We start from the raw sequence: 44575 nt of genomic DNA on the forward strand, positions 1-44575 counted from the left end.
TGCTTTTACTTTATCTTCCTGCCTACAGCCCCGAGCTGAATCTGATTGAAATCATCTGGAAACAAGCCAAATATCACTGGCGACGTTTTATCACCCGGACTCAGGATACAATGGAGGATGAGCTAAATACTTTATTGGACGGTTATGGTGATCAATTTGCAATTAATTTTTCTTGAGCACTTAGTTACATAATATTATCCCCGTCGCGAGTATTTGATAATTAATGATATTAAAAAAATAGAATTAAGTTCCCCAAAATGATCTATTGTTTTTAAATTTTATTCAGATATAAAAATATATTTCATTTTTTCTGTGCATTTAGTTTTTTAATCCTTGTTAAGCAAAATTATTTTTATAATATTTAAGAAATAAATGATTAAACAAATGATAAGTGTCATTGTTCAAATAATGATATAGGTATTATTTGTTATTATTCATTATTCTTCTTTATGTCAATGCTCAGTTCTAGCGTTATCCTATTTCCTCAGGAATCGAAAGGAGCTGGGAAAGGCATGCTGAAAAATATTAGACAAATGTGTCTGATTGCATAATCAGGAACTAACTTGGTTAGTATTAAAGATTAAAGTTCGTTATAGATGGTAAAAGAGAATTAGAACCTAAATACAGAATTATTCAAAAATCCATACATTTTTACGAGATGTACCTATAATTATTTAGGAGGATAAATTGAGAAATATATCTGTTAGTACAAACGGTTCCATCATCGAAGATTCAATAATGTTCGGCCAGTCTGGGTGGCCAGAATATGAACCTAATATGATGTCTAATAGTCATCTGATTTCATCAGATTTACGAAGAATATTACTTGATAAGTGTTCTGTTTCTAATACATTGCCACCTGAACAGTGGTGGAAAGAGAAGCGAAAGAAAAACTATCCTTTGCACGTTCTAGTTCGGGATTATCTCAATCACCCAGTCATTCAGTTTAATTCCCGAACCATTTTTTCATCCTGCTTAGAAACGTTAGAGAAGATCAAATCTAGTATAAATGAGAACAGAGAAATAGATATTCTTCTTCCTGTTTTCTGTGTTATTAGTAATTGGCAAAAAAGACATGATATTACCTCTTTGACTATGGCAGAAGAGGTGTCTTTGCTACATCTTGCGAAAGTTTCAACCTATCTTGAGGAAAATACAGGGGTCAGAATACGTTTCAAAATCCTTTCGGATGCTACATTCTATGCTGGGATTTTTGGGGATCCTATGGCCGCGGCAGAAAAATATATACAGGATCTGGAAGAGTTTACCCAAGCAAAAAAAATTGATGAGATAGTTAATATTCTCGATATATCCGAAATAGTTTCATTATTTCAGGATGATTATGACCATGCTTTATCAGAACATCTGAAAATTTTTACATTGAATCCATCTTTTGGAATTAGTCATGAGGAAGCAATACGTTTCAATGCAAGTGTTGGAAGTACTGTGAATATATCAGATCTATCTCTGACATATGCTCAAAAAAAGGCTATATTTTGTGACTCTATTTTCCCTGATTCCGAGATAAAGCGTCAAATCATGGATAGAGTTCACACAGCTTTTGTTCATTATAGAGCTATGAAAGAAGCAATGGCCGCTATCCGATGGGAAAAAAATATATTTCCTAATGCAATCCGAGCTACTATCCATCATAAAACAATACCATCAATTGGTGTCAGGATATATCCTGATTATAAGAGTCATTCACCCCATCTTCCTTATCATGGAATTGCAGTTATTGAAAATCGGAATAATGTTTGGCGGATGAGTATTGAACAAGAAATTCACCAGCATGGTAAGCGGCTAAGGGTTATTAATGATCGGGGAGTGAGTGATTTTTATGTAGATGTCGATACTTTGGAGAATATGGCGAATTTTTTACAAAAATAAAATTTTTAGCAGAAACCAGGATAAGAGAATTATATTATAACCTGATGTATAAATACTTAAGATAAATAAAAAATGAGGTGATAAACTAAAGCAAGTATAACAAGGTCAAAATATACCAATTTATTAAATAACATAAATTTTAAATGCTATATAGTACTTTTGTTGTACTTGCTGACGTAGCTAGAAATTGATGTTTAGTTATTAAGTATCACATACGGAAGTTCACCAGAAAATTGTTGAAGTAGCAATGAATGGAATTAGAGGGCTATCCATGCGTAACCTTATTTTAATTATTTTGGGAAATATCGCATTAGAGAGTGCGGTGCCACTACTTTTTACCGTTGGAGGGTTAGCAGGTCTGTATCTTTCCCCATTGGCTTGGCTTGCGACATTACCTATTGCGATACAAATGGTTGCCGGAAGTGTCTGTTCAATCTCGTTTTCGAACTTAACGGCACGTTACAGCCGCAGAACCGGATTTATTCTGGCCAGTATAGCAATGATATTTGGTGGGCTTGCTTCAGCGGCTGCTATTTATATAGACAGTTTTATGCTTCTGCTCGTTGGTCATTTCTTGATTGGCATCTCTATGATTGGTATTAATTTTCTTCGGTATGCCGCGGCGGAAAGTGTCTCAAAGAGCCGAGCAGCAATAGCAAGTTCTTTACTGTTGGCTTCCGGAATTATTGGGGTGATTATTGGAAGCGAGCTTTATGGGAAAGGAGATAGTCTGGGTTTTGATCTTCCGTTTATCGGGATATACATGATTGTATCCGTTATTGGCGGATGTGCGATTCTTGCTTTCGCTCCACTTGATGGTGGTCTTGGGCGTTCAATGAATCAAACAGAGTCTGACGTTGGTAAAACATCAGGATTCTCATCTATTGCTACAAATCGTCATTTGTTCTTTGGAATTTCGGCAATGGTGTTGGGTCATGCAATTATGATGATAGTCATGTCCGCTGCTTCGATTGCTTCTATAGGCTATGGATTAGGGAATTCAGAAACGGGTATGTTAATTGGTGCTCATCTTGTAGCAATGTTCGCTCCCGGTGTTATCACTGGTATGCTCATACCAAGAATGGGGGCGAATAAGGTTATTTTATTGGGGACTTTCCTTTATCTTGTCGGTTTCCTGATAGGGCTTATGAGTGAAACAAAGATGGTTATTCTAAGCGTTCCTTTGATATTTGCTGGTTTAGGATGGAATCTTATGTTCTTAGGGGGAACTCATATTATTAACAGTATGTCTGATGGTATCAATAAAGTCCGTGTTCAAGGGGCGAGTGAAACTCTTCTGGCCTCGGTATCAACTGTATTCGCGCTTGCATCTGGGGGAATTTACGAGGCACTTGGTTGGAAGGGATTGATTTTTGTTGTAATAATGATGACATTGCTGACTATTGTATTACTTTTCATTCGTGTACTTTTGGTATCGAATGTTTTTAAGAAATCAGCCTGATTGTAATTCTCTCCTGTGGGTGTGCAGGTCGATGTTGCGCCCGCTCTGCGATCATCTGAATATTGGGGTCATGCTCAGTACTGTTAATAAAGTGGGAAAAACGGATCGGCGTATGAGGATCATTAACAGGTTTGCTGCCATTCGCAGACGACTGTAGTTCTTAGTTCAGCCATATCCTGCTCTAGCTGGTTATTCAGTCCGAGTTTGTCATCAATAATAACTGCGCGGAGATAATCTATCCCGCCTTCCATATTTTCCAGCCAAAATATCATTAAAGATCAGTATTAATAAAAGTGACTGGCAGTACTTTTTAATCATTTAACAAAATGTAAAATCGATTTTACTCTTCACTTCTGCATTTAACTATTTCATTGCGTTTATCTTGCATCAAGATATTCAAATTAGTTGCATGTATGCCTTCGGCTAGGTGTTCTATGTATAATACACCCATGCTAAATATCACTTATATTTTTCAGCAGAAAATCAAACAAATAAATAGCATGAGTAGATATAAATATATTGAGGTTATTTACCCAATATATTTATCCAATTTCTTTATCCAACGATTGGCGAATATAAGAACCTGCGCCCAATAACCCCGGTTTATCATGGGTAATCAGATACACGGGAATATCCTGCAAATAGTTTGTGAATCGGCCTTTGCTTTCAAATCCCTGCCGGAAGCCTGATTTTTGGAAGAAATCTAGGAAACGTGGGACTATCCCACCCGCAATGTACACGCCACCAAATGCGCCAATATTCAGCGCCAAGTTTCCACCAAAGCGCCCTAATGCTGAACAAAAGAGTTCCAACGTCTGTTTGCAGGTAGGGCAATTTCCGCTCAGTGCACGGTCGGAAATATCGCGAGGGGTAAGTTCTTCTGCTGGTTGACCGTTCAACTTCATCAAAGCACGATAAATATTCACCAAACCAGGCCCGGAAAGGACACGTTCGGCAGAGACATGGCCATATTCTTCCCGCAGTACACTCAACATATGATCTTCTTCTACGCTGTCCGGTGCGAAATCTACATGACCACCTTCACCGGGCAGGCTTATCCATTGGTTTCCTGTGTAAATGAGATGGGCGACACCCAATCCAGTACCTGCCCCATAAACCGCGATGGGACGCTTGGCTTGAGGTTGCTTTCCACCAATCTGAATCACATCATCAGCTCCCAGAACCGGAATAGCGAGGGAAACAGCGGTAAAATCGTTAATCACCTCAAAACGTTCCCATCCCAGAGACGCTTTCATTTGGCTAACGGAAAAACGCCAACTGTGGTTGGTCATGCTGATAACATCATCCGTCACCGGACAGGCAATGGCGATGCAACCATAATTGACTTCACAGTTTTGCTGTTTCAGGTACTGACGGATAACAATTTCAAGCGATGCATAATATGCACAGGGATAGACTTCGACTGCGCTCAGTTGCCAAGTATCCACATCACATAATGCCAGTCGTGCATTTGTACCGCCGATATCGCCTACCAGGGCGTAAGTTGTCATGGTATATCTCTCCTTAAGTCTTACAAAACGCTCTATATCCTAATGAACCAGTCAAAAGCCGAATTGAGGGGATTTTACACAAGGTCAGGCGTGAAGGCCGCATAAAAATATATCGATATTTCAGGGAACCTAACACAGACAGAGCCATCAGTGCTAGGTTAGCTGCTTAATTCAAGCCAAGACCACGTCGGCCAATGAGAGTTAATTCGCCAGCAATAAAACGGTTTTTCCAGTTCTTTTCATAGTCTTCTCGGGGGAAATCAGTCGGGGATGTGCCATCTTCAAGCGATTTTGCCACCTTATGCGCATAAGCTACGTTTCTGTCACACAGAGGAGCGGCAGGGATATACATCACATTTCCCCAGCCTTGCTGATTTTTCACAGGAGCAACAGAATGGATAAGATCACAGTGCCACCAGACAGAATCCCCTGCCTGCAAAGAAGGGATGCTGCATAGCCCATTAATGAGGTGAGGGTGCCATTTTTCCAAAGTTGGCAGCGCCTTGCCGGGAGCTACACCACAAAGTTCATCTTCTAGTACATCATGTAGTAAAGGCCGTAACAATAGATAGGCTATTGCTTCTGGTACGGGAACGACGTGCAACAATCCCTGATTGAACGCCATATCTGATAGCGCCGTCCAGCCTTGAAAGGTGCGAAAAACAGAGCATCGGGTTACGTTATCCAGCTCGTATTCATTTATCTCTGGACGATGCGCCGCATCCCAAGGATCGTATTCTGCAAATTGGTTATTGAAAATATGTCTGAACACTTTTTGGTAAGCAGGATGTAACCAACGTTCCAAAGCCCCAGAATCAGTATGGGCACCAAGCCCTTTGGATGTCGTGCCCGGTGGCCTGCGGCGAATGCGGTCTGGGTAAATAATGCTGGTATCAGGATCAAACCAGCATTCGTTACCTGATTCAAATTTCCACAGACGATTGAGAAAAGATTGTACCTGCGCGATTTCTTTACTTTGTCGGGCCTGCATCTGTGCTTGAGACCAGTAAATGGGATAAATTTCCGGACGAGATGCTTCAAGATTGCCAAAATAGTTATCACCAGTGCCTTGATAAACGGTATCAAAATTATTGATCGTAAGGTAATCAAGCATGGAATTATCCCACGCAAGTGCAGTATCACGGGGAAAATTTCCTCTGACTACTAAACATCCTCGACGTTTAATCTTTTGTATCGTGGCTGCTGTGACTCGATTTTTTGCCAAATCATATAAGTGGATTTCAGGCCAAGCGCTGCCTGTATTCTTTTCATCTTCCCGAGCCGCTGCGAGCTCTTGTTCTATTTTATCGCAAACTTGTTTGAACAAACCTTCGACATTACCAATTTGCTTGCGCATGGCTTGTTTCATTTGACGGATATTCTGGCGGTAATTATCAGGAAAGCGGGCAGAGATAAAAGATGTGTTCATAGCAGATCCTATTTGTTCATCATGATGAGTGTAGTTTTTAAACCGTTTACTTTTTAAAACTGTTTATTCTTTAAAACTATTTACTTTTTGATGTAACAGGCCCGAACCGTAGTTATCACTTTTTTGTTAGATGCACAAAATCTCACATAAATACTCTAAGATTCCAGCACAAAATTTGTGATTATCGCTTGATTCTTAGCCCTGATTCACCGGATAATCATCCGCCTCAAATTTTCTCACCATTTTTTTGCCTTGAAAGCCAAACGATTGCGTAAATGAATGGCTGAACCAGTGAGTACAGCACGGCGTTTTTTGTCCAGTGACGTAATCGTTTTCGTTAGATTTTTGTCAGGTGAAACGGGGGAGAGAAGCAGTAGATTTTAAAGCGATATATTCAACAAAAGCAGGGGAAAAACATGTCTGGTATGCAGGCACCAACTCAATGCAAACTCGATAGGTATTTTAAGATTACTGAACGCGGATCAACGGTACGTCAGGAAATTCTCGCTGGGTTAACGACATTTTTGGCGATGGTCTATTCCGTTATTGTGGTTCCGGGAATGCTTGGGCAAGCCGGATTTCCTCATACTGCCGTGTTTATTTCTGTTTGTTTAGTGACCGGTCTCGGTTCGTTATTGATGGGATTGTGGGTGAATTTGCCAATGGCGATCGGCTGTGCGATCTCGTTGACGGCGTTTACCGCATTCAGCTTGGTATTGGGGCAGCAGGTAAGTATTCCTGTGGCACTCGGTGCGGTTTTCCTTATGGGGTGCTTATTTACAATAATTTCAGTGACGGGTGTGCGGGCGTGGATTTTGCGTAATATGCCAATGGGCATTGCACATGGAACAGGTATTGGCATCGGGTTGTTTTTATTATTGATTGCAGCCAATGGTGTTGGTCTGGTGGTTAGGAATCCACATGTAGGTTTACCTGTTTCTTTTGGTTCACTGACTTCATTCCCCGTGGTGATGACGCTATTGGGGCTGGCAGGAATTATCGGTCTGGAACGGAAGAAAGTGCTGGGCGGTATTTTACTGATGATTGTCACGATTTCTATTATCGGCTTGATTTTTGATCCAGCCGTTAAATATCAAGGATTTTTTAAGTTTCCTACCTTAAAAGAAGATGGCCTGTCCCTGATGCTCAGCATGGATATTATGGGTGCTTTGCAGCCTATGGTATTACCCAGTGTTCTAGCATTGGTCATGACAGCAATATTTGATGCGACGGGAACAATTCGGGCCGTAGCGGGGCAGGCGAATTTATTGGATAAGGGAGGTCAAATCATTAATGGCGGCAAGGCACTGACAGCAGATTCTGTCAGTAGTATTTTTGCAGGAGCTATCGGCTCTTCCCCTGCTGCGGTTTATATTGAGTCCGCCGCAGGAGCCGCGGCTGGTGGTAAGACGGGTTTAACTGCCTCTGTTGTTGGTATTTTGTTCCTGTTGATTTTATTCTTGTCCCCGCTGTCGTATCTGGTGCCTGCCTATGCTACGGCTCCCGCCTTGATGTACGTCGGGTTATTGATGCTGAGTAATGTGCGAAAGCTAAACTTTGATGATTTTGTTGATGCGATGTCAGGTTTGTTGTGTGCTGTATTTATCGTACTGACTTGTAACATCGTGACAGGTATTATGCTGGGATTCAGTGCGCTGGTTGTTGGACGTATTTTTTCTGGTGAATGGCGTAAACTTAACATTGGTACGGTTATTATTGCCATCGTATTAGTTGTATTTTATGCCGGAAATTGGGCCATTTGATTAAAATAGCGTGCGCAAACGATGGGGTTTGCGCATTCTTTCCATCCCTTATATATACATCTAAAATGTGCTAATTTCTCAACACACTTTCGCCGATAAGTATAAAATATATAAATGGGTCAATGATCATTGATTCACAATGTGATTGTTTTTTGATTTCCTTTAATAACTGCCATATTTATAGTTATTAGCGCTGTTATTAATGATAAAAAACAGTCACAATCTTTTTATCGACGGATTTTTGGCAATTTGTAAGGGTAACATGGAAATATTCTTTACTATCTTGATCTTGATTTTGGTGGTGTCAATTTCTGGTGTTCTTACTAAAATGATTCCTTTCCGTGTCCCCTTGCCCATTGTGCAAATAGCAATGGGGGCTTTGCTGGCCTGGCCTCATTTTGGTTTACATGTTCATTTTGATCCTGAACTATTCCTCGTTTTACTTATCCCCCCTTTGTTATTTGTTGATGGCTGGAAAACGCCGACTAGAGAGTTTTTCCAGCATGGACGTGAAATTGTTGTCTTAGTTTTAGTGTTGGTATTGGTGACGGTTGTTGGCATTGGTTATTTGATCCATTGGTTATTGCCAAGTATCCCACTTATTGCTGCTTTTGCACTGGCGGCTGTATTGTCACCAACGGATGCGGTGGCATTATCCTCGATTGTTGGAAAAGGACGCATTCCTAAAAATATGATGAGCGTGCTGGAAGGGGAAGCATTAATGAATGATGCTTCTGGTCTGGTGGCTCTGAAATTTGCCGTGGCGATTGCCATGGGAACGATGGTCTTTACTGTCACCGGCGCAACGATAGAGTTTTTCAAGGTTGCGATTGGTGGCCTGTTGTCGGGTATCGCTGTCACATGGTTGTACAGTAAATCACTACGACTGATGAGTCGCTGGAGTGGGGATGATCCCGCAACTCAAATCATGTTTATGATGTTGCTGCCATTTGCCTCCTATATGATTGCTGAACATATCGGTGTATCAGGGATTCTGGCTGCGGTTGCAGCAGGTATGACTATCAGTAAGGCGGGTGTAATCCGTAATGCACCATTGGATATGCGCCTGCGTGCCGATAACGTATGGGGGATGCTGGCCTTTGTCTTCAATGGCCTTGTGTTTATCATGCTGGGGCTGCAATTACCGGGTATCTGGGAAACATCGGTGCATGAGGCTGAGCTTGATCCACAAGTTGAAACCTGGATGCTATTCGCTGCCGTTGGAATCATTTACTGTGCGCTGTTATTACTGCGATTCAGCTGGTTATGGCTGATGAAAAATACCAGCAAGGTACTGATGAAGAAGAAACCAATTGAGTTTACTTCCTATACTACCCGTGAATTGTGGTTGGCTTCATTTGCTGGTGTTCGCGGGGCAATTACGCTGGCGGGTGCGCTGTCTGTGCCATTGTTTTTGCCGAGTGGTGAGTCGTTCCCGGCACGTTATCTATTGGTTTTCATTGCTGCGGGTGTGATCCTGTTTTCTCTTTTTATGGGCGTTATCGCGTTACCTTTACTGCTGCGTGGCATGACGATAGGTGATAAGCAGGCAGATCTCAATGAAATCAGAATGGCAAAAGCTGCAATGGCTGGGGTTGCTATTGTCAGTATGAATAAGATGGAAGAACGTTTGTCGACCAGTACTGAAGAACAGCTTGATGCTGAAGTCATTAGTGAGGTTGCTTCTCGAGTCACAGGTTATTTGCGGCGTCGCACTGCGGGAACAGATGAAATCGAGCATAATCTGATGATTGAAGAGCTGGAGCGTCGTTTCCGTTTGACGGCATTAAGGGCTGAACGAGGAGAGCTGTATCACCTGCGTGCAACCCGTAAGATTAGTAATGAAACACTACAAACGTTGCTACATGATCTTGATTTGCTAGAAGCGCTTTTAGTTGGGAAAGGACAATAAAAAGGTAAAAAATTAATAAATTATGTGGCTGTTAACGATCACAACATTCTTGTGGGCTGCCTCATTTAGCTTGATTGGCGTTTATCTCGCTGGTCAGGTTGATAGCTGGTTTTCTGTTCTTGTCAGGGTAATGTTGGCAGCAATGGTATTTTTACCATTTTTGCGCTGGCGTGGGTTATCGCTGAAAATCATTTCACTGTATATGGCTGTCGGTGCCTGTCAGCTTGGTGTGATGTATTTATTTGTATTTCATGCCTATCACTATCTGACGGTGGCAGAATTTTTACTATTTACCATCATGACGCCGCTCTATGTCACATTGATTTATGATCTGATGGGGCGTCAACGGCTGCGCTGGGGTTATGCCCTGAGTTCTTTATTGGCAGTGGCTGGCGCAGCAATTATTCGTTATGACCAATTGAGTGAATCTTTCTGGATTGGCCTGATATTAGTGCAATTGGCAAATATTTTCTTTGCGGTTGGTCAGGTTGGCTATAAGCGCTTGATGGAAGTTCATCCGATCCCGCAGCAAGTGGCATTTTCATGGTTCTATCTGGGAGCTTGTGTTGTCGCCAGCATTGGCTGGTTGATGTTTGGTGACCTGCAAAAATTGCCAACAACTGAGCTACAGTGGGGAGTCCTGATTTGGCTAGGCATCGGTGCGTCGGGTATTGGCTATTTTATGTGGAACTATGGGGCAACTCAGGTGGATGCCGGAACACTGGCAATTATGAATAATATGCTGGTTCCGGCGGGTTTGTTAGTCAATTTTGCAATTTGGCAGCAGCACCCTGACTGGCTGAGTTTTACCATTGGGGGCAGCCTGATTGTTGCATCACTTTGGGTGCACCACCGCTGGATACTGAAACCTGTTTCACAAACGACAACTTATCTACCGCGTGCTGGCGCGCAGAACGAATAAATGTATCAATAGCGGGTTGACGTTGCTCTCCTTCACGGCTGGCAGCGTACAATCTGCTCCATAATCCCTCTCCCAACGTTTGGGTTACAACCAACCCTTGTCGTTCGAATGTTTCTACTGCCCAGTGTGGTAATGCGGCGATACCTAATCGGGCCGCAACCATTTGAATCAACAATAGCGTATTGTCGACAGTTTTTAATGTAGGAGTCACTTCCGCAGGCTGGAGAAAACGCCGCCAAATGTCAAACCGTTGTCGCTGGACAGGATAAATCAGTAAAGTTTCAGCAGCGAGATCTTGTGGACGAATATCGCGTTTATTTGCCAATGGATGATCCGGTGCAATCACCAGCTTCACTTCATAATCAAACAGTGGCGTATAATGCAGATTGCTGTCCGCAATAATGTCAGATGTCAGAACAATATCCAGCTCGCGTTTTTGCAGTGCGGGTTGGGGATCAAATGTCACGCCAGATTTGAAATCCACATTAACCTGTGGCCAACTTTCACGAAAACGCTTAAGTGCTGGAGTCAACCATTGAATGCAGCTATGGCACTCAATGGCAATGCGTAAATTTGCCTCTTCCGGCTCATGGCATTCACGTAAGGAAGCTGTAATCAGGGGTAAGACTTGATTTGCCAACTTTAATAATACCTCTCCTTGAGGCGTTAGCTTCAAAGGTTGGCTTTTACGAATGAATAACTTAAATCCCAACCGATGTTCTAATTCACTGAATTGATGCGAAAGAGCTGATTGCGTCTGATGCAGATAATTTGCCGTCGCTGCTAGTGAGCCGCAATGGTTCAGTGCTTGTAGTGTTTTTAAATGTTTTATTTCGATCATGAAAAACCTTCAAGATGATTATGAATAATTTGCGCTTGTGGTTTATACACTACCTGTTGATTATAGAAGTGTAAACATCTAGACGGCTAAAATTTTATGGGTGACGACATGACGGTTTTGAATCATACATTAGGTTTTCCACGTATCGGATTGAAAAGAGAGCTAAAAAAGGCGCAAGAAAACTATTGGGCAGACAAAATTTCCCAACAGGAATTGCTGGAAACAGGCCGTGAATTACGTGCACGTCACTGGCAGCAACAAAAAGAAGCGGGCGTTGATTTAGTCCCCGTTGGTGATTTTGCCTGGTATGACCAAGTATTGACCACTAGTTTGTTATTGGGCAATGTTCCACCGCGTCATCAAAATGAAAATGGAAATATTGATCTGGATACTCTGTTCCGTATCGCCCGTGGCCGGGCACCAACAGGTACACCTGCGGCGGCTTCGGAAATGACTAAATGGTTCAATACAAATTATCACTATATCGTGCCTGAATTTCAGGAAGGGCAGGAATTTAAGCTGGGTTGGACTCAATTGTTGGACGAAGTTGATGAAGCTCTGGCATTAGGACACAAAATAAAACCTGTTCTTTTGGGACCTGTGACCTATTTATGGCTTGGTAAGGTAAAAGGCAAATTTTTTGATCGTCTGTCTTTGTTAAAGGATATCCTTCCGGTATACCAGCAAGTGCTGGCAGAGTTGGCAAAACGTGGCATTGAATGGGTACAGATTGATGAACCTGCGTTGGTACTGGAACTGCCTGAAGAGTGGCTGGCGGCATTTTCCACCGCTTACCAATCAATTGAGGGACAAGTGAAATTATTGCTGACGACCTATTTCGATAGCATCGGCCACAATCTGGAAACGATAAAATCACTGCCAGTGCAAGGATTGCATATCGATTTGGTTGCAGGGAAAGATTCTCTTGAGAATTTGGATAAATCTTTGCCGGAAAATTGGCTACTTTCATTGGGTGTGATTAATGGCCGCAATGTTTGGCGTGCTGATTTGAGTGAGAAATATCAGCTTGTTGTACCATTGGTAAATAAGAGAAATGTATGGATCGGCACTTCCTGTTCATTGCTTCATAGCCCCATTGACCTGAATGATGAAGCTGGGTTGGATGAAGAAGTGAAAAGCTGGTTTGCTTTCGCCTTGCAGAAATGTGCGGAACTCTTTTTATTGTCACAAGCATTGAATGCGCCAGAAGGCAATAAACAGGCTGAGCTTGATGCCTATAGTGCTCCGATTCGTGCTCGTCGCAGTTCCACAAGGGTGAATAATCCATCGGTTGCTGGGCGTATCGCGACGATTAAGCCACAGGACAGTGAACGTAATCAGGTATATCCTGAGCGCGCCAGACTTCAGCGCCAACGGTATAACTTACCGTTGTGGCCAACAACAACCATCGGCTCATTCCCGCAAACAACAGAAATTCGCGGCTTGCGTCTCGATTTCAAAAAAGGTCGGGTGGATAGTACACATTACCGAACCAATATCAGTGAACATATCAAACAGGCGATTCAAGAGCAGGAGCATCTGGGGTTGGATGTATTGGTACATGGTGAAGCTGAGCGTAATGACATGGTGGAGTATTTCGGTGAGCACTTTGATGGTTATGTCTTTACCCAAAATGGTTGGGTGCAAAGTTACGGCTCCCGTTGCGTGAAACCACCGGTGATCATTGGCGATATTAGTCGTCCGGAAGCGATAACAGTAGATTGGGCGACATATGCACAATCTTTGACTGATAAACCAGTTAAAGGCATGTTGACGGGACCAGTAACCATTCTCTGTTGGTCATTCCCAAGGGAAGATGTCAGCCGTGAAACCATTGCTAAACAGATTGCACTGGCTTTGCGTGATGAAGTTGATGATTTGCAGAAAGCTGGCATTGGCATCATTCAGATTGATGAACCTGCATTGCGTGAAGGCTTGCCACTGCGCAGAGAAGAGTGGAAGGAATATCTGGAGTGGGCGGTAGATGCTTTCAAACTGAGTGCAGCAATTGCGAAAGATGATACTCAAATCCATACCCATATGTGTTATTGCGAGTTCAATGATATCATGCCATCTATTGCAGCACTGGATGCGGATGTGATTACCATTGAAACCTCTCGCTCGGATATGGAGCTGTTGGATTCGTTTGAAGATTTCTCATATCCAAATGAGATAGGGCCTGGTGTGTATGATATTCACTCACCGAACGTTCCTAGTGTTGAATGGATTGAGGCATTGCTACGCAAAGCGGCTGACCGTATTCCGGTTGAGCGTTTGTGGGTAAACCCGGACTGCGGCCTGAAAACTCGTGGTTGGACAGAAACCAGACAAGCACTTGCAAACATGGTAGAAGCAGCAAAACGTCTGCGTTCTTCAGTAATTAGTTAATTTAGCATCAGTTTAAACTTAAATTAAGTTGAAGAAACCCGCCACATTTCATTCACTGTGGCGGGTGAAAGACGAGTAAAAAGTAATTCATTTCCCTAACAGTTTATTTTTCAATTAGCCCGCTAATTTCTCCCTGCTCCTCAAAACCCATCAATAAGATAAAGATGTATGACAGACTTAATTATTACAGTAGCACAATATTTCAAGTTCACCTGATCCCAGATAATGGGAGATTTTACATTAAGTAGTTTTTCTTATGTGATTAACACTGGTATGTGAAATGGCATTTTTGTATTCTTTATAAAAAAACCTTTAAATTCAGATTATTAATTAATTTTATCAGTATTAAATATAAGTTATGAATGTGATATTCATCGTTTTTTTGTGAAATGAACTGTGTGAAGATTAAAAGGTAACAAATTGTCTTACAACACCAGGGAACCTCATGAATAATAAAATAGAGATAGCAGGACTGTAAGCTATGGAAGTAGGAGTAGCACTGCCTTTAATAAGCAAGTATTCCAATTCAAGTCTACTTAGTAGTCTGGGAGTAATGGTGTGCAAGCTTTACATTTTTTCATACAAGTGAAAATAGTTCATTAGTTGAATAAATCAAAATAATTGAATATCTATTTTGTATAGCTGCACACCTTATTCGAATATACAAAAATTTTACTGTCTGTTCTCACGGATATGAACAATATATCTGATGAACTGAGTTTCATTTATGGCATTGTGAACTATATGATAAAAATTCGTGAATATGTCAAAGAAAGCAAATAAGAGATGAAATTTTCTCCATAAATGCATATTTACCAAAGAGATGACTATGACTATCAAACTTGGAGTGATTGCTGATGATTTCACTGGAGCAACTGATATCGCCAGTTTTATGGTGCAAGGTGGCTGGAAAGTCACTCAGTTGTTAGGGGTGCCAGATGAGAACATATCTGTTCCAGATGATGTAGATGCTATTGTAATTAGTTTGAAAAGTCGCTCTTGTCCTGCTGATGAGGCAGTGAAACAATCTTTGAAATCTTGTCAATGGTTACAACATAAGGCAGGTTGCCGGCAGCTATTTTTCAAGTATTGCTCCACATTCGATTCAACATCGGAAGGAAATATCGGACCCGTTATTGATGCTTTGATGGATGAACTTAAAGTTGATATTAGTCTGATTTGTCCAGCTCTTCCTATTAATGGACGGACTGTATTGAACGGGAATTTATTTGTTCACGGGCAATTATTGAATGAAAGTGGAATGCAGCATCATCCTGTTACTCCTATGAAAGATTCCAACTTACTGCGGTTGATAGAACAGCAAGCAAAAGGGGAAGCTGGATTAGTCGATCTTCATTGTGTACACCAGGGAAAAGAGGCTATTTGTTATCAATTGGAATCATTATGCCAACGTGGTATTCGTTATGCGGTGGTAGATGTTGTTACGATGGAAGATTTATTGCTTATAGCCCAAGCAGTATCAGAAATGATTTTGGTAACAGGTGGCTCAGGTTTAGGGGCTGCGCTTACTTGTTGCCATACAGGGAAAACATGGGCAGTATCGGCAGTTGGGAATGTCCCATCTATTAGAGACAGAAAGGCAGTCATTCTTTCTGGAAGCTGTTCCGTTATGACAAATAAGCAAGTTAATGAGTATAAAAATGTTGCACCCACTTTATCATTAAATATAGGTGAATGTATCAATAATCCAGAATATACCAATACATTAATGGATTGGATTACTCAGCAGCCAGTGAATGGTTTCGCACCAATGTTATATGCGACACAGCCCCCTAAATTGTTGGAAATGATTCAACAGCAGTATGGTGTTATAGATGCGAGTAATGCAATTGAACGTTTCTTTGCTGAAATTGCAAGAAAACTAAGACATCAGGGATTCAATACTTTCATTGTTGCGGGGGGGGAAACTTCCGCTCAAGTTGTACAGAGCTTGGGAATTAACCAATTCAGTATTGGTGCATCTATTGCTCCCGGTATTCCTTGGGTACATGATGCATATACTGATTGCTGGTTTGCATTGAAATCAGGCAATTTTGGTGAGCTTGATTTCTTTCAGAATGCACAGGAGATGTTTCCTATATGAAAAGGTACCATTTAGCTCAGATGATATAGATTTTTATTCTTTGTTATTAGGGAAGAATATATGAGCATATAATGTGGTTTATTCACTCACTGTTATACCTGACTAATAGCAACTAAATTTATGAAATGAAAAATGTACATGTAAGTGTTGTATCTCTAGAGACCGATCCACAAAAAACTTCTATACATTTTAAAAAAATATAAAATAGATGAGATGTTATTTTATATTTCCGTATTTGATAGTAACCTTCTATTTTTCCCAAAAAGCTATTTCCTTTCTATCTCACTATATTACGTCATGATAGTGGAATATTGATTTTCTATAGGTGGAATATTTCCCATTCTAGAATGATAAAATTGTCTAATGAATTTAGAGGGTTGCCACAAAACACAACTCTATTTTGCTTAAAAAGCATGATCCAGTTGTTGGAAGTGAAGCATTACGGCAAGATTTTTTCAATATAGAATGATTGGAAGGTTACATAAGGCTTTATCCGATGCCACTAAACGGTTTTTTACTACTGTAAATGAAGAGTAGTATAGGGGAATAGAATTGGAAATATGTTATCCCAGATAATAAGGATATGTTATGGCTAAATTTGCAGCGAATTTGAGTGTGATGTTTAAGGAAGTCCCATTTACTGAACGTTTTGAACGGGCAGCAAATGCTGGTTTTAAAGGTGTTGAATATCTATTTCCTTATGAAAAATCACAAGAAGAACTTTCCAGTTTGTTGAAAAGAAATCAGTTGACGCAGGTGCTATTTAATATGCCTGCAGGAGATTGGGATTCTGGTGATAGAGGGATAGCTTGTTTACCTGGGCGAGAGAAAGAGTTTGCTAATGGAGTTCATAAAGCTTTGGAATATGCACTAGCATTGGGCTGTAAACAGATTCATGTTATGGCTGGAAAATGGGATGGACAGTTTACGCAAGACCAGCAGCGAGAGTGTTATATCAAAAATATTCAGTACGCTGCGGATGTAATGATTGAGCATGATATCAATGTCTTAATTGAACCGATTAATATTCGTGATATGCCTGGCTATTTTTTGACAAAACAAAATCAGGCAGAAGAGTTGTTGAAATCTATCGTCCGTCAAAACGTTTTTATTCAGCTAGATCTTTATCATTGTCAAATTATGGAAGGGGATTTATTGAAAATGATAGAGCGGCTATGGGGGAAATTTAGTCATATTCAGATTGCTTCAGTTCCCGATCGTCATGAACCAGATAGAGGTGAAGTTAATTATTTATGGTTATTTAGAAAATTAGATGAGATGGGATATCAAGGTTGGTTGGGATGTGAATATCATCCAGAAGGTAGTACGGAAGAAGGACTTGGATGGTTAGAGAAAGTCCAATCATGATTGGACGGTATACGATGATGTATCAGGAGAGGTTATGACCCCCCCAGAGCGCAGAGATTTTATTTATCGTTATTTGCATGAACATCAGACAGTTTCTATTGTAAAATTAGTAACATTAATGAGTGTTTCGCACATGACAGTGAGGAGAGATATCCGTCTTTTAGAAGAAGAGGGAAAAGTTATTAGTATCCCTGGAGGTATCCAGCTAAATGATGCTTTACGGCAAGAATTACCATGGAATGAAAAAGCACTTATTCATCATCGCTATAAACGGGCAATAGGTAAATATGCAGCCTCTCTGGTGGAAGATGGTCAGGTGGTTTATTTGGATGCAGGAACGACGACATTTGAAATTGCTCAGGTATTGGCAGAGCGTTTTAACCTGACAATTATTACGAATGATTTTTCGATTATCCAGTATTTGATGAATAAACCACAACTGAATTTATTTCATACTGGAGGGCAAGTAGATAAACGTAATTATTCTTGTGTCGGAAAGAGTGCGGCCATGGTACTACGCTCTTTGAATGTGGATATTGCATTTATTAGCACTAGCTCATGGGAGCTTGAGCATGGAATTTCCACTCCTCATGAAGAAAAAGTCTTGGTGAAACAGGCACTGCTAGAAATAGCGCGTAGGAAAATATTGGTTTCTGATAGCAGTAAGTATGGAAAATATGGCATGTTTCGTGTTTGTCCTCTCTCATATCTGAATGACATTGTGTGTGATGGGCAATTACCAATGCCAGTGCAACAACAATTATATGAGTCAAATATGAAGCTACACATTGTCAACATATAAAAATTATAAAAAATGAATCAACACCTACAAAAATAGATTAAGGAGGCTATAAAGGAGAATTCTATAATAGGCCAAAAATGCTATAAAGGAGAATCCTATATGAAAATAATTATTACTGGTGGTGCAGGTTTTTTGGGCCAGCAGTTAGCTTTTGCTTTACTTAAAAATAAGTCAGCATTTAATTTCGAACAGTTGGTTTTAGCTGACATTCAGTGTCCCATTTCTCCTATTAATGATCCGAGGGTGCAGTGTTTGGCGCTAGATTTGTCGCAGGCAGGTTCGGCTGAAAAACTGATTGATGCAGAGAGTGATATTTTGTTTCATTTAGCAGCCATTGTCAGTAGTCAGGCTGAACAAGACTTTGACTTAGGTATGAGAGTTAATTTTGATGTGACACGAAATTTATTGGAGTCTATTCGTACCAAGAATCCATCATTGAAATTTATTTTCACTAGTTCACTGGCAGTCTTTGGGGGAATTTTACCAAAAACAGTAACAGATCACTGTGCTGTTAACCCCCAATCCTCATATGGTACTCAAAAGGCGATGTGTGAATTGATGATTAATGACTATTCTCGTAAAGGATATGTCGATGGACGAATTCTTAGACTACCAACTATCAGTATCCGCCCTGGAAAACCCAATAAGGCTGCTTCTTCATTTGCCAGTGGAATTATTCGTGAGCCATTATATGGAGAGAACAGTATTTGCCCTGTTTCCCGTGAGCTTGTATTGTGGCTTTCTAGTCCTGAAACAGTAATTCATAATCTTATTCATGCAGCTCAGATCCCAAAGGAAAAATTTGATTCTTCACGTATTATAAATTTGCCGGGAATTAGTATTACAGTGCAGGGTATGCTTGATGCATTGAAAGAAGTAGCAGGTCAGAAGCCCATAGAATTTATTCGCTTTGAGCTAGATGAAGGCATCAATCAAATAATGAAAAGCTGGCCTGGAAATTTTGATATTAGTCGAAGTCTTGCGCTGGGATTTAGGGCTGACTGTTCATTCCACGATTCCATCCGTACATTTATCGCTAATAATATACATTGAGATGGAGCTTGATGATGGCGCCTTATATTCCACTAATAGGATTGGCCGTAGCTGTATTTGTGCTGATTTTCCTGGTCTTGTGTACCAGAATTCATGCGCTGCTTGCTATGTTGATTTCAGCTATAATCGCAGGAGTTACTGGTGGTTTGACCATTACTAATACCGTTGAAGTGATTACTACAGGATTTGGATCAACATTAGGTAGTATCGGTATTGTGATTGGTTTGGGGATTATGATGGGGCGGATACTAGAAGTTTCTGGTGCTGCCGAAAAAATAGCTTACAGCTTCATCAAGTGGTTAGGTAAGAGGCGTGAGGAATGGGCGCTGGCAATTACTGGTTACATTGTCAGTATCCCCATTTTTGTCGATACGGCTTTCGTTCTCCTTTATCCTTTGGTTAAGGCATTGGCTAAGAAAGGAAAACGAAATATATTGACATTGGGGGTTGCATTAGCTGGAGGATTGGTAGTAACTCATCATACTGTTCCCCCAACTCCTGGACCACTCGGTGTTGCGGGGATCTTTGGCGTAGATATCGGCTCAATGATGTTGGTTGGTATTATATTGGCTATTCCATGTGTTATTTGCATCACTTTCTATGCAAAATGGTTAGCGATTAAATATCCAGAATATCAGTACGTTGAGGAAAATACTGAAAATCTGAAACAGATTTATCAGGATTACATAGGGAAAAAAGTTAATAAACCGTTACCGAGCCTATTTCTTTCCCTTTTACCTATTATTGTTCCGATAGTCCTGATTTTGATTAAAGCAATAAATAATATTTTATTGAAATTTGATATATTTATTGAAAAAGAAAAACATTTTTATTTTCAACTTATTGATTTCCTTGGTACACCGATTATTGCTTTAGCCATTAGTGTATTACTGGCGGTTTATACGCTAATGCCAAAAATCAGCAAACACGAAGTGATCGAGCATCTAGAAACTGGATTACAAACAGTGGGAATTATTCTGCTAGTTACTGGTGCTGGTGGGGCATTAGGAGCGGTATTACGCGAGAGCGGAGTGGGAACTTTTATAGCACAACAGGTTGCTAGTCTACCAATAACTCCGATTTTGATCCCATTTATAATTGCAACGTTAGTGCGTTTGATTCAAGGTTCCGGTACTGTGGCAATGATAACAGCAGCTTCTATTTCAGCTCCCGTGATCAGCCAAATACCAGATATCAACATGCTACTAGCTGCTCAGGCTGCAACTATAGGGGCACTGTTTTTCAGTTATTTCAACGATAGTTTGTTCTGGATGGTTAACCGAATGATGGGTATTAAAGACGCGAAGCAACAAATGATCGTCTGGTCAGTTCCTACAACAATTGCATGGGGAATCGGGTTATGTGGCGTCTTGTTTCTCGACCTTGTTATGTAGGTTTTGTTATATAAATAATGAAATTGCGCTCTGTAAAGAGGGTGTGTTGGATAAAAACAATCCTATCCATAAATATTTTATCGGCCACAGCATTGTACTGTGGCCGATAGCGTCATGAATATTTCTTTTTTCATAATGTAATTAGAGAGACTTCACAATCTGCTCGTATATTAGAAGCGCCAGGTAGTTGATAGATTTCCTGATACCGAATTACGGCCAGAACGGTATACCTACTGGTAACTCCAGCTCCCAATTCAATATTCTTGTTTATTTGATAACGCATACCCGCTTTCAAGTCCAATGAGTCACGTCCAGCCACTTGATTTTTACTACTAGAACCTACTTTTTGGTAGTTGGCAAAGCTCACATTTTGCATCAAATCAGTATTAAGCAGTTCATGATTCCAAGCTAGTTGCAGATCGGTTGTGATCACTGCACCAGAAGAGAGCGGTAAACTCCAATTGCTGTTCACTCCAATGCTGGAACGCAGCGAGTTGAAAGTATTCGAGTCCAACTTCAGGCGGCTGCTGCCACTGCCTGTTTCCGTCATGCCACGGCGAGATAAGCTCGATATGGCTCATGTAATTATTGTCAACCGAGCCACCCAATGCATGAGCCAATTCATGAGTTGAAGTGCCTACCAGATCGCCTTATCTGTGGGGGGGGGGAATTGTGAGGGTATATAAGGCCGAATGATCACGGTTTAGTCCCCCTAGTTTTCCTATTACAATCTGGCTATGGGCTCCAAATTCTAATTTTCCTGGCTTGGGTTGGATGATATTTGCCCAGCAATGTATCCCAGCCAGTATTTTTTCTGTATGTTGTTGATCCAGATTCCATGTCGTATTTTGCATACAAATGATGACTGGGTAACATACATACCAATGATATGGCCAGTGAGAGCGTTTTCATATTAGGTATCCTTGTGATTAGTCTTAGAATAGTGATATTTGCTTCACGTATTGAATATCATTCCTCATATAAATAAATAGCAAATAGATCAAATAATCGACAATACAAATAATTAAATGAGTTCATCAATAGCAGTTCCTACACAGAAGATGATCAAAATTGTGACTTTCAGCACTGAATTGCTAACATCCGAATATTGGGAACTGTATTTTGCAGGTATGCCCGAACAAGATTGAAATGGGGTTTTATGATGGAGTTTTACGTTCCAATTATTGGGTTGGGAGTGGCGGTATTTACGCTGATTTTTCTGGTCTTACGCACTCGTGTTCACGTACTGATTGCCATGCTGATTGCAGCGATAATCGCTGGTACATCTGGCGGTTTAACGATGAGCAACATTGTTGAAGTGATCTCCAAAGGATTTGGAACAACATTAGGCAGCATCGGTATCGTGATTGGGCTGGGATGCATGATGGGACGAATATTGGAGGTTTCAGGGGCAACGGAACGAATCGCCTATAGTTTGATTAAATGGTTGGGTAAAAGACGCGAAGAGTGGGCTTTGGCGATTACTGGCTATATTGTCAGTATTCCTATATTTGTGAATTCGGCCTTTGTGGTTCTTTATCCTCTGGTAAAAGCATTGGCAAAGAAAGGCAAACGAAATGTATTGACTTTAGGTGTATCACTGGCAGGAGGGTTGGTGGTGACTCACCATATCGTCCCCCCGACACCAGGGCCGCTTGGGGTCGCAGGGATATTCGGCGTGAGTATAGGTTCAATGATGCTGGCTGGTATGATACTGGCCGTGCCATGTGTTATTGGAATTACCTGCTATGCAAAATGGCTGGAGACTAAATATCCTGAATATCAGCTGGATGATACGGAAGAGAATGCAGAGAATTTGCAACAAGTTCATCAGTGTTATATGGAAGAAAAAGAGCAAAAGTCGCTACCGAGCCTGTTTCTTTCCCTTTTGCCCATCGTTGTGCCGATTGTCCTTATTTTAATCGGTGTAATTAATGGAATGCTACTGAAAACCGATGCATTTACAGGAAAAGAAAATTATTTCTACTTTCAAGTTTTTAATTTCCTTGGATCACCAATTATTGCGCTGGCAATCAGTGTATTACTGGCGGTTTATACGTTAATGCCAAACGTCAGTAAACATGAAGTGATTGAACATTTGGAAGCAGGGTTAAAAGCTGTAGGTATTATTTTGTTGGTGTCAGGAGCCGGAGGCGCATTGGGAGCCGTGTTGAACGAAAGCTCGACAGGAACAATATTGGCGCAATATATTGCCAGCCTGCCAATAACACCCGTTTTGATCCCATTTATCATTGCAACGTTAATACGCATAATTCAAGGTTCTGGCACGGTAGCAATGATAACTGCCGCTTCTATCTCTGCACCTGTTATCAAACAGATACCGGATGTTAATATGCTGGTTGCCGCTCAAGCTGCCATGATGGGTACACTGTTTTTTAGTTACTTCAATGATTGTTTTTTCTGGGTAGTTAACCGGATGATGGGCATTAAAAATGTACGTCAGCAGGTTATCGTCTGGTCGATTCCTACCACCATTGCATGGGGTATTGGATTGTGTGGTGTGCTGCTTCTCAACCTTATCATGTAGCTTGTCATGCAATTTGTTATGTAAATAGTCATGTAAATAGTGAGGTAAATAGTGATAGCGCTCTGTAAAGGGCGCTTTTATATTTTCAGTTTTCGTATTTCAGGTTTTGTGATTGTTCTTCGAATATCGTTTCCATTTCTGCTTTATGCTCACCATATTAAACCCTCTCTTAAATGTGATTAAAGTCACAAATATATGTATGTGTTTCTTTTTAATATTAATTAAAAGTGATTTTAATCACTAAAAAATGTCAGAGTATCGAATAAATTTAGGTATCCATATTTTGAATCATGTCCGTTGAGGAGTCTGATATGTCTGATGTATTTCACTTAGGTATCACTAAAAGCGACCTGCAAGGCGCGACTCTGGCGATTGTGCCAGGCGATCCTAACCGTGTTGAGAAAATTGCGCGACTGATGGATAACCCAGTACATCTGGCTTCCCACCGTGAATTTACAACATGGCGTGCAGAAATTGACGGAAAGGCTGTTATTGTCTGCTCTACAGGAATTGGTGGCCCCTCAACGTCGATTACCGTAGAAGAGTTAGCGCAATTAGGAGTACGTACTTTCTTGCGCATCGGAACAACGGGGGCGATTCAGCCGCATATCAATGTAGGAGATGTATTAATAACGACCGCTGCGGTTCGTTTGGATGGTGCCAGTTTGCACTTTGCTCCAATGGAATTCCCTGCGGTTGCTGATTTTGAGTGTACAAATGCACTGTACGAAGCAGCAAAAGCATCAGGTTCTGCTACTCATGTTGGTGTTACGGCATCCTCCGATACCTTCTATCCGGGGCAAGAGCGTTACGACACTTATTCAGGCCGTGTTGTGCGCCGTTTCCAGGGTTCCATGAAAGAATGGCAAGAAATGGGTGTAATGAACTTCGAGATGGAATCAGCAACATTGCTGACTATGTGTGCAAGTCAGGGGCTGCGTGCTGGCATGGTGGCTGGGGTTATCGTTAACCGTACCCAACAGGAAATCCCGGATGTTGAACGGCTGAAGAAAACTGAAAGCAATGTGTTAGGAATTGTTGTTGAGGCTGCTCGCCGCCTGCTGTAATGCCTTTTATCAAGGGCCGGAGAATTCTGGCCCTATCGTTTGTGCAATCTGCACTTCCCTTCATTTCAAAATCTGATAATGTCATAAAATTTTGCACATAACTTGAAAGATAAAAGGTATCTTTTAATCTCAATAAGAGTGACTTATGACCACAACATTTCTATCTCATCCTTCACTACTACCTCTGAATGGCGGCATTAATTTTCGTGATTTAGGTAATAAGCCTCTGAATAATGGTGCCAAAATTAAGTCAGGACTGCTTTTTCGTTCTGGTTCACTGGACAGGCTGACAGAAAACGATCAGGCTTTTTTAGTAGATCAAAATCTTTTTCAGATTATCGATTATCGTGATAGCAGTGAAATTATGGATAAACCGGATCAAGTATGGCGTGGGGCGCATTACCATCATGCTCCGGCTAATCCTCTTTCCAAAGAAGGGAATGCTAATCTGGATAAGCTAGATAAGGAGATATTGGAGCAATTCGATGCAAAAGTATTTATGTCACGTTTATATGAGTTGCTACCCATTAACAATCCAGCTTATAAAACATTAGCGGCATTGTTGCTGCAACCAGAGAAAGGCGGAATTGTACAACACTGCGCGGTCGGTAAAGACAGAACGGGGGTTGGCTCTGCACTGGTTTTACTCGCATTGGGTGCTGATCTGGATACGGTAATGGAAGATTATTTACTGACCAATATTACGCTGGCTCCGTATCGAGACTATTTATTGAGTGAACACGCAAAAGTCATGAGTGAAAGTGTTGTTGAAAAATTTGTTTATGTTTATTCAGTGCGGGAAGAGTTTTTACTGACTGCTCTTAATAGCATTAATCAACATTATGGCAGTGTAGATATTTGGTTGGAAAAAGATATCGGACTCAATATTGCGGCGCGTGAAAAACTACAATCCTATTTTCTTGAATAAAGCTATCAGGTTAGCATTGAGTTAGTTGTACAGTGCTAACCTATGATGTACTACTGATAACACAGGAAAGACTAATGTGAGCCTGCATGAAATTATCGAACTGGTCACAAACTTTGTAAAAGCCCATGAAATTTGGGCAATTCCAATTGTTTTCCTACTTGCATTTGGTGAATCGTTGGCGTTTATCTCCCTACTGTTGCCGGCAACGGTCATTTTGTTAGGGTTAGGGGCATTGATTGGTGAAAGTGGGTTAATTTTCTGGCCAATATGGGTAGCCGCAGCTGCTGGAGCTTTCTTTGGCGACTGGGTTTCTTACTGGTTTGGTTTCCATTACAAAGAGAATGTCGGCAAGATGTGGCCACTTTCTCGCAATCCTCAAACTTTAGTTCGCGGCCATCGATTTTTTGGACGATGGGGAGTATGGGGTGTTTTCATTGGACGTTTTTTTGGCCCATTGAGGGCTGTTGTACCATTAGTGGCGGGAATTTGCGCCATGCCACAACGTCATTTCCAGCTCGCTAATTTTGCTTCTGCATTAATTTGGGCATTCGGTATTTTAGCACCGGGAGCGTTTGGTCTGCGTTGGCTGGCCGAATGGATAGGATAAGTGAGAAGTGGCTGGAACATCTATACAGCCTCTATTTAACTTACATTAAGGCTGGTAAGCCCCAAAAGTTGACCTAAATTTAGCGACAATGGTGTTAGTGAGGGTGTATAGGTGGATATCCAGTGGTTATATATGCTGATTGGTGGATTAAGTGGATTGCTGGTCGGAGGGATTTTCGTCTGGCTTTCTGTTCATCAGAGAATCCAGCAAAAAGAGCAGGAATTGCGTGAATTATATAGCCAATTGGCTGTCAGCCATGAAAAGCTGGAGCAATCCCACTATTGGCGCACTGAATGTACTCAATTAAACCAAGAGTTGTTGGCTCAGCGCGAAATTAATAGTGTGCAGGAGGCTGAGCTGCGAGAATTGAGTACTCGGCTTGAAGAAAGCAGACTGGCAGCGGAGGAAAAACAGCGTTTATTGATCAATAGTGAACAGCGATTGAGTACCCAGTTTGAAAATCTCGCCAATCGTATTTTTGAACAAAATCGACATCGCACCGACGAATATCATCGCCAAAATCTCAATAACCTTCTGATACCATTTCGCGAACAGCTTGAGGGATTTCGCCGTCAAGTACAAGACAGCTTTGGGCAGGAAGCTCGTGAACGTCATACTCTGACTCATGAAATTCGTAATCTTCAGCAACTCAATGCACAGATGGCAAAAGAGGCTATCAATCTTACCAATGCTCTGAAAGGAGACAATAAAATGCAGGGAAATTGGGGAGAGATGGTCTTGACCAGAGTTTTGGAAGCTTCCGGTTTGCGTGAGGGATATGAGTTTGATACACAGGTCAACATTAAGGCCGAAAATAGTGAACGTTTTCAACCTGATGTCATTGTACATTTGCCACAGGGAAAAGATGTAATTATTGATGCCAAAATGTCGCTGGTCGCTTATGAGCGTTATTTCAACAGTGATAGCGAAGAGCAGCAGGCACAAGCATTGCAGGAACATATCAACTCCATCAAAGGGCACATTCGTGGCCTGAGCCGAAAAGATTATCAACAATTGCCCGGGCTGCGATCACTGGATTATGTTTTGATGTTTATTCCAGTGGAACCAGCTTATTTGGTTGCACTCAATCAGGCTCCAGAGTTACTTGATGAAGCATTGAAACATAATATTATGCTGGTTAGCCCATCTACTTTGCTGGTTGCTATTCGAACAATCAGTAATTTGTGGCGTTATGAATATCAAAGCCAAAATGCACGTCTGATCGCTGATAAAGCTGCCAGGATGTATGACAAAATGCGTCTGTTTGTGGATGATATGCAAGGGTTGGGGCAAAGTCTTAATAAAGCACAGGCGAGTTACCATTTTGCAATGAAAAAACTCGTTGAGGGGAGAGGGAACTTGATTAGCCAGGCCGAGGGATTTCGCGATTTAGGCGTAGATGTGAAGCGCCCTATTGATTCACAGCTAATCGATAAATCTTTCCAATCGTTGCAAGTGAATGAGTGAAGTCTGGATAGGATTTTATCGGAAAGGCTGGTACACTTGCTATAATTTTTTTGAATAAAAAGCGGACAAATAACATGGCAGATCAATCAAAAGAAACCACCGATTTTGGTTTCCGCACCGTAGCCAAAGAAGAGAAAAAAGAGATGGTGGCAGAGGTGTTCCACTCTGTGGCCTCGAAATATGACTTAATGAATGATTTGATGTCATTTGGCATTCATCGTATCTGGAAACGTTTTACCATTGAAGCAAGTGGTGTTCGCCGTGGTCATAAGGTGCTTGATCTTGCCGGTGGAACAGGTGATCTAACCGCGAAGTTTTCCCGAATTGTCGGGGAAAAAGGTCAAGTTGTTCTGGCTGATATCAACGATTCGATGTTGAAAGTCGGACGTGAAAAATTACGAGATATCGGTATCGTAGGCAATGTCAGTTATGTTCAAGCCAACGCTGAAGAATTACCTTTTCCAGATAACCATTTTGATTGTATTACCATTTCTTTTGGCTTGCGTAATGTCACGGATAAAGAAAAAGCCCTGCGTTCCATGTGTCGGGTACTTAAGCCGGGTGGTCGCCTGTTGGTGCTGGAGTTTTCCAAACCTGTACTGGCACCGTTAAGCAAGGTTTATGATGCTTATTCATTCCATGTCCTACCTCGAATCGGTCAAATGATTGTGAAGGATGCGGACAGTTACCGTTATCTGACAGAATCCATCCGTATGCACCCTGATCAAGAAACCTTAAAAGGCATGATGGAAGAAGCGGGTTTTGACCAAGTTTCTTACTCCAACATGACCGGCGGAATCGTTGCTCTGCACAAAGGGTTCAAATTCTGAAATGGAAACACCCTCATTAAGCCATAGCATGAGTTCTGCGGTATCAAATAATAAGGTGTTGTTTACGATATTGACGGCTTTTCTGGAAACAACCCTGAATCATCTGCTATACCGCGAAACGGTATTAAAACCTGCCCGTTTGAGATTGGCAGGAAAAATACTGTCTATTGAACTGAAAGAAATCGAAAGACCATTTGTACTGATATTCAGTGAAAGGCAAGTGGATGTTTTAAGCCAATGGTCAGAACCAGCGGATTGCTCAATGAAAGCAACGATACCCGCGTTACTTAAGCTACGGGATCGTCAGTGTCTTTCAGCTTTGATTAACGGCGGTGAAATTGTCATTGAAGGGGATATGCAGGTTATTCAACAATGGTCAGCTTTGCTGGACATGTCAGAATGGGACCCTGCTCATTATCTTTCCCCTTATGTCGGTGATATTGCCGCAGAAGGTGTCAGTCGGATGATGAAGAAAAGTTTTGAACTTGCCAGCAATACCGTTGCAAGGAAGAAAAGGTACGTCGCTGAATCATTGACAGAAGAGTGGAACATGGTGCCTAGTGCGTTGGAAGTGGCCTATTTCAATGAGGAAGTTAATGCCGTTGCCAATAAAATAGACCAGCTCGAAAAACGGTTGGCAGCATTGAGCATTGGAGAGCAAACATGACACCCAGTGAAATTAAGCGACTTTACTTTATCATCCGAGTCTTTCTTTCCTACGGATTGGATGAACTTATCCCCAATATTCGTTTGACATGGCCATTGCGTTTTGGGCGTCATTTGTTGTTTTGGATACCTAACAGGCATAAGGGTAAATCCCTTGGTGAACGTTTACGTCTGGCATTACAAGAACTTGGTCCTGTGTGGATCAAACTTGGTCAGATGCTCTCCACGCGCCGTGATTTGTTCCCTACTGCGATCGCAGATCAACTTTCGATGTTACAAGATAGGGTTGTTTCCTTTGATGGTTCAGTGGCACAAAAATCGATTGAAACTGCATTAGAGGGTTCTTTGGAAACGTGGTTTGAAGGATTTGATCCACAGCCACTGGCTTCTGCTTCTATCGCTCAGGTACATACTGCCCGGCTGAAGGAAAATGGCAAAGAAATTGTCCTGAAGGTTATTCGTCCAGATATTCTGCCCGTCATTAAAGCTGATGTACGGTTGATGTACCGTTTGGCGAATCTGGTTCCCTTTTTACCCGATGGTCGCCGCCTTCGTCCGCGTGAAGTTGTGCGTGAATATGAGAAAACCTTGCTTGACGAACTGAATTTATTACGTGAAGCAGCAAACGCAATCCAACTGCGTCGTAATTTTGAAGATAGCTCAATGCTCTATGTACCAGAAGTATACCCTGATTATTGTCGGGAGAATGTTTTGGTTATGGAACGCATTTATGGCATTCCGGTGTCAGATGTTGCTACTCTGGAAGCTCAGAATACTAATATGAAATTGTTGGCTGAGCGTGGGGTTCAGGTATTCTTCACCCAAGTATTTCGCGACAGTTTTTTCCATGCAGATATGCACCCCGGTAATATTTTTGTTAGTTATGAAAAACCGGAAGATCCCACTTATATCGGTATTGATTACGGGATTGTTGGTTCTTTGAATAAAGAGGATAAACGCTATCTGGCCGAAAACTTTATTGCTTTCTTTAACCGCGATTACCGTCGGGTAGCTGAACTGCATGTTGATTCTGGTTGGGTGCCGGCAGATACCAATGTGGAGGATTTCGAATTTGCCATTCGTACCGTTTGTGAGCCGATTTTTGAAAAACCACTGGCTGAAATCTCATTTGGGCATGTTCTACTGAACCTTTTCAATACCGCCCGTCGTTTTAATATGACAGTTCAACCCCAGTTGATTCTGCTGCAAAAAACGCTGTTGTACGTGGAAGGCTTGGGGCGTCAACTTTATCCTCAGCTTGATCTGTGGAAAACGGCCAAACCTTTTCTGGAAGATTGGTTGCATGATCAGGTTGGGCTTCCCGCTATTGTGCGTGCCTTTAAAGAAAAGGCACCTTATTGGGCGGAAAAGCTACCAGAGCTTCCGGAGCTGGTGTATGGCACGCTCCAACAGCATCGACGTTTGCAGACCAGCATTGATCAAATATCGCAACAATTCAGAGAACAACAAATCAGGCAACGCAAATCTCTTTATCTATTGGGAATTGGTGCAACTCTTTTTATCTGTGGTAGTTTATTTTTCATCATAGATCAGAAGCATCTGGCATGGGGGATGATAGGAGCTGGAATTGCATCATGGGGATTGGGCTGGCGTCACTTAAATAAGCGCCAATGATGATGGGTATTAACCGTAACTGTGGATGATTTTGCTACGGCTCTGGGTATGAACGCGTTATTTTTGAACAGGTTATTTTCGAATAGAAAGTCCGTAGTTTATAATTCAATCATTAGTAATATTCTGATGAATAGAGGTGGTCAGTATGGGTGGTATAAGTATTTGGCAATTACTCATAATTGCCGTCATTGTTGTGCTGTTGTTTGGTACTAATAAGCTTCGTACTTTGGGTTCAGACTTAGGGGCATCCATAAAAGGCTTCAAAAAAGCAATGAGTGAGGATGAAAAGCCAGAGCAGCCGGGAAAAATGAGTCAGGATGCTGATTTTGAAACGAAAAACCTCACTGAAAAGTCTACGGCTGCACAATCTGAAAAATCAGAGAGTAAAAGTAAAGATAAAGAGCAGGTATAAACCGTGTTTGACATTGGCTTTAGTGAACTGCTGTTGGTGATGATCATTGGCTTGATTGTTCTGGGGCCTGAACGTTTGCCTATTGCGGTCAAAACCGTGGCTGGGTGGATTCGGGTATTGCGCTCTCTGGCGGCTAATGTTCAGAATGAACTTGCTCAGGAATTGAAGTTGCAAGAACTTCAGGACACTCTGAAAAAAATGGAAGAAAAAGCCGATTTGCAATCACTGTCTCCAGAATTGAAGGCATCAATGGAAGAACTAAAGGCCGCGGCTGAATCATTGAAAAATAAGTACCAATTAAAACCGGATGAAATGAGGGAATTGGAGGAAGATGAAACTCATTTTCATTCTTCTATGCTTCAATCGGTTGAAAAGCACTCGGATTCAGACCAATTAAGTTCAGAACCGTTAATTTCAAAACCCGTAATTTTAGCGAAATCGGGCGAAAAACCAGAACAGCAGAAAAAATCTGAACAAGCAAATGGCGAACACTGAAACATGTCTGTGGATGATACTCAACCCTTTATCAGTCATCTGATTGAACTGCGTAAGCGGATTTTAAATAGCTTAGTTACTGTGCTGATAGTGTTTTTGGCATTGGTTTATTTTTCCAATGACATTTATCGGCTTGTTGCTGCGCCTTTAATGGAACAATTACCTAAAGGCGCAAATATGATTGCGACAGATGTTGCATCACCTTTTTTTACACCGATCAAACTGACTATCATGGTGTCTATCTTTGTTTCGGTTCCCATGATCCTCTATCAAGTGTGGGCATTTATTGCGCCGGCATTGTATAAGCACGAACGGCGTTTAGTTATGCCCCTACTGTTTTCCAGTAGTGTATTGTTTTATCTGGGAATGGCATTTGCATATTTTGTGGTCTTTCCCATTGCGTTTGGTTTCTTTATCAAGACCGTACCCGCAGGCGTTGTAATCTCGACGGATATCAGCAATTACTTAAGCTTTGTTATGGCGCTATTTATGGCTTTTGGCGTTTCATTCGAAATACCAATTGCCATTATTCTGCTGTGTTGGAGTGGGGTAGTGACACCGGAATCGCTGAAAAGAAAACGTCCTTATATTTTAGTCGGGGCGTTCGTAGTTGGTATGCTGTTAACACCCCCTGATGTTTTCTCACAAACTTTGCTGGCTGTTCCTATGTATTTGTTATTTGAACTGGGGATTTTGCTTTCGCAGTTTTATGTTGGCAAATTGGGCAGACGTAAATAGCCAATCAGGAAAATGAATTAGATAGTAATACTGATGGTAATTTTAAAAATAATCTGAATTAGTTCGCGATGGCTATTAACCCAGCGCTTTGTCGCTGGGTTTTATATTAGGAGAACAGTATGAGCTATGTATTTCCGGGGGCATTTCCCGGTCGTCGTATGCGCCGTGTGCGCCGTCATGATTTTTCCCGCCGCTTAGTTGCTGAAAATCAACTCACCGTTAATGACCTGATTTACCCTGTATTTGTTATGGAAGGAACGAATCAGCGTCAGGAAGTGTCTTCAATGCCAGGAGTGTATCGTCTGACAATCGATCTTTTGCTGAAAGAAGCAGAAGAGATTGCCCGACTGGGTATTCCTGTTTTATCTCTATTTCCAGTTATTGAAGCCGACAAGAAATCATTGGATGCGAAAGAAGCTTATAATCCAGACAGTTTAATTCAGCGTTCAGTTCGTGCGTTGAAAGGTGCTGTTCCTGAGTTAGGTCTTTTGACGGATGTCGCACTTGATCCATTTACTACCCACGGGCAGGATGGTGTTATTGATCAGGATGGCTATGTTATCAATGACATTACCAGAGATATTCTGGTTAAGCAGGCATTATCTCATGCTGAAGCCGGGGCTGAGATTGTCGCACCAAGCGATATGATGGATGGTCGTGTCGGCGCTATTCGCGAGCAGCTTGAAAGAGATAATTATGTCAATACCCAAATTATGGCTTATTCTGCCAAATACGCCTCTTGTTACTATGGGCCATTTAGAGATGCTATTGGCTCCAGCGGCAATCTGAAAGGTGGTAATAAGATGACCTATCAAATGGACCCTGCAAACAGTGATGAAGCGTTGCAGGAAATTGCACAAGATTTGCAGGAAGGTGCTGATAGCGTCATGGTTAAACCTGGTATGCCATATTTGGATGTGATTCGTCAGGTAAAAGATACCTTTGGTGTGCCGACATTTGCTTATCAGGTTTCTGGTGAATATGCCATGCATATGGCGGCCATTCAAAATGGTTGGTTGAAAGAACAACCTGCGATTATGGAATCACTATTGTGTTTTAAACGAGCAGGTGCTGATGGCGTACTGACTTATTTTGCCAAGCGTGTAGCACAGTGGCTGCATGAGCAAAGATACTAAGTTTACTCAATTTATTATTAAAGAGAGTAAAGTCAGCCAATAATAATAAAAACGGGCGCTTTTTGCCCGTTTTCTGATTAGATTTTGGTAAAATGATTATTATACAATGCCTTAGGGACTTCTTTGTTGAGGATTTTCAGCAAAAGAATGGATCGTGTTTCTCCATCCGGTTCGTTATAAATTGCTTGGATGCCTTCGAAAATTCCCTCAGTGATCAAGACGGTATCACCAGTAATTGGGGTCTCAGGTGCAATATATTCCTGCTCTGTGATAGACATTAACTCATCAATCAATGTTTGTGGAACGGTGGCAGGTGCACCATTAAACCGAACGAAATGATTTACACCACGTGTTGAGTTAATGGTAGTGGTATGAATAACCTCTTCATCAAAGTAAACAAACAGATAATTGGGAAATAGTGGTTCAGTAACGGTGGCGCGTTTACCCCGAATAATTTTTTCAATTTTGGCTGTAGGTGTCAGACAAACAACGTCTTGTCTTTCTAAGTGCTCTATTGCTCGAAAGATTTGTCCCCGTTTACAGTAAAGAAGACGCCATTTTTCCATAATATTTCGACTCCATTGCATAGAATGCTTAGCATAACAAAACTAGTACTAAAGGATCATCAGTAAAGATAAACGTTATCTAAAATGTAAACTGTATTTTTCGATAGTCTACAGTGCTTATCTTCAATGATAATGCTATGTGTTGCGTTATGGTGAAAAGATTATCACTAATCATGAGTGATATGATTATCTGATTTTCACAGAGGAATCTGATCCACAAGATTTCACTAAGTTCATTGCTTTTTGACAAGTTATGAGTTTACCTTGTAACCCTCATGGGAGGGCTTATAATGGCTTTCCCTCCTGAAAAATCGGCACAAATGAATAATATGAAATATCGTGATCTAAGAGACTTTCTTTCCTTGTTGGAACAATCGGGTGAATTAAAACGAATTAGTATGGAAGTTGACCCATATCTGGAAATGACTGAAATCGCAGATCGTACTCTTCGTGCCGGTGGTCCAGCCTTATTATTTGAAAATCCTAAGGGATATTCGATGCCCGTGTTGTGCAACTTGTTTGGGACTCCTCAACGTGTTGCCATGGGTATGGGGCAGAGTGATGTTAAGGCATTGCATGATGTTGGTAAGTTATTGGCTTTCCTTAAAGAACCTGAGCCACCAAAAGGTTTTCGTGATTTGGTCGATAAGCTGCCTAAATTTAAACAGGTTTTGAACATGCCAACCAAGCGCCTGAGTTCTGCGCCTTGTCAGGAACAGGTTTGGGCAGGCGATGAAGTGGACCTCACCCGTATTCCGGTTATGCATTGTTGGCCAGAAGATGCCGCTCCACTGATCACATGGGGATTAACAGTAACTAAGGGGCCTAATAAAGAGCGCCAGAATCTGGGCATCTACCGTCAACAGGTATTGGGTAAAAATAAGCTGATTATGCGCTGGCTATCACATCGTGGTGGGGCACTTGATTTTCAGGAGTGGTGTCAGGCACATCCGGGCGAACGTTTTCCTGTGTCCGTTGCATTAGGGGCCGATCCTGCCACGATATTGGGAGCGGTTACCCCAATTCCTGATACTTTGTCAGAATATGCGTTTGCTGGATTATTGCGTGGACATAAAACGGAAGTCGTAAAATGTATATCCAATGATCTGGAAGTGCCTGCCGGTGCTGAAATTATCCTTGAAGGCTACATTGAACCTGGTGAAATGGCACCGGAAGGGCCATATGGTGATCATACCGGCTATTACAATGAAGTAGATATGTTCCCAGTATTTACGGTGACCCATATTACTCAGCGCAGCGATGCTATCTATCATTCCACTTACACAGGGCGTCCGCCGGATGAGCCTGCGGTATTGGGAGTTGCGTTGAATGAAGTTCTGGTACCAATTTTGCAAAAACAATTTCCTGAAATTGTAGATTTTTACCTGCCGCCAGAGGGCTGCTCTTATCGGCTCGCTATCGTTACAATGAAAAAACAATATGCAGGCCATGCCAAGCGAGTGATGATGGGGGTTTGGTCATATCTGAGGCAATTTATGTACACAAAATTTGTTATCGTTTGTGATGATGATATCAATGCGCGAGATTGGAATGATGTCATCTGGGCGATAACAACGCGAATGGATCCGCAGAGAGATACTGTCTTAATGGAAAATACACCGATTGACTATCTCGATTTCGCATCGCCTGTTTCTGGGTTAGGCTCAAAAATGGGGTTAGATGCAACAAATAAATGGCCAGGAGAGACACAAAGGGAATGGGGGCGTCCGATAGTGATGAGCGATGAGATTCGGACCCGTGTCGATGAAATTTGGGATCAATTAGATATTTTGAAGCGATAAGAGGGAACGCATGACAATATTAAGCTGTAAAGTAACATCGGTTGACTCCATTACAGATACAGTTTATCGGGTTCGTTTATTACCTGATTCGCCTTTTTCTTTCCGTGCAGGGCAATATTTGATGGTGGTTATGGATGAAAGGGATAAACGCCCTTTCTCTGTGGCATCACCACCATCAGAAAAACAGATAATTGAGTTACATATTGGTGCTTCTGAGCTAAATCTCTATGCGATGGCAGTAATGGATAGGATCTTGGATCAGAAAATCATTGATATTGATATACCACATGGTCAGGCATGGTTTCGTGAAGACAGTGAAAATCCTATGTTATTGGTCGCTGGTGGAACAGGCTTCTCATATACACGCTCTATCTTATTGGCTGCATTGGAAAAAAATCCCAATCGAGAAATTTCTATCTATTGGGGGGGACGAGAGTTGCAACACCTTTATGATTTGGAGGCGTTGCAATCATTGAGTGAGAGTTATCCTAATTTAACTGTGGTTCCTGTAGTTGAACAGGTTGATGAACACTGGCACGGGAGAACAGGCACAGTTCTGAGTGCGGTTTTGGAAGATTTCGGCAGTTTAGCAAATAATGATATCTATATTGCTGGTCGTTTTGAGATGGCTAAAATCGCTCGTGAACGGTTCTGTAGTGAACGTGATGCATCTATCGATCACATGTATGGTGATGCATTTGAGTTTATTTGATCTGTTTTCCGATAAAATAAAACGATAAAAAATAAAAAAACCCGCCCCTGACAGGCGGGAAACTACGGCAACAACTTATTAGAGTGGTGCAATAGACAAGACAGACAAGGGAAAAAAGCTATTAAATTTCAATTACCATTTACTTTATATAGCTAAGTTTTAATAGCTATACTCTTTCAATAATTGTGGCAATGCCTTGGCCTAATCCGATGCACATGGTTGATAGCCCAAACTGGGCATCTTTACGTTCCATCAAGTTAAGCAGGGTGGTTGTAATGCGAGTACCAGAGCACCCCAATGGGTGACCAAGAGCAATTGCACCACCGTTCAGGTTGATTCTGTCATCTATACTATCCAGCAGATTCAGTCCTTTCATACAAGCTAAGGATTGCGCAGCGAATGCTTCGTTCAATTCCATTACGCCAATGTCTGCAAGACTTAATCCAGCTTTTTTCAAGGCCATTTGTGTTGCAGGCACAGGGCCATAACCCATGATGGAAGGATCACAACCGACAACTGCCATTGAGCGGATACGAGCGCGAGGTTTTAATCCTAATTCTCTGGCTTTGCTTTCGCTCATGATCAGCATTGCAGAGGCACCATCAGAAAGCGCTGAGGAGTTGCCCGCAGTAACGCTTCCGGTGACAGGATCAAAAACAGGACGCAGTGCAGCCAAATCTTTTAGATTAGTTTCTGGGCGGATCACTTCATCAAAATTGACGAGTTTTAGATTCCCATCAGCATCATGCCCATAAATAGGAACGATTTCGCTTGCGAAAGCCTTTGACTCGGTCGCTTGTGCTGCGCGTTGATGAGAACGCAAGGCAAATTCATCCTGCATTTCGCGGCTGATATTGTGCATTTTGGCCAGTATTTCTGCCGTCAGTCCCATAACACCTGCTGCTTTCGCCACATTACGGCTTAATTTGGAATGAAAATCGACGCCGTGTGTCATGGGAACATGTCCCATATGCTCAACACCGCCGACCATAACAATACTGGCATCGCCAGTCATGATCATGCGGGTGCCGTCGTGCAATGATTGCATTGAAGAACCGCAGAGGCGGTTAACAGTTACAGCGGGAACTGAATGGGGAATACCCGCCAGCAAAGCAGAGTTACGTGCAATATTGAACCCTTGTTCAAGCGTCTGTTGCACACATCCCCAAGAGATATCATCAATATCTTCAGGCTTAACGGCAGGGTTACGATTGAGTATTGATTTCATCAGATGTGCGGAGAGATCTTCGGCACGGATCTGACGGAATACACCACCTTTTGAGCGCCCCATTGGGGTACGAATACCATCAATAATAACTACGTTTTCCATGTTTTCAGACCTCACGCTTTTTCACCTGGATTCACAACAAGTTCTGCTGGTGCAGGATAGTAACTTTCATTGCTTTCGGATTTTTCTTTCAGGCCAGCGGGTACGTGATAGAGTGCGCCCAAGTGAGCATAACTTTCTGCCATCTTCACGTAGGCTGCGGTTCCCATGGTATCCAGGTAACGGAAAACACCACCATGGAATGGCGGAAAGCCCAAGCCATACACCAGTGCCATATCTGCTTCCGCCGGGCTGGCAATGACACCTTCTTCTAAGCAGCGAACAACTTCGTTAATCATTGGAATCATGGTTCGAGCAATGATCTCTTCGCCAGAGAAAGTATGTTTCGGTTTGCTGATGCTTGCCAGTAACTGATCGGTAGTTTCATCCTGCTCTTTTTTCGGTTTGCCTTTTTTATCTTGGGCATATTTATAGAAACCAATGCCATTTTTTTGACCATAACGCTGATTTTCGAACAATACATCAATAGCATCCCGGTAATTGCGGCTCATACGTTCAGGGAAACCCTGAGCCATGACAGCTTGTGCATGGTGAGCAGTGTCAATGCCGACAACATCAAGGAGATAAGCAGGCCCCATTGGCCAGCCGAATTCTTTTTCCATGATTTTGTCGATTTGACGGAAATCACCACCATCACGCAGCAACATGCCAAAACCAGCCAGATACGGGAACAATACACGGTTTACAAAGAAACCAGGACAATCGTTGACAACGATGGGTGTTTTACCCATTTTACTGGCATACGCGACAACGCTTGAAATGGCCTTGTCTGAAGTCTTTTCTCCGCGGATGATTTCAACCAATGGCATACGATGTACTGGGTTGAAGAAATGCATACCACAGAAGTTTTCTGGGCGTTTTAGCGATTTTGCTAATTCAGTGATTGGGATAGTAGATGTATTGGAAGCCAGAATACATTCATCACTGATATGTGATTCTGTTTCTGCCAAAACTGCGGCTTTAATTTTAGGATTTTCAACTACTGCTTCGATAACGATTTGAGACTGCTCAATACCCGCATAATTAAGAGTAGGTTGAATGGATGCCAGAATTTTGGCCATCTTCATAGCATCTAAGCGTCCACGTTCAAATTGTTTATGCAGCAATTTAGCTGCTTCATTGATACCTAAATCCAGCGCTTTTTGATTGATGTCTTTCATCAAGACCGGAACACCCTTGCGCGCTGATTGATAGGCAATGCCTCCGCCCATGATCCCTGCACCCAGTACTGCTGCATGTTCAGGTGTTGTGACGGCTTGAAGATGTTTTTTTGCTAACCCTTTGACATATTGGTCATTCAGGAATATGCCGACTAAAGCACGGGCAACAGAAGTGTGTGCTAATGATACAAAACTGGCAGACTCCAGCTTCAAGGCTTCATCGCGACCCAGTATAGCGGCTTTTTCAATGGTTTTTACCGCAGTAATTGGTGCTGGATAATGAGGGCCAGCAACCTTCATTACCATACTTTTTGCCACAGTGAAACTCATCGTACGTTCAATTTCATTGAGATTCAGTGGCATCAGTTTAGGCTGACGGGCTGCCTTCCAATCCAAATCACCACGAATGGCTTGTTCCAGAACTGAAATAGCAGAATCAACCAGTTTTTCGGCAGAAACTACGGCGTCGATTAAACCATTTTTCAGTGCTTCCTCTGCGTTAATATCCTTTCCTGCAGAAATGATTTCAAGAGCATTATCTGTACCAATCAAGCGAGGCAGACGAACAGAACCACCAAATCCCGGCATAATACCCAGTTTGGTTTCTGGCAAACCGATGCGAAGATCTGGGGATGCAATACGGAAATCCGTTGAAAGTACCAATTCACATCCACCGCCAAGAGCATAGCCATTAATAGCGGAGATAGTCGGTACAGGGAGATCTTCTATACGATTAAAGATATTGTTGGCGAGATTCAGCAGTTCATTTAGTTTTTCTGCTGGTGCATTGAATAATGATAAAAACTCTGTGATGTCTGCGCCGACAATAAAGGCTTGTTTTTCAGAGCGTAATAGCAACCCTTTTAGTTCAGGCTCTTGCTCAAGGGCGGCAACAGCTTTATCCAGCGAAGTAACCGTTTTGGTATCTAATTTATTAATTGCAGCTGGTGCATTGAAGATCAGTTCTGCAATGCCATCTTTCAGCCATTTTACTTGAATAGTTTCACTTAGGTAGAGCATGTCATTCTCCTCAATGAGTGCATACCATCTGGTATGACCAGATGAGGTTGATTGTGATTACTGTGTTAACTTAATGCAAATCAATGATTAATTTTTTGTAGGGAGGATCACAGCTAAGATTTATGACAGATAGCCATATATTTTGTTAGTGTTTTGAAAAATATAAATATAGTTGCTTAATTTTAGAGAGGGGGAATTTTCATGTGATAGCTTCCATAATAGCGAGTTGTGGTAATATTTAAGCCCCGCCAGAAAATCAAAAGGCTAATTAAGATGGAAAAGTTGGCATCTCTGTACCAAGAACATATTAAAATCTTACAAAAACGTGCCCGCGAAATATTGGCACGAACTCAGCTTGACGCCTTGCTTATTCATTCAGGTGAATCATTACAGATTTTTCTTGATGACAACCATTATCCATTCAAAGTAAATGCACACTTTAAGGCTTGGGTTCCTGTGACTAAAGTGCCGAATTGTTGGTTATGGATTGATGGTGCCAATAAACCTAAACTCTGGTTTTATTCGCCAGTAGATTACTGGCATAGCGTTGAACCATTGCCCAATAGTTACTGGACTGACGAAATAGAAATGATTCATTTGGCAAAAGCTGAAGATATCAGCGCAAAACTGAATGGATTATCAAAACAGAATGCAGCTTATATTGGTGAACAAACTGAGTGTGCCAAATCTTTGGGAATTATTGAGCACAATATCAACCCAAAAGCTGTCTTGGATTATTTGAGTTACCATCGTTCATATAAAACAGATTACGAATTGGCTTGCATGCGTGAGGCTCAGAAAATGGCCGTTAATGGTCATCAGGCAGCCTACGATGCCTTTTTGTCTGGTGTGAGTGAATTCGAAATTAATATGTTCTATTTGATGGCAACGGGACACCGCGATACCGATGTCCCTTACAATAATATTGTTGCCTTGAATGAAAATACTGCTGTTCTGCATTACAACAAATTACAACAGAAAGCCCCTTCTGAAATTCGCAGCTTTTTAATTGATGCTGGAGCAGAATATAATGGCTATGTAGCAGATATCACAAGAACCTATTCAGCAAAATCTAATAACGATTTTGCTTCACTAATAAAGGATCTGAATGAAGAGCAGCAGGCGATAATCGGTACGATTAAAACGGGAACTAGATATACCGACTACCATATTAATATGCATCGACGTATAGCCAAGATTCTGAAAAAACATGACATTATTAATGGAATCAGCGAAGAGGGTATGGTTGATAAAGGATTGACAACACTATTTTTCCCACATGGACTCGGTCATCTCCTAGGTTTGCAGGTGCACGATGCTGCTGGATTTATGCAAAATGATAGCGGAACCCATCTGGCTGCCCCGTCAATGCATCCTTATCTGCGTTGTACCCGTATTTTGGAGTCAAGAATGGTTTTGACCATTGAACCCGGGATCTATTTCATTGAAACCTTATTAGCGCAGTGGCGTGGAAGCGAATATCGTCAACATTTTGATTGGAAAAAAATCGATATGTTGAAACCTTATGGTGGTATTCGCATTGAAGATAATATCGTTATTCACGATGGAAAAATTGAAAACATGACCAGAGATCTACATTTGTCGTAATGAAGCCTTATTTAATCCCCGCGGCTTCAGTCAGCTTTACTGAAGAAATAAAAAAGAGCCGTTTCATTACCCTGCTGGAGCACACCAGCGGGGTGGATGAAGCTAAATTATTTATCCAAAGCATTAAAGGGCAATATCCTGATGCTCGTCATCATTGTTGGGCTTTTGTGGCTGGTGCGCCGGATGACTCCCAGCAATTGGGGTTTTTTGATGATGGTGAACCTACCGGAACAGCTGGTAAGCCCATGATTGCTCAGTTAATAGGAAGTGGTCTGGGAGAAATTACTGCTGTATCTGTTCGCTATTTTGGTGGCATAAAACTTGGTACAGGAGGGTTGGTAAAAGCCTATGGCAATGGCGTGCAGCAAGCTCTGAAACTATTGCAAACCGAATTCAAAGTACCGCAGAAACTGTATCAGTTACAGTGTGAATACTCACATATTTCAATGGTAGAACAATTACTACATCAATTCTCCGGACAAGTGATTGCCAGTGATTACGCTGAAAATGTTACATTGCAAGTTTCATTGCCAGCTACCCTCGCAGGGGAGATAGGTGATAAATTACGGGACTTGAGTCGTGGGGCTTTGTTTTTAATACCAAAATCATAATAATTTGTCATACCGGATTTCTAAGGAACCAGCCGAATGCATTTTCGTGCCATAACCCGTATTGTTGGACTACTTGTCATTCTTTTCTCTGTCACGATGATTATCCCGGGGGTGGTGGCATTATTTTATCGAGATGGTGCAGGTAGAGCATTTAGCCAGACATTCATATTTGCTCTCGTCATTGGCTTAATATTGTGGGTACCTAATCGCGATCAAAAATATGCTCTTAAACCGAAAGAGGGTTTTTTGATTGTTGTCCTATTTTGGACTGTATTGGGGAGTGTAGGAGCATTGCCGTTTATTTTCTCTGAAAAACCTAATCTTTCAGTCACAGATGCCTTTTTTGAATCATTTTCTGGTTTGACGACAACAGGGGCGACGACGCTCGTTGGTCTTGATTCCCTTCCTAAGGCCATTCTGTTCTACCGACAAATGTTGCAATGGTTGGGGGGGATGGGAATCATCGTCCTGGCTGTGGCGATCTTACCCCTGCTTGGTGTCGGGGGAATGCAGCTTTATCGGGCAGAAATGCCGGGCCCATTGAAAGATAATAAAATGCGCCCACGTATCGCAGAAACAGCAAAAACACTATGGTTAATTTATGTTTTGTTGACCATAGCCTGTGCGATAGCCCTGTGGGCTGCGGGGATGGAGCCATTCGATGCGATTTCCCATAGCTTTTCTACCATCGCTATTGGTGGTTTTTCCACTCATGATGCCAGTATCGGCTTTTTCAATAGTTCGACCATCAATACTATTATTGCTATTTTTTTATTGATTTCGGGCTGTAATTTTGGCCTGCATTTTGCCGTCCTTTCTGGAAGAAGTTTGAAAGTATATTGGCGTGATCCAGAGTTTCGGATGTTCATTGCAATTCAGTTGGCATTATTGGCAATTTGTATGCTGATATTGTGGCAACATTCCGTTTATGAATCAGAATTAGATGCATTGAACCATGCTTTTTTTCAGGTTGTTTCTATGGCGACTACTGCTGGATTTACAACTGAAAAATTTCAAGAGTGGCCTCTTTTTTTGCCTTTCCTGTTGTTATGTTCTGCATTTATAGGGGGGTGTGCTGGTTCAACGGGAGGCGGCCTCAAAGTTATTCGTATTTTATTATTGTTTTTGCAAGGTTCTCGTGAATTAAAACGTTTAGTACACCCAAATGCGGTCTATACCATTAAATTAGGACAGCGAGCATTACCGGAACGAATTATTGAAGCGGTCTGGGGTTTTTTTTCGGCTTACGCACTTGTCTTTATTATTAGTATGTTGTTACTGATTGCAACGGGTGTTGACGATCGTTCTGCTTTTTCTGCCATCGCTGCAACATTGAATAACTTGGGACCAGGATTGGGAATGGTTGCTGATAATTTTATGGCAGTGAGCCCGACGGCGAAATGGATATTGGTTGTCACTATGTTATTTGGGCGTTTGGAAGTGTTCACATTATTAGTTTTATTTACACCAACTTTTTGGCGCGAATAGAAATCTGTTTGACACAAATAGTGAACTGTTGAATTTTTAGATGTGAATCGCTGCTTAATAAGGAAGTATCTATGAGTTATTTGTTACTTTATTCTACTCAGGATGGACAAACCAAAAAAATTATTACCCGTATCGCAGAGAATCTCCGGCGTACTGGTATTGAGTGTGATTTAAGAGATCTTTCTACAGTGATACAGGTCAATTTGATGCCTTACCAAAAAGTAATGGTAGGAGCATCGATACGATATGGTCACTTCAATTCTGCATTACATAATTTTGTCATTCGTCATCAAAAGCAGTTGAACCAAATGCCAACAGCTTTCTTTGGTGTCAATTTAACGGCGAGAAAGCCAGAAAAAAGAACACCAGAAACGAATGCTTATGTGCGTAAATTTTTAATAAATAGTCCGTGGCAGCCTGATTTATGTGGAGTCTTTGCGGGAGCTTTACGTTATCCACGTTATCGCTGGTTAGATCGCACCATGATTCAGTTCATTATGAGAATGACCGGAGGAGAAACAGATACAACAAAAGAAATCGAATACACTGATTGGGAACAAGTAGATCGTTTTTCTGAGGAGTTTTTGCAAATATCGTGTGATAAAGAGCCTCAAGAATAGCTTTTTTGCTGATTGTTACATCATTTTGAGGAAAAAAAACACGAACGGAAAGAAAATCGAAAAAAACTATTGCCAGGTGCCGAAAACCCCCTATAATGCGCCACCACTGACCGACGCCCAGCGAAGACACGCCGCGGCGGGCAGCGAAGAAAAGCGAAAATAAGCGCTTGACTTCGGAGGCGAAAAGCGTAAGATACGCAGCCTCGCAACCCGGAAGGCTTCCGGTTGCACCCGCTCTTTAACAATTGAATCAGACAATCTGTGTGGGCACT

General features: G+C 41.7%; 37 protein-coding genes and 1 pseudogene. 30 read left to right on the forward strand and 8 right to left on the reverse strand.

The genetic code is table 11. From position 1 onward, the window contains the following. The 3 genes from BM135_RS11535 to BM135_RS11545 form a co-directional block, all read left to right on the forward strand. Positions 1-176: transposase (locus tag BM135_RS11535; RefSeq protein ID WP_175486113.1), on the forward strand; the 176-nt coding region annotated here is incomplete at its 5' end. 511 nt (positions 177-687) lie between these two features. After that, a complete protein-coding gene (locus tag BM135_RS11540) occupies positions 688-1890 on the forward strand; it encodes an L-tyrosine/L-tryptophan isonitrile synthase family protein (protein ID WP_092519866.1) in 1203 nt (400 codons plus the stop codon). A 271-nt stretch (positions 1891-2161) separates the two neighbouring features. Continuing rightward, positions 2162-3352: an MFS transporter gene (locus BM135_RS11545; protein WP_092519867.1), complete on the forward strand. Its 1191-nt coding sequence runs from the start codon at positions 2162-2164 to the stop codon at positions 3350-3352. Here the strand turns inward: BM135_RS11545 and BM135_RS11550 are convergent. From BM135_RS11550 to BM135_RS11560, 3 genes and pseudogenes are all read right to left on the reverse strand, one after another. Then, a pseudogene (locus BM135_RS11550) lies at positions 3336-3615 on the reverse strand (nitrite reductase (NAD(P)H)); the annotation flags it as partial. The gene BM135_RS11545 and the pseudogene BM135_RS11550 overlap by 17 nt on opposite strands. A 279-nt stretch (positions 3616-3894) precedes the next feature. Continuing rightward, positions 3895-4863, reverse strand: coding sequence for a glucokinase (gene glk, locus BM135_RS11555; protein ID WP_092519868.1), 969 nt, complete (start codon positions 4861-4863; stop codon positions 3895-3897). 166 nt (positions 4864-5029) lie between these two features. Further along, positions 5030-6292 (reverse strand): DUF1479 domain-containing protein, encoded by a 1263-nt coding sequence (locus BM135_RS11560; protein WP_092519869.1) that lies wholly within the window; start codon positions 6290-6292, stop codon positions 5030-5032. A 416-nt stretch (positions 6293-6708) separates the two neighbouring features. Between BM135_RS11560 and BM135_RS11565 the strand changes: the two genes are divergently transcribed. The 3 genes from BM135_RS11565 to BM135_RS11575 all read left to right on the forward strand — a co-directional run bounded on the left by BM135_RS11565 (position 6709) and on the right by BM135_RS11575 (position 10889). Next, positions 6709-8055: an NCS2 family permease gene (locus BM135_RS11565; RefSeq protein ID WP_092519870.1), complete on the forward strand. Its 1347-nt coding sequence runs from the start codon at positions 6709-6711 to the stop codon at positions 8053-8055. 262 nt (positions 8056-8317) lie between these two features. Further along, positions 8318-9967 carry a Na+/H+ antiporter gene (locus BM135_RS11570; RefSeq protein WP_092519871.1) on the forward strand — a complete coding sequence of 550 codons (1650 nt, stop codon included), beginning with the start codon at positions 8318-8320 and terminating at the stop codon, positions 9965-9967. Between the two features lie 22 nt (positions 9968-9989). Beyond that, positions 9990-10889 (forward strand): carboxylate/amino acid/amine transporter, encoded by a 900-nt coding sequence (locus BM135_RS11575; protein WP_092519872.1) that lies wholly within the window; start codon positions 9990-9992, stop codon positions 10887-10889. Here BM135_RS11575 and metR read toward each other — a convergent pair. Then, positions 10774-11730: an HTH-type transcriptional regulator MetR gene (metR, locus tag BM135_RS11580; RefSeq protein ID WP_139204100.1), complete on the reverse strand. Its 957-nt coding sequence runs from the start codon at positions 11728-11730 to the stop codon at positions 10774-10776. The genes BM135_RS11575 and metR overlap by 116 nt on opposite strands. A gap of 108 nt (positions 11731-11838) precedes the next feature. Between metR and metE the strand changes: the two genes are divergently transcribed. The 6 genes from metE (at position 11839) to BM135_RS11610 (ending at position 20839) form a co-directional block, all read left to right on the forward strand. Next, positions 11839-14118 carry a 5-methyltetrahydropteroyltriglutamate--homocysteine S-methyltransferase gene (metE, locus tag BM135_RS11585; RefSeq protein WP_092519873.1) on the forward strand — a complete coding sequence of 760 codons (2280 nt, stop codon included), beginning with the start codon at positions 11839-11841 and terminating at the stop codon, positions 14116-14118. 829 nt (positions 14119-14947) lie between these two features. After that, positions 14948-16222, forward strand: a complete 1275-nt coding sequence (gene otnK, locus BM135_RS11590) for a 3-oxo-tetronate kinase (protein ID WP_092519874.1) — start codon at positions 14948-14950, stop codon at positions 16220-16222. A 588-nt stretch (positions 16223-16810) separates the two neighbouring features. Further along, entirely contained in the window at positions 16811-17590 is a 780-nt protein-coding gene (otnI, locus tag BM135_RS11595) for a 2-oxo-tetronate isomerase (RefSeq protein ID WP_092519875.1), read from the forward strand. A gap of 34 nt (positions 17591-17624) precedes the next feature. After that, positions 17625-18392, forward strand: coding sequence for a DeoR/GlpR family DNA-binding transcription regulator (locus BM135_RS11600; RefSeq protein WP_092519876.1), 768 nt, complete (start codon positions 17625-17627; stop codon positions 18390-18392). A gap of 99 nt (positions 18393-18491) precedes the next feature. After that, positions 18492-19445, forward strand: a complete 954-nt coding sequence (denD, locus tag BM135_RS11605; RefSeq protein WP_092519877.1) for a D-erythronate dehydrogenase — start codon at positions 18492-18494, stop codon at positions 19443-19445. A gap of 14 nt (positions 19446-19459) precedes the next feature. Then, positions 19460-20839 carry a GntP family permease gene (locus BM135_RS11610; protein WP_092519878.1) on the forward strand — a complete coding sequence of 460 codons (1380 nt, stop codon included), beginning with the start codon at positions 19460-19462 and terminating at the stop codon, positions 20837-20839. Between the two features lie 130 nt (positions 20840-20969). Here BM135_RS11610 and BM135_RS11615 read toward each other — a convergent pair whose 3' ends face one another. Further along, positions 20970-21389 carry an autotransporter outer membrane beta-barrel domain-containing protein gene (locus tag BM135_RS11615; protein ID WP_245737389.1) on the reverse strand — a complete coding sequence of 140 codons (420 nt, stop codon included), beginning with the start codon at positions 21387-21389 and terminating at the stop codon, positions 20970-20972. Positions 21390-22001: 612 nt separating this feature from the next. Here BM135_RS11615 and BM135_RS11620 point away from each other — a divergent pair. From BM135_RS11620 to hemB, 12 genes are all read left to right on the forward strand, one after another. After that, positions 22002-23387 (forward strand): GntP family permease, encoded by a 1386-nt coding sequence (locus tag BM135_RS11620; RefSeq protein ID WP_092519879.1) that lies wholly within the window; start codon positions 22002-22004, stop codon positions 23385-23387. A 311-nt stretch (positions 23388-23698) separates the two neighbouring features. After that, on the forward strand, positions 23699-24454 hold the full coding sequence (gene udp, locus BM135_RS11625) for a uridine phosphorylase (protein ID WP_092519880.1): 756 nt from the start codon (positions 23699-23701) through the stop codon (positions 24452-24454). 145 nt (positions 24455-24599) lie between these two features. Then, positions 24600-25382, forward strand: a complete 783-nt coding sequence (locus BM135_RS11630) for a tyrosine-protein phosphatase (protein WP_092519881.1) — start codon at positions 24600-24602, stop codon at positions 25380-25382. A 76-nt stretch (positions 25383-25458) separates the two neighbouring features. After that, positions 25459-25989 carry a DedA family protein gene (locus BM135_RS11635; RefSeq protein ID WP_092519882.1) on the forward strand — a complete coding sequence of 177 codons (531 nt, stop codon included), beginning with the start codon at positions 25459-25461 and terminating at the stop codon, positions 25987-25989. A gap of 111 nt (positions 25990-26100) precedes the next feature. Next, entirely contained in the window at positions 26101-27456 is a 1356-nt protein-coding gene (rmuC, locus tag BM135_RS11640) for a DNA recombination protein RmuC (protein WP_092519883.1), read from the forward strand. A gap of 74 nt (positions 27457-27530) precedes the next feature. Then, positions 27531-28286 carry a bifunctional demethylmenaquinone methyltransferase/2-methoxy-6-polyprenyl-1,4-benzoquinol methylase UbiE gene (gene ubiE / locus BM135_RS11645; RefSeq protein ID WP_092519884.1) on the forward strand — a complete coding sequence of 252 codons (756 nt, stop codon included), beginning with the start codon at positions 27531-27533 and terminating at the stop codon, positions 28284-28286. A 1-nt stretch (position 28287) separates the two neighbouring features. After that, positions 28288-28953: a ubiquinone biosynthesis protein UbiJ gene (ubiJ, locus tag BM135_RS11650; protein WP_092519885.1), complete on the forward strand. Its 666-nt coding sequence runs from the start codon at positions 28288-28290 to the stop codon at positions 28951-28953. After that, positions 28950-30587, forward strand: coding sequence for a ubiquinone biosynthesis regulatory protein kinase UbiB (gene ubiB, locus BM135_RS11655; protein WP_092519886.1), 1638 nt, complete (start codon positions 28950-28952; stop codon positions 30585-30587). Before ubiJ ends, ubiB begins: the two co-directional genes overlap by 4 nt. A gap of 145 nt (positions 30588-30732) precedes the next feature. Then, complete coding sequence (tatA, locus tag BM135_RS11660; protein ID WP_092519887.1) at positions 30733-30999, forward strand: Sec-independent protein translocase subunit TatA; 267 nt, start codon at positions 30733-30735, stop codon at positions 30997-30999. Positions 31000-31002: 3 nt separating this feature from the next. Beyond that, positions 31003-31494 carry a Sec-independent protein translocase protein TatB gene (gene tatB / locus BM135_RS11665; protein ID WP_092519888.1) on the forward strand — a complete coding sequence of 164 codons (492 nt, stop codon included), beginning with the start codon at positions 31003-31005 and terminating at the stop codon, positions 31492-31494. 3 nt (positions 31495-31497) lie between these two features. Further along, complete coding sequence (tatC, locus tag BM135_RS11670; RefSeq protein WP_092519889.1) at positions 31498-32232, forward strand: Sec-independent protein translocase subunit TatC; 735 nt, start codon at positions 31498-31500, stop codon at positions 32230-32232. A 119-nt stretch (positions 32233-32351) separates the two neighbouring features. Then, a complete protein-coding gene (hemB, locus tag BM135_RS11675; protein WP_092519890.1) occupies positions 32352-33368 on the forward strand; it encodes a porphobilinogen synthase in 1017 nt (338 codons plus the stop codon). A gap of 77 nt (positions 33369-33445) precedes the next feature. On the opposite strand, the gene rfaH is transcribed toward hemB, so the two are convergent. Continuing rightward, entirely contained in the window at positions 33446-33934 is a 489-nt protein-coding gene (gene rfaH / locus BM135_RS11680) for a transcription/translation regulatory transformer protein RfaH (protein ID WP_092519891.1), read from the reverse strand. Positions 33935-34263: 329 nt separating this feature from the next. Here rfaH and ubiD point away from each other — a divergent pair, with 329 nt between their 5' ends. Beyond that, the gene (gene ubiD, locus BM135_RS11685; protein WP_092519898.1) at positions 34264-35736 is read left to right on the forward strand and encodes a 4-hydroxy-3-polyprenylbenzoate decarboxylase; all 1473 of its coding nucleotides are present in this window, start codon (positions 34264-34266) and stop codon (positions 35734-35736) included. A 10-nt stretch (positions 35737-35746) separates the two neighbouring features. Then, a complete protein-coding gene (gene fre / locus BM135_RS11690; RefSeq protein WP_092519892.1) occupies positions 35747-36448 on the forward strand; it encodes an NAD(P)H-flavin reductase in 702 nt (233 codons plus the stop codon). 166 nt (positions 36449-36614) lie between these two features. Here the strand turns inward: fre and fadA are convergent, their stop codons facing one another. Together fadA and fadB are read right to left on the reverse strand one after the other, a co-directional pair. Beyond that, entirely contained in the window at positions 36615-37778 is a 1164-nt protein-coding gene (gene fadA, locus BM135_RS11695) for an acetyl-CoA C-acyltransferase FadA (RefSeq protein ID WP_092519899.1), read from the reverse strand. Between the two features lie 11 nt (positions 37779-37789). Further along, on the reverse strand, positions 37790-39976 hold the full coding sequence (gene fadB, locus BM135_RS11700; protein WP_092519893.1) for a fatty acid oxidation complex subunit alpha FadB: 2187 nt from the start codon (positions 39974-39976) through the stop codon (positions 37790-37792). Positions 39977-40249: 273 nt separating this feature from the next. On the opposite strand from fadB, the gene pepQ reads away from it, so the two are divergent. The 4 genes from pepQ to hemG all read left to right on the forward strand — a co-directional run bounded on the left by pepQ (position 40250) and on the right by hemG (position 44303). Continuing rightward, positions 40250-41584 carry a Xaa-Pro dipeptidase gene (gene pepQ / locus BM135_RS11705; protein ID WP_092519894.1) on the forward strand — a complete coding sequence of 445 codons (1335 nt, stop codon included), beginning with the start codon at positions 40250-40252 and terminating at the stop codon, positions 41582-41584. Beyond that, entirely contained in the window at positions 41584-42195 is a 612-nt protein-coding gene (locus BM135_RS11710) for an IMPACT family protein (protein ID WP_092519895.1), read from the forward strand. Before pepQ ends, BM135_RS11710 begins: the two co-directional genes overlap by 1 nt. A 36-nt stretch (positions 42196-42231) precedes the next feature. Then, positions 42232-43683 (forward strand): Trk system potassium transporter TrkH, encoded by a 1452-nt coding sequence (trkH, locus tag BM135_RS11715; RefSeq protein WP_092519896.1) that lies wholly within the window; start codon positions 42232-42234, stop codon positions 43681-43683. Between the two features lie 71 nt (positions 43684-43754). Then, complete coding sequence (hemG, locus tag BM135_RS11720; RefSeq protein ID WP_092519897.1) at positions 43755-44303, forward strand: menaquinone-dependent protoporphyrinogen IX dehydrogenase; 549 nt, start codon at positions 43755-43757, stop codon at positions 44301-44303. Positions 44304-44575: the final 272 nt, after the last annotated feature.

Source organism: Xenorhabdus japonica, from assembly GCF_900115195.1.
Taxonomy (GTDB): domain Bacteria; phylum Pseudomonadota; class Gammaproteobacteria; order Enterobacterales; family Enterobacteriaceae; genus Xenorhabdus; species Xenorhabdus japonica.

Coding starts and splice junctions, on each gene's coding strand:
- BM135_RS11545 (WP_092519867.1), top strand. CDS start 2,162: ATGCGTAACCTTATTTTAATTATTTTGGGAAATATCGCATTAGAGAGT.
- glk (WP_092519868.1), bottom strand. CDS start 4,863: ATGACAACTTACGCCCTGGTAGGCGATATCGGCGGTACAAATGCACGA.
- BM135_RS11560 (WP_092519869.1), bottom strand. CDS start 6,292: ATGAACACATCTTTTATCTCTGCCCGCTTTCCTGATAATTACCGCCAG.
- BM135_RS11565 (WP_092519870.1), top strand. CDS start 6,709: ATGTCTGGTATGCAGGCACCAACTCAATGCAAACTCGATAGGTATTTT.
- BM135_RS11570 (WP_092519871.1), top strand. CDS start 8,318: ATGGAAATATTCTTTACTATCTTGATCTTGATTTTGGTGGTGTCAATT.
- BM135_RS11575 (WP_092519872.1), top strand. CDS start 9,990: ATGTGGCTGTTAACGATCACAACATTCTTGTGGGCTGCCTCATTTAGC.
- metR (WP_139204100.1), bottom strand. CDS start 11,730: ATGATCGAAATAAAACATTTAAAAACACTACAAGCACTGAACCATTGC.
- metE (WP_092519873.1), top strand. CDS start 11,839: ATGACGGTTTTGAATCATACATTAGGTTTTCCACGTATCGGATTGAAA.
- otnK (WP_092519874.1), top strand. CDS start 14,948: ATGACTATCAAACTTGGAGTGATTGCTGATGATTTCACTGGAGCAACT.
- otnI (WP_092519875.1), top strand. CDS start 16,811: ATGGCTAAATTTGCAGCGAATTTGAGTGTGATGTTTAAGGAAGTCCCA.
- BM135_RS11600 (WP_092519876.1), top strand. CDS start 17,625: ATGACCCCCCCAGAGCGCAGAGATTTTATTTATCGTTATTTGCATGAA.
- denD (WP_092519877.1), top strand. CDS start 18,492: ATGAAAATAATTATTACTGGTGGTGCAGGTTTTTTGGGCCAGCAGTTA.
- BM135_RS11610 (WP_092519878.1), top strand. CDS start 19,460: ATGGCGCCTTATATTCCACTAATAGGATTGGCCGTAGCTGTATTTGTG.
- BM135_RS11615 (WP_245737389.1), bottom strand. CDS start 21,389: ATGACGGAAACAGGCAGTGGCAGCAGCCGCCTGAAGTTGGACTCGAAT.
- BM135_RS11620 (WP_092519879.1), top strand. CDS start 22,002: ATGGAGTTTTACGTTCCAATTATTGGGTTGGGAGTGGCGGTATTTACG.
- udp (WP_092519880.1), top strand. CDS start 23,699: ATGTCTGATGTATTTCACTTAGGTATCACTAAAAGCGACCTGCAAGGC.
- BM135_RS11630 (WP_092519881.1), top strand. CDS start 24,600: ATGACCACAACATTTCTATCTCATCCTTCACTACTACCTCTGAATGGC.
- ubiE (WP_092519884.1), top strand. CDS start 27,531: ATGGCAGATCAATCAAAAGAAACCACCGATTTTGGTTTCCGCACCGTA.
- ubiJ (WP_092519885.1), top strand. CDS start 28,288: ATGGAAACACCCTCATTAAGCCATAGCATGAGTTCTGCGGTATCAAAT.
- ubiB (WP_092519886.1), top strand. CDS start 28,950: ATGACACCCAGTGAAATTAAGCGACTTTACTTTATCATCCGAGTCTTT.
- tatA (WP_092519887.1), top strand. CDS start 30,733: ATGGGTGGTATAAGTATTTGGCAATTACTCATAATTGCCGTCATTGTT.
- tatC (WP_092519889.1), top strand. CDS start 31,498: ATGTCTGTGGATGATACTCAACCCTTTATCAGTCATCTGATTGAACTG.
- hemB (WP_092519890.1), top strand. CDS start 32,352: ATGAGCTATGTATTTCCGGGGGCATTTCCCGGTCGTCGTATGCGCCGT.
- rfaH (WP_092519891.1), bottom strand. CDS start 33,934: ATGGAAAAATGGCGTCTTCTTTACTGTAAACGGGGACAAATCTTTCGA.
- ubiD (WP_092519898.1), top strand. CDS start 34,264: ATGAAATATCGTGATCTAAGAGACTTTCTTTCCTTGTTGGAACAATCG.
- fre (WP_092519892.1), top strand. CDS start 35,747: ATGACAATATTAAGCTGTAAAGTAACATCGGTTGACTCCATTACAGAT.
- fadA (WP_092519899.1), bottom strand. CDS start 37,778: ATGGAAAACGTAGTTATTATTGATGGTATTCGTACCCCAATGGGGCGC.
- fadB (WP_092519893.1), bottom strand. CDS start 39,976: ATGCTCTACCTAAGTGAAACTATTCAAGTAAAATGGCTGAAAGATGGC.
- pepQ (WP_092519894.1), top strand. CDS start 40,250: ATGGAAAAGTTGGCATCTCTGTACCAAGAACATATTAAAATCTTACAA.
- BM135_RS11710 (WP_092519895.1), top strand. CDS start 41,584: ATGAAGCCTTATTTAATCCCCGCGGCTTCAGTCAGCTTTACTGAAGAA.
- trkH (WP_092519896.1), top strand. CDS start 42,232: ATGCATTTTCGTGCCATAACCCGTATTGTTGGACTACTTGTCATTCTT.
- hemG (WP_092519897.1), top strand. CDS start 43,755: ATGAGTTATTTGTTACTTTATTCTACTCAGGATGGACAAACCAAAAAA.